This window comes from Arthrobacter tecti, assembly GCF_054511355.1.
This window is the reverse complement of the sequence record NZ_JBTNCT010000027.1, coordinates 1-44,397: the sequence shown is the minus strand read 5'-3', so window position 1 is coordinate 44,397 and position 44,397 is coordinate 1. Positions and strand designations below refer to the sequence as shown.

Genomic DNA, 44,397 nt, shown 5'->3' with positions numbered 1-44,397 from the left:
CGTCCCCGCAAACCGGTATCCGGTCACCAATTCCAGGACAACGGACTGCGGCCCGGCAATCAGCGCTCAACCCTGCGAGACGGTCAAACCACTACCGACACACGCACCTAGACGCCCGGTGGCGTTGCTCCGGCGGCTGCAGCTGCCCGTGCCGCGGCGGGAAGCGCACCAAGGATCCGCTCCATCGCGGCGTCGTCGTGCGCCGAGGAGAGGAACCAGGCTTCGAAGACCGACGGCGGCAGGTACACACCGGAGTCGAGCATGGAGTGGAAGAACGGGGCGTACCGGAAAGTCTCCTGCGCCTGCGCGTCGGCGTAATTGGTGACGCCGCGGGCAGAGGTTCCGAATGCGACGCTGAAGAGGTTGCCTGCACGCTGGATGGAGTGGTCGACGCCGGCGCGGTTCAGCTCCTCAGACAACGCACCGGAGAGTTCCAGCGATCGTGCATCGATGTGCCGGTAGACCTCATCCGTCGCATGGGTCAGCTGGGCGACTCCCGCAGCCATCGCCAGTGGGTTCCCGGAAAGGGTGCCGGCCTGGTAAACGGGTCCCAGCGGAGCGAGATAGTCCATAATCTCGGCGCGTCCACCGAGGGCAGCGGCCGGCAATCCGCCGCCGATGACCTTGCCGAACGTCAGCAGGTCCGGTGTCCAGCCTTCGTTTCGTCCGGTCAGCCCCCAATATCCGCCGGCTCCGACCCTGAACCCCGTCAGCACCTCGTCCACGATGAGCAGCGCACCATGTTCGGTGGTGATCCGCGACAGTGCGGCGTTGAATCCGGGGGCCGGCTCCACCACGCCCATGTTCGCCGGCGCTGCCTCGGTGATGACTGCGGCGATCGCCGGGCCGTGCTCCCGGAACGCGGCTTCGACGGCGTCGACGTCGTTATAGGGCAGGACCAGCGTCTCGGCGGCCGTCGCGTCCGTTACGCCGGCTGAGCCGGGCAGCGCGAGGGTAGCGACGCCCGAACCTGCGGCGGCGAGTAACCCATCGAGGTGCCCGTGATAACAGCCCGCGAACTTCACGATGAGGTTGCGCCCGGTGAACCCACGGGCGAGCCGCACGGCGGTCATCGTCGCTTCAGTACCGGTGGACACCATGCGGAGTCGTTCGACGGCGGAAACACGTTCCTGGACGAGTTGCGCGAGGTCCGCTTCGGCCGGCGTCGAAGCGCCGAAGGAGAGTCCGCGGTCCACTGCCTGGTGAACCGCTTCCAGCACGGCGGGGTGTGCGTGACCCAGCAGGGCCGGCCCCCAGGAGCAGACGAGGTCCACGTACTCACGTCCGTCCGCGTCCGTGACGTAGGGTCCCCGCGCCGAGACGAGGAAGCGGGGCGTCCCACCGACCGAGCCGAAGGCCCGCACCGGCGAATTGACGCCCCCGGGCATAAGCGCCTGTGCGCGTGTGAAAAGTTCCTCGGAGGTAGTCATTATTCGCTCTCTTTCAGCCAGAGCGCCAGTTCCGATGCCCAGTAGGTGAGAATCATCTGTGCCCCGGCGCGCTTGATACCGAGCACCGATTCCTCAATTGCACGGCGGCGGTCTATCCAGCCGTTCGCGGCGGCGGCCTCGATCATGGCGTACTCGCCGGAGATCTGGTAGGCCGCAACGGGCACAGGCGACATGGCGGCAACGTCTGCCACGATGTCGAGGTAGCTCATGGCCGGCTTCACCATGACCATGTCCGCGCCCTCCTCAAGATCCAGTTCGACCTCCAGCAGCGCCTCACGACGGTTCGCGGCGTCCATCTGGTAGGTCCGGCGGTCCCCGGTCAGTTGGGAATCCACTGCTTCCCGGAAGGGACCGTAAAACGCGGAGGCGTATTTGGCGGCATATGCGAGCACCGCGGTCTCCTGATGGCCGGCCGTGTCAAGGGCCTGGCGGATCACGGCGACCTGGCCGTCCATCATGCCTGAGGGCCCGAGTACGTGGGCGCCGGCATCCGCCTGCGCTACCGCCATCTGTCCGTAGAGTTCCAGCGTGGCATCGTTGTCCACCGTGCCATCGGCGGCAAGAACACCGCAGTGGCCGTGATCCGTGAATTCGTCCAGGCATACGTCGCTCATGACCACCAGGTCATCGCCGACTTCGGAGCGCACGTCCGCGATCGCCCGGTTGAGCACCCCGTTCGGGTCCAGCCCGGCGCTACCGGACGCATCGCGCTCGGCGGGGATGCCGAAGAGCATGATTCCGCCCACTCCGCGCCGGACGGCTTCCGCGGCGGCGCGCTTCAACGTTTCGGTGCTGTGCTGCACCACGCCCGGCATGGACGAAATGGCCACAGGTTCGGTCAAGCCTTCGCGCATGAACGCGGGCAGGATCAGGTCGCCAGCGCTGAGGCGGTGCTCGGCGGTAAGCCGCCGGATCGCCTTCGTCGAACGGAGCCTGCGCGGCCGGTGCTGGGGGAAGCTCATGGCATTACCCTTTCCTTGGTTGATTGCCGACGGCGGCACTTACCGCATCCGCGATACCGGCGGGCCCCGGCGTAGCGGCCACCGCGTCTATCCGCAGGCCGAGCGCCGCGGCGTCGTTCGCGGTGCGTTGGCCGATTGCGACTGTCACAAGCCCAACGGGCAATTCTCCCATGATGGCATGCAGGCGCTCAGCGGTGCTGGGAGAGGTCACGACGACGACGTCGATAGTCCCCGCCGCGATCTCACGAACAAGTTCTTCACCGGCCAGTTCGATTCGCGGTTTCCCGGACTCCCCTGGTGCCCCGGAATCCGGAACACGCCGATCCGCCGCGGCCGGATAGTCCACGGTTGCATACGCGGTCACGGCGTCAACGGTCCAGCCGCGCCGCTGCAGGCCGTCGCGCAGCGTGTCGGCGGCGAGGTCCGACTGCGGCAGCAGGGCCCGGGCCGGGTGCGCAGGCAGTGCCTCCAATAGGCCTGACGCTGATTGGTCCGCTGCCGGCACTACCGCTGCCAACACGCCTACATCCCGAAGGGCAGTGCGCGTCGCTGATCCGACGCAGGCAACCCGGACGCCACGAAGCATCTCGGACAGCTCGGGTCCGAGCACGAGTGCGCGCTGGTGAAGCACCCGGACGGTGGTCACGCTGGTCAGTACAACCCAGTCATACGTGGGCGCGGCCCGGAGGAAGCGATCCAACTCAGTGGTGTCCTCGGGGAACTCCCAGGCGATGAGCGGCACCAGGACAGTGTCCGCTCCCCTGCGTTCGAGTTCCTCCGCCATGGCTGCGCCGCGTTCCGCGGTGCGCAGCAGCGCCACCCGTACACCATTCAGTGCTCCCCTGCCGGTATCGGCGGTCATGGATCAGGCCGTGAGTCCGGCGATCTCCGCTGCGCCGGAATCGAGCAGCTCCTCCGCCAACAGGACACCGAGCGCCTCGGCGCCCTCGACGGTGACTTCCGGCGCTGTCCGGGTGCGCCGCAGCAGGCGGCTGCCGTCGGAGTTGCACACGACCGCTTCCAGGGTCAGCGAACCGTCGGTCATCGCCGCGTGCGCGCCGATGGGCGCGGTACAACCCGCTTCGAGCCGCCGGAGCACAGCCCGTTCGGCGGTCACGGCGAGGCGGGTGGGCAGGTGGTCATACTGTCGGAGTGCGTCCGCAAATGGTGAGGAACCGGCGTCGTCGGTCCTGCACTCGACGGCAAGCGCGCCCTGGCCCGGCGCCGGCAGCATAAGCACCGGATCCAGGAACTCCGTAATGACGTCCTGCCTGCCGAGGCGGGACAGGCCCGCTGCGGCCAGAACGACGGCGTCGAGGTCGCCTGGTCCGCCCTCGACAAGCCCTGCAACGCGACCAAGGCGCGTATCCACATTGCCGCGGATATCGATCACGGTGAGGTCTGGACGGGCTGCCCGGAGCTGAGCGGCGCGCCTGGGCGAACCCGTGCCTACGCTCGCTCCCTCAGGAAGTCCAGCGAGGGTCAGTCCATCACGGGCACACAGGGCGTCACGGATGTCGGCGCGCTCAGGGACGGCGGCCACGCTCAGGCCCTCCGCCTGGCCGGTCGGCAGGTCCTTCAGTGAGTGCACCGCGATATCACAGGTGTCATCGAGCAGCGCTTCGCGCAGGGCGGCGACGAATACACCGGTTCCGCCGATTTGGGACAGCGAGGCACGGTTGACATCCCCTGTGGTGCTGACCCGCACGAGCTCATAGCCGAATCCACCAAGAGCGGCCAGCGAGTCCGCCACGGTGGTGGTCTGGGTCAGTGCCAGCGCGCTGGCACGGGTTCCCACCCGGACGGGTTGGCTCATGCCTGTCCTGCTTCAGGAAGACCGACCGTCGAGTCCGCCCCCGCCACAGTGGGCTTCTCACCGCGCCGGTTTGCACAGCAATTGGGCCGGCAGACGTCGTACCAAGGTCCCAGATCGGTGGTCGCCGGACGATCAAGGATTGTGTTGTCCGCTGTGCGCTCGCTCACCAGGTCAATGAGGCCCGAGACGAACTCGGCATGGGTGCCCGGCGTGGGCACGCGCTCAGCCGTCAGACCGAGCTCAGCACAGGTCTGGAGGGCTTCAGTGTCAAGGTCCCAGACCACTTCCATGTGGTCGCTTACGAAACCGAGCGGCACAATGACCACTCCCTTGGCACCCGTGGCAGCGAGATCACCCAGTGCGTCGTTGATGTCCGGCTCAAGCCAAGGGATGTGAGGTGCACCGGAGCGGGACTGGTAGACCAGGGACCATTCGCAGTCCGCAGCTTCCGGCACACGGTCGAGTACCGCCTGCGCCGTCGCCAGGTGCTGCGCCACGTAGGCGCCCTCTTCCAGGGCGGGGCCGCCGTCGGCGTTTCGAGGGCCCGCAGCCTCGGCATCCCCGGTGGGAATCGAATGGGTAGCGAACATGATGTGGACCGGCGCATCCGACTCGCCGTCCGCCGCCAGCCGGGCACGCACCGATGCGAGACCGCTTGTCACGCCCTCAACGAAAGGCTCAACAAAGCCGGGATGGTCAAAGTACTGGCGGACCTTGTCCACCTCGAGCCGGCCGTCAAGGCCGGTTTCCACGAGCGCCATCCCCAAGTCCTCGCGGTACTGGCGGCAGCTGGAGTAACAGGAATAGGCACTCGTGGTGACGGCGAGGATGCGGCGGTGGCCGGCGTCGTACGCTTCCTTGAGCGTGTCGGCGATGAAGGGCTCCCAGTTCCGGTTGCCCCACAACACCGGCAGGTCAATTTCCCGGCGGGCGAGTTCGGCCTCCATGGCAGCCTTGAGCTCACGGTTCTGCCGGTTGATGGGACTGATACCGCCGAAGGCCCGGTAGTGCTGGGATACCTCTTCGAGGCGCTCGTCGGGGATGCCCCGGCCGCGGGTGACGTTGCGCAGGAAGGGGATGACGTCTTCCTGCCCTTCCGGCCCGCCGAAGGAGGCGAGGACGATGGCGTCGTACTTCTTGGGCGCCATACGGCCTTTTTCATCGACACCGTCGAGGGGATGGAAAGTGTGCGTGCTCATCGAAGCACCTCGGAAACCTCACGGGCGTCGATGCGTCGGCCCGTGTAGAACGGGATTTCCTCGCGGACGTGGCGGCGGGCCTCCGTCTCACGAAGGTGGCGCATAAGATCCACCAGGTCGACCAGCTCGGGGGCCTCCAGCGCGAGGATCCATTCCCAGTCGCCGAGTGCGAAGGACGACACCGTATTGGAAAGGACCTGCGGGTACTGGCGGCCCTTCATCCCGTGGTCGTACAGCATTTCGCGGCGTTCCTCGCTGGGCAGGATGTACCAGTCATAGGAACGAACGAACGGGTAGACACAGACCCAGATGCTCGGCTCGACACCGCGGGAGAAGGCCGGCGAGTGGCTCTTGGAGAACTCCGCATCGCGATGAACCCCCATGGCGGACCACACGATCTCGGCGCCCGCGAAGGTTGCCGTGCGGCGGAGGGTCCTCACGCCGGCCTGCAGGTCTTCGGCGCGGGACCCGTGCAACCAGACCATGATGTCGGCGTCCTCGCGCATGGCCGAGACGTCATAGAAGCCACGGACGGTAACCTGGGCGCCGTCGAGTTCAGTGACAGCGGCCTCCAGCGCCGCGCCGTCGTCCGGTGTTCCTGCGGAGCGCTTGAATACGGTCCAGAGGGTGAAGAACTGCGTCGTTGCGGCGTCTTCGCCGGAGGTGGGAGCCGATGTCGAATCGGTGCGGGAGGTTGTGTTGGTGGCGGCCGGGCCTGCAATCTCGCTCATGAATCCAGTCTGCTCCTGTCAACGGCTAATTCGAAAATTGATGGGTTCTACAGCCCGTAGAAGGTTATCAATCTCACACAGACCGGTGTTACTGCGCGGCCATCCGCCGTGCGAGGGCAGCGCCGCGCTTGCGCGCATCGTCAATCACCGCAACCAGCCCGGTGCCCGCCAGCCAGGCGCCTGTGACCTCCAGATCACGCTGCGTTGCCGTTACGGCCCGAATGCGGGCCACCCGGTCACGGTAGCCGAGCGTTGCATGCGGCAGCGCGTTGTTCCAGCGGACAACGTCCCAGTCGACGACGTCGGCCTCCCCCACCTCAACACCGAGCAGCACCGAGGCATCATGCAGTGCGGCCTGGAACAGCTCAGCATCAGTTTCCTGCGCCGTGTGGTCTTCGCCGGCCCTGCCGTAGGAGAGCCGCAACACATGGCTGCCCGGTCCGGTTAGCTCGGCGAGCCAGGGCCATTTCGCCGTGGCATGGGTAAGCGCCTTCGCACGTACACCGGGGCTGCCTGCTGCAACCAGGACGCCGGTTCCTCGTGGTTCGGCGTCAAGCTCAGGTACGTCGACAACCAGACTCACCAGCGCAACACCGGGCACCACCGCCGGCCGGTCGGCCTCAAGCTCCATAAGCGTGGGCGAAAGAAGATCGACGGCGGTGGGTCCGTCCGTCGCCACCACTACGGCGTCCGCGCTGAGGGTCTGTGTATCCGTCCTGACGGTCCAGCCGCCCGCGCCCCGGCTGAGCTCCAGCACCGGGGTGGAGGATGAAAGCTGCGCGCCGTCCCGCTCCAGCCTCCCGGCGAGCGCCGACGCAAGCTGCCCCATGCCGCCCTCAAGGCCGCCTACGGCCGAACCTGCGGGTGCTGCCTTCCGCATCGCACCGACGGCGGCGCCCAGTGAACCGTGTTTGCGCATGGCAGCACGCAGGCCCGGTACCGCGGCGTCGACGTCGAGGTCATCAGGATCTGCCGAAAGGACACCGCCCACAACGGGCGCGACAAGCCGGGTCAGCACTTCGGCCCCCATCCGCGCCCGAACCACCGCACCGAGGCTGAGCTGCTGCTCGTTCAGAAGGCCACCCAGCGGCAGTGCGCGGTCGAGTGCGGCGCGGACGCTGCCTGCACGGCCGATCAGCCGGGTCAGCCCAGGGTCGCGCACGTCCGCCGGGATGCCAAGCAGCCCGGTTTTGGGGAGCGGCATCGCGATGGGTTCGCCGCCGGGCGACGAGAGGTAGAGCCATGCGCCCGCGGGGTTGGGGCTGCGCAGGAGGGCGCCGAGACCGAGCTCACGTGCGAGGACAGGAACGGTGTCCGATCGCGTCGAGAAGGACTCGGCACCGACGTCGAGCGTGAGGCCCGCCACCTCATGGCTGCCCACGCTCCCGCCGAACGCCGGCGAGGACTCAAGAACACGAACCGCCAGTCCGGCTTGGGTGAGCTCGTGCGCGGCGCACAGGCCGGCGATGCCCCCGCCGATAACGACGACGGCGGGCGTCAGGTTGGCAGCGGGCTGGCGGCTCATCGTGCCGGCGGCACCGAGTGGATCAGTGTGACGACCTTCGTCAAGACCTCGGGGTCGGTGTCCGGCGGCACGCCGTGGCCGAGGTTGACCACGTGGCCGGGCGCTGATGCTCCGGCGTCGAGCACTGAAAGGACGTGCGCTTCCAGGACTTCCCACGGCGCCGACAGCAGGGCCGGATCGATATTGCCCTGCAACGCGACCGACCCTCCCAGCCGTCGGTTGGCCTCATCCAGCGGCAGCCGATAGTCGACGCCGACCACATCCACTCCGACATCGCGCATCGCAACGAGAAGTTCCGACGTGCCGGTACCAAAGTGCACCAGCGGCGCTCCCAATCCCCGTACGTGATCCAGGGCGCGGGTTGAGGCGGGCGCCACGTGCTCCACGTAGTCCGCGAGGCCCAGGGAGCCCGCCCAGGAGTCGAAAAGTTGCGCGGCACTGGCACCGGCCTCAAGCTGTGCCCGCAGGAAACGACCGGAGGCATCGGCCGCCCATTCAGTGAGATCACGCCAGGCCGCGGGATCAGCGTGCATCATGGTGCGCGGCCCGAGATGGTCCCTTGAAGGCTTTCCTTCAACCATGTAGGCGGCGAGCGTGAAGGGCGCGCCTGCGAACCCGATCAGGGGCGTGCTTCCGAGCTCAGCAACTGTCTTCGCGACAGCCTCGCGTATCGGTTCCAGCGCTTCGTCCGTGAGTTCAGGAAGCGCGGCGACGTCCGCAGCTGTCCGGATCGGCTTGCCGAGGACCGGCCCTACTCCTGGCACGATGTCGACGTCGACGCCTGCAAGCTTGAGTGGGATCACGATGTCCGAGAAGAAGATCGCTGCGTCAACGTCGTGCCGCCGGACCGGCTGCAGGGTGATCTCAGCAGCCATGTCCGGGTTGAGGCAGGCGTCGAGCATTGCGGTGCCCTCACGCAGTTCGCGGTACTCGGGCAGTGAGCGTCCTGCCTGCCGCATGAACCACACCGGCCGGCGGGAGGGGAGATTGCCGCGATACGACTCGACGAGCGGCGAGTTTGACGTGCGGCCGTCCAGGAGGGGGTGGAAAGGGCTGAGGGTCATACGTTGATTCTGCCGAAGTTCGCTGCGGTTGGATAACTGCGTCCACTCCTGGTGTCCGAAATCACTCGCCGCGCACCCTTTCGTTCCATCTCCGCGAGCCTGGAATTCCCCTGTGATCATGCGGGAAAGCAGAGAAATTGACGGCTTGGAAAGACCTTGGGACTAAGGCTTGCCTATTAGGGACACGGCCGCCATCTTGGCTATGCTGGAGGGGCTGTGAACTACTTCTCCCTGGTTGCCACCCACTCAGATATTGACTTGGAGACCGTTGCCCGCCTCAGCGTCGGGGCGTCCCAGGTCGCGTCGTCCGCGCTTCAAGACAGCGCGGCACTGTCGGGGGCCGTTGCGCTGGCTACGTGCAACCGCTTCGAAATCTATGGGGAAGCGACCTCTGAACAGGACGTCGAGGCCGCACGCTCCTCCATCATTACAGCGATCAGCGCGCAATCCGGCCTCCCCAAAACCACCGTTTCAGGTTCCTTCACCACCCTCACCGGCCAGGACGTTCCGCGCCACCTCTTCAGTGTCAGCTCCGGCCTCGATTCTGCGGTCGTCGGCGAGCGTGAAATTGCGGGACAGGTCCGCCGTGCCCTGATCGAGTCGCAGGGCTCCGGAACAGCCAGCGGAGGGCTTGTGCGCCTGTTCCAGGCTGCCTCACGGACCGCACGGGATGTAGGGGCCCAAACCGCGCTCGGCAGCAGGGGCCGGTCGATCGTCTCGGTGGCCCTCGACCTCGCAGCTGATCTTTCCAGCACGCCCAACCTGGATGACAAGTCGGTTGTGGTCTTCGGCACCGGCGCCTATGCCGGTGCCACCATGGCCCTGCTTCGGGAGCGCGGCTGCACGGACATCGCTGTCTTCTCCCCATCCGGCCGCGCCGAAAGCTTCGTTGCCAGCCGCGGCGGAACAGCCCTGACGGACGAGACCCTACGGGCGGCGCTCCGGGAAGCCGACGTCGTCATCGGTTGCAGTGGCAGCGAACGCAGGGTGGAAGCCTCTGATATCCGTGAACTTCGTGCGGGCGTGTCGCGTACCCTGGTCATCGTGGACCTCGCACTGAGCCACGACTTCGATCCTGCCGTGGACACCGTGGAGAACGTCGAACTCATCACCCTTGAGTCCGTTCGCCTCGCTGCCCCCGAAGAGCAGGCCGAGTCCCTGCGCCAGGCCGGTGTTCTGGTATCCAGGGCCGCCAACGCATTCCAGGAGCAGGTTACGGCGCGCTCGGTTGACGCCGCGATCGTGGCGCTGCGCAAGCACACGCAACAGGTGCTCGACGCCGAGATGACACGCGTCCGCGCGCAGCATGGCTGTACAGCGGCGGCAGAGGAAGTCGAATTCGCGCTGCGGCGTATGGTGCGCCAGCTTCTGCACGTCCCCACCGTGAGGGCACGCGAACTGGCCGCTGAGGGCCGCCAGGATGAATACACGGCAGCCCTTGAGGCCCTGTACGGGATCGAGCCCGAGGAACCAGTTACGGATGCGGCTCAGCAGGCCTGCCCGGTTCACCGCAACGGGGAAGCACGGGCCGACTCCGCCTGAGCATGCAGTACTGAACTGCCGATATTATGGCCGCTCAGTGCCGGTCCTTCTAGTACACCGGTTTTTCCGGCTCCACCTCGCGCACCCACTGCAGAATGCCGCCGTCAACGTTATAGACCTTCCGCGCCCCGCGTTCACGCAGGTGACGCACCACATTGGCCGACCGGGTTCCGGCTTTGCAATGGACGTACACTTCCCGGTCCTGATCAATCTCGGTGTCTCCGGTCAGGATCCGGTTCTGTGGAATCAGGGTGGCTCCGTCTATGCGGACGATGTCGTACTCCCCCGGTTCGCGGACATCGATCAGGTCAAACTCGCGGCTTCCCGCCTCCCGCTGCTGAAGCAGTTCCTCAAGTTGGGCAACCGTGACGGATGGAACGCCGTTGTCGGCCCCGCTTGCCGCCGGAGTCAGTCCGCAGAAGGCTTCATAGTCCGCTAGTTCGGTGATTGCTGCAGCATCGGGATCGCGGCGCACCTTCAACTCGCGCCAAGTCATGTCCAACGCGTTGAAGACCAGCACCCGTCCCAGCAGGGTGGTGCCGATTCCGGTGATGAGCTTGATCGTCTCGTTGACCATGACCGAGCCGATCTGCGCGCAGAGCACACCCAACACACCGCCTTCGGCGCAGGAGGGCACCGCTCCGGGCGGCGGCGCTTCCGGGTAGAGATCCCGATAGCTCGGGCCGCCAACCGACGGTTCAGGCCAGAAAACGCTCACCTGTCCGTCGAAACGCAGGATTGAGCCCCACACATAAGGCTTGCCGAGGATCTCGGCGGCGTCGCTCACAAGGTACCGGGTTGCGAAGTTGTCCGTGCCGTCAAGAATGACGTCGTAGCCTCGGAAGATATCCAATGCGTTGCCCGAGTCCAGCCGAACCTCATGCCGAATCACCGATACGTGCGGGTTGAGCTCGAAGATGCTCTGCTCCGCGGAAAGCGCCTTGGCCTTCCCGACGTCGCCCATTCCATGGATCACCTGCCGCTGCAGGTTGGATACGTCCACGGCGTCGTCGTCCACGATCCCGAGAGTGCCCACACCGGCTGCCGCCAGGTACAGCAGCGCGGGCGAGCCGAGGCCACCCGCTCCAATGACCAGCACGCGCGCGTTCTTCAGGCGCTTCTGCGCCTCAATTCCGAATTCGGGAAGAATGAGGTGGCGGGAGTACCGCTCGGTTTCTTCACGGGTGAGTTCGCCGGCAGGTTCAACCAGCGGGCCCGGGGCGCCGTTCAAAGAGCTCATGGTTCAATGTATGCCCTGTCCGCCGCAGTCGCGCAACCTTGCGCCGGCACCTGCCGGGCCGGGCACGCGCGGGTTGCCGGATGCCTGCCGGCGGGACTGGGTACTTGTCACGCGCGGGTAGACTGGAACGCACCGCCGCTTCCGCGCGACGGACCCGAGTCAGACAACCGAAAGCCCTGGACACGTGAGCTCAGAAGCACCGGCGAGCGGCAAAGCCATGCGGCTGCCGCGGGATGAGCGACGACGCCAACTGCTGCGCGCCGCCCACGAGGTGTTTGTCTCGAACGGCTATCACGGCGCAGCCATGGACGAAATCGCGGAGGTGGCGCGGGTCAGCAAGCCCGTGTTGTACCAACACTTCCCCGGCAAGCGGGAGTTGTACCTGGCCCTGCTGGAGAGCCACCTGGCCTCGTTGACCGAGTTGCTGGTGGATGCCCTGCAGTCAACCACTGATAACAAGCAGCGTGTGCACGCGACCATGCGCGCCTATTTCCAGTTCATTGCCCAGGACAGCCAGGCACACCGCATCGTCTTCGAGTCAGATCTCAATAATGATCCGGATGTGAGCCGCCGGCTTGAGGAATTCAACGCCCGTTTCGCCGATGCGATCGCTGGAGTCATTTCAGGTGATACCCGCCTTTCGCATCTGGAAGCAACGCTTCTGGGCCGGGCAATGGCAGGCATGGCACAGGTGAGCGCCCGGTACTGGCTTGAAACGGACGGCAGCCTGGACATCGATACCGCGAGCGAGCTCATCTATCGTTTAGCTTGGCGCGGAATCAGTCGGTTCCCCAAGGAGATGTGAGTTAGATTTCCCTTGGGTACGGCCGTGCAAGGAAGCGCTCCTGACGGCCGCAAACCAGGGTGCTTAGAACTATTCATCTCGTCAATTAGGAAGGCCCAGCTGTGGAAATCAAGATCGGCGTCCAGAACGTCAACCGTGAGATCGTCCTGGAATCGAACCAGACGGCGGACGAAGTCGCGGAAGTTGTGTCCAAGGCTATGAACGGCGGCGCTGAGCTTCGCCTGACCGATGCCAAGGGTCGACAGGTCATTGTGCCCTCAGGTGTCCTCGGGTACGTGGAAATCGGGGAGCCCGAATCCCGCCGCATCGGGTTCGGCGCTCTCTAAGGGACGCCCCAGGGTTGGCCGTCATGGTTTCGCTGATTGTCGTTACGGGCGCCGCCATCACACTGGGATTCGGCGTCTGGTTCGCTGATCGGAGGCATCACCGGTACGGGCTGCTCCTCTTGCCGGGCGTGTGCCTGGGATCGGCGCTGCTGATGTGGATCATCCTGCAGTTCGCTGGCCTTGGCTACCATCCGGAACTGTTCTGGCTGTCCTGGTTAATCCCGCTGGTGGTTGCACCCGCCCTGACGGCGGTGGCGGCCTGGTGGTTTGGCCGGCACCGTGAGAAAGCCGATGCCGACGCGATGACCGCGATCCTGAAACAGCGCTGACGCAGGCCTCCTAAAGGTCCGCACGATCAGCGAAGGGGGATGACGCAAGTGCATGCTCACGCCTGGGGATACGCCCTGCCCCCGCAGCCAGGCGCCCTGCAATGACGGCATGCCGGAAGGCAGCGGCCATCGCCACCGGGTCCTGGGCGCGGGTAACGGCGGTTGCCAGCAGAACGGCGTCACAGCCGAGTTCCATGGCGAGGGCGGCATCCGAGGCAGTCCCGATGCCGGCGTCGAGCACCACCGGCACGGACGCCCGGGACACGATGAGTTCGATGTTGTGGGGGTTGAGTATTCCCAGCCCCGTTCCGATGGGAGCACCCAACGGCATAACGACGGCGGCGCCAAGCTGTTCCAGCCGCAGGGCGAGTACCGGGTCGTCGTTCGTGTAGACAAAGACCGTGAAGCCGCTGGCCACCAGCGATTCCGTGGCCTCGACCAGTTCTACCGCATCGGGCAGAAGCGTCTGCTCATCGGCAATTACTTCCAGCTTTACCCAGTTCGTCTCCAACGCTTCCCGTGCCAATTCGGCCGTGAGAACAGCCTCGCGGGCTGTGAAGCAGCCGGCTGTGTTCGGCAGGATCCGCATGCCGCGCTCGCTGAGCAACTGGAACAGCGAGGCGCCGGCTTGCGGACTGTACCGGCGCATTGCCACCGTGGTGAGTTCCGTTCCGGAGGCGGCCAGCGCTTCGGCGAGTCCCTCGATGCTGGGTGCTCCGCCGGTCCCCATGATCAACCGCGAACCAAGTGGCACACCGTCAATTACCAGTGCATCGGTTGTGGGTTCTGTCTGGATCGATTGCATGTCATCCTCCCTGTACTGCGGTGACGAGTTCAATGTCGTCGCCTTCGGTAAGCTCTCGTCGGCCCCACTGGCTGCGCGGAACCACTGTGGCGTTCACTGCCACTGCCAGCCCCAGCCTCGCGCCGTCGATCGGCTGGCCGTTCGGGGCGAGCTTCCTGCCGGTGACGTTCGAGACGAGCGCCAGCAGGTCTGCGTCCGAGGTCTCGGAAGCCTTCCCGTTGAGTGTGATGTTCATGGTTGTCCTTTCCCGAACCGATCCGGTCGGTAACGTTCGATACCCGGCGGCGCTGGTTTGCCCTCCAGCAGGTCCACACAAACAGCCGCAGCCACCGGAGTCAGCAGAACTCCGTGACGGAAGAACCCGGTAGCAATGAGGAGCCCGCGCACTCCGGGCACCCCGCCAAGCAGTGGTGCGTTATCCGGCGTGCCCGGCCTGGCGCGGCACAGGATCTCCTCGAGTTCCAGTTCTGCCACCGCCGGTACCAGCTGCTGGGCATCACGCAGCAACTGGTACACGCCTCCGGCCGACACTGCGTTGCTGCCGTCCTCGCGCATCGTTGCCCCGAGAACCACCGTTCCGTCGGCGCGCGGCACCAGGTAGACGGCGTGCCCTCGGACCAGTCCCCTAACGGTGTGGGTGAGCAGGGGTTGGAGGGACGCCGGTACACGCAGCCTCAAAATGTCGCCGTACACCGGGCGCATGGGCAGCTGAACGGGCAGGTTCACAAGTTCAGCGGCAGCCAGCCCGTTCGCAACGATGGTGTGGCGCGCCGCAACTGTGCCGCCGTCGTGCAGTTTCACCCCGGTTACCCGATCGCCTTCGCGCTCCAGTGCGCTGGCGGTCGCCGCAAGAATGGTTCCGCGCGCTGAGACAGCCGCGTGCAGGGACGCTGCGAGCATGCGGGGATCCACCTGGTGATCGTTCCCGGCGCGGAATGCTCCGGTTGCCGCGGGCCCGACCATCGGCTCGCTACGGCGCGCCTCACGCACCGAGATCCGCTCGACATCCAACCCGTGCGCGGACTGCACGGTCCGCAGGTCCGCGAGCGCCTGACGATCGGCGCCATCCACGGCGAGCACCAGCGTGCCGGTATTGCGGTAGCCGGGGTCAATCCCGGTCCAGGTGAGTGAAGTAATGAACTCCGGATACCTGCGGGCGGAATCCATGGTGAGTTCGAGGAGGTGTTCCTCGCGATAGTGCAGTTCGCTGGCGGGTGCGATCATCCCTGCTGCGGCGTGCGTGGCACCGGTTGCCGGAGCCGGATCGATCAGGGTCACCGAGTGCCCCCTGCGAACCGCTTCCCAGGCGATGCCGAGTCCCACGATTCCACCGCCGACGACGGCGACATCCACTGAAGCTTCCACGAAAAGGCCCTTCCCTACGCCGGCATGACCCGGATCAGGTTCGTTGTTCTCACAACGCGGTCGGCGCCGGACGCCCTCTCAGCCAGTGTGCCCGGGTGCGGACACCGCGGCTCCCGCAGTACCCCTTTATTGTAGGTGGTATGCAACTGAGAACCTCCCGGCTTTACCTGTGCACGGATTCCCGCGGAAGACAGCAGGATTTCGGCGACTTCGTGAATGCCGCGTTTGCCGGCGGTGTTGACATCATCCAGCTACGGGACAAGACCATCGAGGCAGCACAGGAACTTGAGCTCCTTGAGATTCTCCGCGCGGCGGCGGTCTCGCACGGGAAGCTGTGGGGTGTCAATGACAGGGCGGACATCGCCGCCCTCAGCGGCGCGCCTGTCCTTCACATCGGTCAGCGGGACCTGCCTCCTGCCCTTGCCCAGCCGTTCCTGCACGACGGCGGTGTGCTGGGGCTTTCAACGCACTCACCGGAGCAGGTCCAGGCCGCGGCGTCGAACAAAGAAGTGGATTACTTCTGCACCGGGCCAGTCTGGGCAACGCCCACCAAACCCGGGCGGGCCGCCGTCGGCCTGGACCTGGTCCGTTCTGCCGCCAGGCTCGAGGTGTCCCTTACCGAGCAGGGCCGGGAGCTGAAGCCGTGGTTTGCGATCGGCGGGATTGACCTGGGCAATGTCGGCGAGGTGGTCGAAGCCGGGGCTGGGCGCGTCGTCGTCGTTCGCGCGATCACCGAAGCTGATGACCCAGCGGAGGCAGCGGCACGGATCAGGGCTGAACTCCCCGAGTAAGTACTCTCGTGTTGCGGATCAGGCGGTCAGGCCGAGCGCGCTCATCCGGCGCGAGTGGTTGCGTGTCAGTTGGGCGAACAATTGGACGGTCTCGCGTTCCTGGTCTTCAGCCGTTCCGTGAAAGAGCAGTCCGCCGAGGAATTGCCGCTCGATTCCGACGCGCTGGGCCTGTGTCAGTGCCTCGCCCACGAGGCGACGCCCCCACAGAGCCAGCCTCGAGGCAAGCCGCGGATCGTCGGCCAGCGCGTCCTTCAACCGTGACTGCAGCAGTCCACCCTGCTCCGTGATCGATTGGATTCGGCTGATGAGTTCGCGGGTAGCATCATCCAGGCGGCCGGCGAGCGCCGTGTAGAAGTCACCCGAGATTGCGTCGATGACGTAGGCCTTCATCAGGGACTCGTACCAGTCGGCCGGACGGGTGCGCTCGTGGAAGGAATCGATCGACCCCTGGAAGGGACGCATCGCTTCCTCCACATCAACGCCGAGTCCAGCCAGATGCGCACTGACCATATCGAAGTGCTCGAATTCCGTGACGGCGAGGCGTCCCAGCGCCGCCCTGTCACGCAGCGTTGGGGAGAACCGTGCATCCGAGGACAGCCGCTCGAAGGCAGAGAGTTCTCCGTAGGCCATGACGCCGAAAAGGTCGACGACGAACCTGTTCAGGGTGTCCTCGTCCGGGGATGTTATTCCCGTGGTGCGTGCGGATGGTCCCGCCGTCGGGGTCTGCGAGTCCAAAGCTGCCATGCGCTTAAGGGTACCCGTGCTGCGTGAACCCGTCCGAGCCGGTGCGCTGACTGAAAATTGGTGCAGGTTCCGTGGAACGTGGCGCAGACGGCGCGTCCGCACGTGTAGATGACGTGTGTATTAGGGTTTGATTTGTGCCGTATTCGCATCTGGATCTGAGCAGCCGGGATTCCCAATCCCAGCTCACCGCTGCGCTCGAGGGCCTCCGGGAGGAACTGGAGCTGGACGCCGAATTTCCGCCGGAGGTACGCCGGGAAGCACAGCGGGCCGTGGAGCAGCAGGTGCTGCCCGAGCGGGATCTGACCGCTTTGGGCTTCATCACCGTGGACCCGCCGGGTTCCACCGACCTGGACCAGGCTTTCCACCTCGAACGGCAGGCGGCGGGCTACCGCGTGTGGTACGCGATCGCGGATGTGCCCTCCTTCGTTGCACCGGGAGGCGCCATTGACGTCGAAGCACGACGCCGGGGCCAGACGATGTACGCGCCCGACGGCCGAATCTCCCTCCATCCGGAAGTCATTGCGGAGGATGCCGCCAGCCTGCTTCCCGGCCGCAACCGTTCGGCGTACGTCTGGGAATTCGTCCTCGATGCCGCCGCCCGCGTGGAGTCCGTCGTCGTCGAACGCGCTGTGATCCGCAGCCGCGCGCAGCTGACCTATGAGCAGGTGCAGGAGGACATCGATTCAGGCGGAGCTGCCGAGAACCTCACGCTTCTCAAGGAGATCGGAACCCTGCGGATCGGGCTGGAAAAGGAACGTGGAGGAGCAAGCCTCAACCTTCCTGAACAGGAGATCGCGCACGACGGCGAGAGGTACTTCATCCTCGCTCGTCCCCCGTTGCCTGCGGAGGACTGGAATGCCCAGCTCTCCCTGATGACCGGGATGGCGGCTGCGGACATCATGCTCAAGGGCGGTGTGGGAATCCTGCGCACCATGCCCGCACCGGATGAGACCTCGCTCGCCCGCTTCCGGCACCAGGCACGTGCGCTGGGACGGGCCTGGCCGCATGATCTCCCCTACGGCGAGTTCCTGCGCAGCCTGGACACCACCGACCCGCGGCAGCTTTCCCTGATGCACGCGGCGGCTTCGCTGTTCCGGGGCGCTGGTTACACCGCGTTCGACGGCGAACTCCCGGAAGCTGTGGAGCAGGCGGCCATCGCGGCCCCCTACGCCCACACCACCGCTCCCCTGCGGCGGCTGGTTGACCGGTTTGTCCTCATCACGTGTGAGGCGCTGTGCGCCGGACGGGATGTGCCCTCCTGGGTGCGGGAAGCGCTTCCTGAACTGAACTCGCTGATGTCTTCGTCGAATCAGTTGGCGTCGCGGTTGGAGAGCGGCGCGATTGCCGCGGTTGAGGCCGCACTGCTCAGCAATTGCGTAGGTGAGGAGTTTCCCGCCGTCGTGATCACGGGGTCCAAACCGTCCAACGGTAAAAACGGAAACAACAACGGGAACGGGGTGCCGCATGGAGTCATCCAGATTGCCGAGCCCGCGGTCGAAGGACGCTGCGACGGCGTGATGACGGCCGGTGAGGAAGTCCTGGTTCGACTGGTAGCTGCGGACATCGGCCGGCGGGAGGTCCGCTTTGAGCTGGCCGAAGGCGCGGCTCAGGCGGCGCCGGCGTCGGAAAGCAAGCGGGCAGCAGGGTAGACTTGACTGCGTAGTAATGGATGCCCGGTCGTTTCAGTAATAATTCTTGCTTGCACTCCCGGTCCGTCGCAGTTCCAGGAACTTTGGTTCCCAGCATGCGGCTTACCGGCGCAAACCGACCCGCAATACCTACGCGATCTTGAGTTTCCCAGCTCGAAGCGGACCGATCCGCTTCCGGGCCGCAGTTGATAGCCCGCGATCGGCTTCCACTGGACGCCCTGTTCCACCCTGCTCCGGTGGGCCCTGACCGGCCCGGCGTTGAGCCCGGCGGCAGCAGTGCCTAATTGAACGGTAGTAAGAGTGACCACAGACAATCATCACCTCCATGCGGACAACAGCGACGACGAAATTTTCGTCGAGGAAACGCTGGTCAGCACCGAAGAACCCCACCACGAAGCGGCCGAAACGTTCGCGGACTTCAAGGTCCGCGCCGATATCGTCGAGTCCCTTGCCGACGCCGGCATTGTGCACCCCTTCCCCATCCAGGCGATGACGCTGTCGATCGCCCTCGACGGGCACGACATCATCGGCCAGGCGAAGACCGGAACCGGCAAGACCCTGGGATTCGGTGTCCCCGCACTTCAGCGCGTCGTCGGCCCGTCCGACGAAGGCTATGACCGCCTCCCCGCTCCGGGCGCCCCGCAGGCACTCGTGGTGGTTCCAACCCGCGAATTGGCCGTGCAGGTCGCGGATGACCTGACGAAGGCCGCGAAGAAGCGCAACGCCCGCATCGTGACCATCTACGGCGGCCGCGCCTACGAGCCGCAGGTCGAGGCCTTGAAGAGGGGCACTGAGATTGTTGTCGGCACGCCTGGGCGCTTGATCGACCTGTACCGCCAAAAGATTCTTTCCCTGAAGAACGTCCGCATCGTTGTGCTGGACGAGGCCGACGAGATGCTGGACCTCGGGTTCCTGCCGGACGTCGAAACGCTCATGGCGGCTACTCCCTCGGTACGCCAGACGCTCCTTTTCTCAGCCACGATGCCCGGCCCGGTGGTCGCCATGGCCCGCCGTTACATGTCCCACCCCACGCACATCCGCGCTGCGGACCCGGAGGACGACGGCGCCACCAAGAAGGACATCCGCCAGGTCATCTACCGCGCGCACAACCTGGACAAGGACGAAGTGGTCGCACGGATCCTGCAGGCTCGGGGCCGCGGCCGGACCATCATCTTCACCAAGACCAAGCGGACCGCCGCGAAGCTGTCGGAGGAACTCGTTGACCGCGGGTTCGCCGCCGGCGCGATCCACGGCGACCTCGGACAGGGTGCGCGTGAGCAGGCGCTGCGTGCGTTCCGTGGCGACAAGATCGACGTGCTGGTGGCTACGGAGGTGGCCGCGCGCGGCATCGACGTCGAGGACATCACCCACGTCATCAACTTCCAGTGCCCCGAGGATGAGAAAGCGTACCTTCACCGGGTGGGCCGCACCGGCCGTGCCGGCAAGAAGGGCACCGCCATCACGTTCGTGGACTGGGACGACGTGCCGAGATGGGGCCTGATCAACAAGGCGTTGGGCCTGGATCAGGCAGAGCCGGTGGAAACCTACTCGTCGTCCCCGCACCTGTACACCGACCTCGACATTCCCGAAGGAACCAAGGGCAGGCTTCCCCGCAGCCAGCGCACGCTCGCCGGCATCAATGCGGAGAAGATCGAGGATCTCGGCGAGACAGGCAAGAAGAACCGTTCGGCTTCAGCAGGCTCCGGGTCCGGTGGACGCGGAGGCCGCAGCCGGCAGGGCGGCTCCGGGGAGAATGGCGGCAGCCGTCGTCGTTCGGGTGGACCCGGGACAAACGGCGAGGAACGCACGGAAGATGTTGCTTCCAAGCGGACGGATCGTCCGAAGCGGAACCGGAGCCGCACCCGCCGTCGTAACGGCGAGGTAGTTCCCAAGTCCGCTCCCGAGGCCTAAAGCCCCGTGGAGGACGGAATGGCCCCTCCGGCCTGGCGGCCGGACGGGCCAAACCTCGTTGTACAGGCGGATAACGCCGAGTACCTTCCCGGTTTGCCGGACGGTGCATTCACGATGATCTATGTGGATCCGCCGTTCAACACTGGCCGATCGCAGCGCAGGCAGCAGACTTCCATGGTGCGCAGTGCGCCCGGCGCCGGAGACCGCGTCGGGTTCAAAGGGCACAGCTATTCGACCGTCAAGGGGATTCTGGCCAGCTATGACGACGCCTTCGAGGACTACTGGGAGTTCCTCGCGCCGCGCCTAGCCGAGGCGTGGCGGCTCCTGGCCGATGACGGCACGCTCTACGTGCACCTGGACTACCGGGAAGTGCACTACGCGAAGGTCATGCTTGACGCGCTGTTCGGGCGGGATTGCTTCCTCAACGAGATCATCTGGGCCTATGACTACGGTGCTCGTGCGCGTCGCAAGTGGCCGGCCAAACACGACAACATCCTCGTGTACGTGAAGAATCCTGATCGCTACTACTTCAACAACGCGGACGTCGACAGGGAGCCGTACATGGCGCCCGGCCTGGTCACCCCGGAGAAGGCTGCCCTGGGCAAGCTGCCAACGGATGTCTGGTGGCACACCATCGTCTCCCCCACCGGGCGGGAGAAGACGGGCTACCCCACCCAGAAACCTGAGGGCCTGATCCGGCGGGCGGTCACGGCCAGCAGCAGGCCCGGGGATTGGGTGCTTGATTTCTTCGCCGGCTCCGGAACGCTGGGTGCGGTGGCCGGGAAAATTGGACGGCGGTTCGTGTGCATTGACAGCAACCGCCAGGCTATTGATGTGATGGAGAACCGGCTTGCCCCCTGGTGCGGGGCCGCTCAACCAGCGGACGAGGAACCAGCGGCTACCGGATGACGCGGTTGCCGGTCGCGAGTTCCTCCATGCGCGACAGGACCTCGGGCCGTGTAAGGTTCTCGCCCAACCGGTTGGGTTTCCCCGTGCCGTGATAGTCACTCGATCCGGTGACCAGCAGGTCGTGCTGCGCGGCGATCGCGCGAAGCTCGCCCCTGCGCTCTTCGGGGTTGTCCCGGTGCTCGATCTCCAGCCCCAGGAGTCCTGCGCCGATCATCTCCTCCGTGACGCCGCGGTCCACGATACGGCCGCGTGAGGAGGCAACGGGGTGAGCGAATACGGGGATCCCGCCCGCAGCGCGGACAAGTGCGACGGCGTCCGCCGGGTGCGGTGCGTAGTGGCTCACCCAGTAGGGCGACCGGGCGCTGAGGATGTGCGCGAAGGCCTCGCTCCGCGTGGCAACAACCTTGAGCGCCACCAGCGTGTCGGCAATGTGCGGCCGGCCGATCGTCGCGCCGACAGCGACGTGCTCTAGCACGTGCGCCCAGGAGATCGGGTAGTCCACAGCGAGTTTCTCCACCATCCGTTCGGCCCGGGTCAGGCGGGCGTCCCTGGAGCGTTCCACTTCCGCGAGGAGCACCGGATGGGCGGGGTCATGGAGGTAGGACAACACATGGACGCTGATGCCGGTGTCCGTCCGGCAGGACACCTCCATTCCGGGCACGAGCGCCAACCCCAGTTCCGTGCTTGCGCGGCCCGCTTCCTCCCAGCCGGCCGTCGAGTCATGGTCCGTAAGCGCAACCACGTCAAGTCCCGCGGCAGCGGCCGCGCGGACCACGTCCGGCGGGCTTTCGGTGCCGTCGGACACCGTCGAGTGGGTGTGCAGGTCGATTCTCACCAAACAACTGTACGTCGGACAACTCCTAAGTCACTGTCCGGAACGCACGAGCTCAGCGTAGAACGAGTTGCATCCAGTTTGTGCTGAAGGTCGCGGCACCTGCGGCCTGGCTCTTGAGGGTGCGGTCCGCCCCGGTGGGAAAGAGCCCGCTGAGCCGGCCTGGAGGGTTTTGCCCGCCAAGCCCCCAGTGAGACGATGGAACGGTGAGTACAGCAGAGAACACCCCATCCACAGCGACCACCACAGCTCCGCGCAACGGCGAAGACGCGACCCCCGTCACGCCGGAAGAACAGCCCCTTTCCAGCCGCAACGAGAACCGTTCACAGCGACCGGACTCCGACGCCTTCAAAGCCTTCATGGGCTCAAAGTGGGCACCGAAAGCCACAGAACTTCCCGCAGAGTCAGAAGTTGCAGGCTACGCAGCGCAGCGTCGCCTCAAGGTCTCACGGCTCTTCCCGGGCGAGCGCCTGGTCATTCCGGCCGGCCCGTTGAAGGTCCGCTCGAATGACACCGACTACCGGTTCCGGCCGCACTCGGCATTCGCCCACCTCACCGGCCTGGGCGTTGACCACGAGCCGGATGCAGTCCTCGTCTTTGAGCCCACTGAGGAAGGCAGGGGCGACGACGGCGGCAACCACCACGCCACGCTCTACTTCCGGGAACTTGCCGGCAGGGACAGCGCCGAGTTCTACGCGGACGCCCGCTACGGCGAATTCTGGATCGGATCCAGGCTTTCCAGGGCAGAGGTCCGGGCGTTGCTGTCGCTGGAGACGGCTGACCTTGCCGACCTTGAGACCGCCGTGACCAAGGACGCCGGATTTGTTGAGGTGGGAGGCATCCGTGTCCGCCTGCTGCGCGAGGTTGACCTGAACGCTGACGCGCTGGTTGACACGTCCCGGATCAATACCGGGGTGGACCTTGAAGCATCCGATGAGCTCGATGCCAAGCTGGCCGAGGCCCTGTCCGAGCTTCGGCTCATCAAGGATGAGTGGGAAGTCGAGCAGATGCGCAAGGCCGTGGCGGCAACCGTGAACGGCTTCCACGAAGTGGTCAAGGAACTCCCGCGCGCCATTTCGCACCCGCGCGGAGAGCGCGTCATCGAGGGCGCTTTCTTTGCCCGCGCCCGTGAAGAGGGTAACGACCTCGGCTATGACACCATCGCGGCCTCGGGAAACAACGCGACAATCCTGCACTGGATCCGCAACAACGGCACGGTCAAGGCTGACGAGCTGCTGCTCCTCGACGCCGGTGTGGAGGCTGACAGCCTGTACACCGCCGACATAACCCGCACCCTGCCGGTCAACGGAAAGTATTCGGAGATTCAGCGGAAGGTCTACCAGGCGGTGCTTGAGGCGGCCGATGCCGGGTTCGCCGCAGCCACGATTGGTGCCAAGTTCCGCGAAGTGCACCAGGCCGCGATCACCGTCCTTGCGGAACGCCTGGACCAGTGGGGACTTCTGCCGGTATCACTCGAAGAGGTGCTCGCACCCGAGGGTCAGCACCACCGCCGGTGGATGCCGCACGGCACCAGCCACCACCTCGGAATGGACGTGCACGACTGCGCACAGGCGAAGCGCGAGTTGTACCTGGACGGAACCCTGACCGAGGGCATGGTCTTCACTATCGAGCCCGGCCTCTACTTCAAGGAGGAGGACCTCGCGGTTCCGGAGGAATACCGTGGCATCGGTGTGCGCATCGAAGACGACATCCTGATGACGGCGGACGGCCCGGTCAATCTCAGCGCCGCGCTACCACGGGAAGCGGACGACGTCGAAGCCTGGATGGCCGGTATCTTCAGCCCCACGGGCGAATAGGACCTACAACAAAGCGGGTGGGCGGCCGATTGACTGCCCACCCGCTTTGTCATTGATGGTCAGTCCTTGCGGAGCTGCTCATCCTGGTTCGTAGTGGCGTTGGCGTCCTGCTCACGGTCCCCCGGCTGCTGCGGCACCCGCACGCCGTACTGCGGCCGTCCGTCGGGCAGGTCGGGAAACTGTCCGCGGGTGGCAGACTTCGCCGGATCCTGCTGCGCGCCGTCTTCCGGCCTGGGCCCGTCCTGCTGACCCGGTTCCTGGGGATCGGCCGGTGGCCCAACCGGGGACTGTCCCGGAGGGGTTCCCCATCCTTCGGGGCGCTGCGGCGGCTGCTGAGGGGCCTGCGGCTGCTGTGGTTGCTGAGGTTGCTGCGTGCGGTCGCCCCAGACCTGCCCGTTCCCCGCACCGTTGCCAGGAGTACCGTTTATGGGCAGCTGCTGAAGGATCCGGCGAGCTTCACCGGCAACCGAGGGGTCCGCGATCACGTCATAGCTCGTGGCAACCACCTGGCTGGTCGAGGTGAAGTCCCGCTTGCCGCGCTGGAAGGCATAGGCGATCACGCCGAAGAGCACCCAGAACACGGCACCGAGTGCCATCGACGTAATGATCGGCAGGTAAGTCGGGTCCCCGCCGAAGAGGGTAAGGATGAACCCGACGAAGAGACCGAACCAGGCACCGGTGGCAGCGCTGGCGAGCGCCACCCTCGGGTAGCTGAGCCGCCCCGTCACCCGTTCCACGGTCTTGAGGTCATTGCCGATGATGGAGACCTGCTGCACGGGGAACTTGCTGTCCGCCAGATAGTCGACGGCTTTCTGCGCATCCAGGTAGGAGCTGTACCGGCCGATGGTTTCGCCTTTGGGGAGGGTACGGCTCTCATCCCGCGAAGCAGTGCGTCCAAGAACGTTTGACATGTTTTCATTCTTGCTTAGATCCGGGCCACTGTGTTGCCGTATCGCTCGCAGTGAACTCGCACCGGTCCCCGTTGAAGCGGGCCCGGCGCCGCGGTGTGGGTGCTGTCACGCAATACGGCGCCAGCATCGTAACGGCAGTAGCCTAGGCATGTGAGCAGCAATCCGACGCGCGTTTTTGTGGCACGCCTGTTGGGCCTGGACGTTTTCGACCCGCTGGGCGATCGTCTCGGCCGCCTTCGGGATGCCGTCGTACTGGACCGGGGTCCGGCCGATACACCGCAGGTGGTTGGTCTCGTCGTTGAAGTTCCCGGTAAGAAGCGCGTGTTCGTTCCGATGACCCGTGTCACTTCGATCGATGCCGGCCAGATCATCTGTACCGGCCTGGTTAACCTTCGCCGTTTCGACCAGCGCGGCGCGGAACAGCTTGTTGTCGCTGAGTTGTTCGACCGCCGGATCACCCTCCGGGACGGCAGTGGCGAAGCGACCATCGAAGACATCGCCATGGAAAAGGACCGCTCCGGGGACTGGCACGTTTCCCAGGTCTTCATCCGGCGCGGCGTCGGGCAGTCACGGCTGCGTGGGCTTCGCCGGGGCGAGCGCCTCATCATCGACTGGCTTGATGCGTTTCACGGCGATTCCGCCGAACCCCAGGCCGCCACACAGTTCGTCGCCCAGCATGACGACCTGAAGGCAGCGGACTTCGCCGATGCCCTGCATGAGATGAGTGACAAGCGCCGCATTGAGGTGGCAAGTGAGCTTCAGGACCAGCGGCTCGCGGACATCCTCCAGGAACTCCCCGATGATGATCAGGTGCAGATCCTGTCCTCACTTGACCGCGAACGCGCGGCAGACGTCCTGGAAGAGATGGACCCGGACGACGCCGCCGACCTCCTGAACGAACTCCCCGAGGAGCAGAAGGAAGAGCTCCTTCAGCTGATGGAACCGGACGACGCCGAAGACGTCCGCCGCCTGCTCGAATACGAGGAGGATACAGCGGGTTCGCTGATGACCACGGTCCCGGTCATCCTTCCGCCGGAGGCAACCGTAGCTGAAGCTCTGGCCCACGTGCGCAGGGAGGAACTCACGCCTGCCCTGGCGTCGTCGATCTTTGTTTGCCGGCCGCCGCTGGAGACTCCGACCGGCCGGTACCTCGGTGTGGTTCACATCCAGCAGTTACTTCGCTTCCCGCCGCCTGAACCGCTGGGAAACATCGTCGACACCGATCTGGAACCGGTGGGCGACCAGGCGACGATCAGCGAGGTTTCGCGGATCCTCGCCACCTACAACCTGAACTCGTTGCCGATCGTTAATAGCGACGGCCGCCTGGTGGGGGCGGTGACTGTAGATGACGTCCTGGACCACCTGCTTCCGGAAGACTGGCGCGCCCAGGACATAACGTCCGATAGTTCGCGGGGAGGTTTGAATGGCTGAGAAGAGCAGAACCGTCGCAAGCATACTGGACACGCCGCGGGAGAGCCGGAAGAGATGGCTCCCCCGGTTGCGGCCGAACCCGGACGCCTTCGGCAGCGCCACCGAGAATTTCGCGCGCTTCATGGGAACCCCCCAGTTCCTGTTCTACATGACCGTCTTCGTGGCGGTCTGGCTCGCGTTCAACAGCTGGGCACCCGAGGAATGGCGGTTCGACAGCGCGGCCATCGGGTTCACGCTGCTGACGCTGATGCTGTCACTGCAGGCTTCATACGCCGCTCCCCTGCTGCTTCTCGCGCAGAACCGCCAGGATGACCGCGACCGCGTATCCCTTCAACAGGACAGGCAGCGCGCCGAAAGGAATCTCTCGGATACGGAGTACCTCACGCGCGAGATCGCCGACCTCCGAATCGCGTTGCGCGAAGTCGCCACCCGCGACTTCGTCCGCTCGGAGCTGAGGTCGGTTCTTGAGGAACTCCTGGAGTTCACGGACGGCCAGGAACCCCCGGCCCAGCGCAAGCCTAAGCGCAGGGTATCGGACACCACCGCCGTCCTGCCTAAAATCCCGCCGCGGAAGGACAGCCAGTGACTCTGGAAGCCTCAGTCCATGACGCCCTCTCCGGCGTGATCGACCCCGAGCTTCGCCGCCCCATCACTGAGCTGGGGATGGTGGAGGGCGTCGAGGTGAACGACGACGGCGCCGTCGTCGTCCGCGTTCTCCTCACCATCGCTGGGTGTCCGCTGCGCGGGACCATCACTCGCGATGTAGAAGGTGCACTCGCGGGTATCGATGGAATAAGCCGAGTGTCGGTTGAGTTGGGCGTCATGTCGCAGCAACAGCGGGATGATCTGAAGGAACGGTTGCGCGGAGCCGGCGGCAAACGGGGAATCCCGTTCAACGACCCCGGTTCACTCACGAGAGTGTACGCGGTTGCGAGCGGGAAGGGCGGGGTCGGCAAGTCCAGCGTTACCGTCAATCTCGCGACGGCGATGGCGGCGGACGGACTGAGGGTCGGCATTGTCGACGCCGATGTCTACGGCTTTTCGGTCCCAGCGCTCATGGGGATCACGCAGTCTCCCACCCGGGTGGATGAACTCATCCTGCCGCCAGTCGCCTACGGGGTGAAGGCGATCTCGATCGGGATGTTTGTCGAGGGGAACCAACCGGTCGCCTGGCGTGGTCCGATGTTGCACCGGGCCCTGGAGCAGTTCCTCGGTGACGTGTACTTCGGCGACCTGGACGTGCTTTTCCTGGATCTACCGCCGGGAACCGGGGATATCGCGATTTCCGTTTCGCAGCTGCTTCCGGGCGCCGAACTCCTCGTCGTTACAACGCCCCAGACTGCTGCCGCTGACGTCGCAGAACGAGCCGGCTCCATGGCGGTACAAACCGGCCAGAAAGTGGCCGGCGTGATCGAGAATATGTCCTGGCTGGAGTTGCCCGGCGGGGAGCGGATGGAGATTTTCGGCTCCGGTGGCGGTGAAGAACTTGCTCGGAGGCTTACGGCGACAGTAGGTTACGACGTCGGGCTGCTGGGCCATATCCCGCTGGAACCTGCCCTCCGTGAAGGCGGCGACAGCGGCAGACCTGTTGTCCTCGGACCGTCTTCCCCGGCCGCCTTGGAACTCAAGCAGATTGCTGCAACTTTGTCCCGCCGTCCCCGTGGGCTCAGCGACAAGCTGCTGAAGGTCACCCCGAAGCTGGTGTGAGCGGCTCCTCGTCAGGAGGAATGTCAGGTCGCCTCGGCGTCGAAAGGCGCAGCCTGACCGGCCGAAAGCCGGGGAGCTGCCGCCGAGGCGGAGGTTCCAGGAACAGACGCGGAGCCGATTGATTTCTGCTGCGACTCGGGAGCATTCTCACTGACCGGTTTGATGGCGTCCTCAAGGTCATCGAGGAGCGCCTCCTTGATGATGCGCCGTGGGTCATACTGGCGCGGGTCCAGTTTCCGCCAGTCGACGTCGTCGAAGTCCGAGCCGACTTCATCCCGTAACTGCTCCCGGGCGCCGGTTGCCATGCGCCGCAGGCCCTTCACAAGTTGCGCCAGTTGGGAAGCGTACTCGGGCAGGCGTTCGGGACCAAGGACGATGACAGCGATGAGCGCCAACAAGAGGAACTCGTATCCATTGATTCCAAACACGGAAGAAGCCTACCTGTTTACGGTGCACGGAAGCGATTTACGTCACGGTGAGGGCTGAGCCAGTTTCTCAAGCCCACGCAGGATGCGGCTCAATGGATCGTCCGGGGTATCCGGGCGGGAGTAAGCGAGTTGCGAATGCTCGGTAAGCATGAGCTGACTCACGGTCCTTGGCATGTCTGCAATGGGCAGCGTCGAAACAACTGTGTAGGTTACGGAACCAGAGTCGATTACGAGTTGCCATGAACGCCCGGGATGCACCCAGACGGTCCGCTGCGTTCCCCCGACCTCCTCGAATCCGTCCTCCACCACAGTGTTGCCGGTGGATCCATTGACGGGTGTGGCATCCGCTGCACCTGACGACTGGCCTCGCTGCTCGAAGATGGTCAGCGTGTGCTCACCGTCGTCAAGCTTCAACTGCAGCGTTGGGCGGCCGTCAACCGTCAGGGCTTCCGCGCCAACCAGGTCAAAACCCATTGTCTTCAGTTCGGGACAGAACCATCCGTCGTCGCGGAGTTGGTCAATCTCGGGTTCGGAGAGGGAGACAGGCGTTTGAGCGGCAATGGTTTCCCAGCTATTCGAGACAGCTGCTGTGCCTCCCGCTGCGACGAATTCTTCCGGTTGGACCTCCGACCCAAGCGCGTAGGCCGCGGTCAGTGTTGCAGCGGTCACGACGGCCATGCCTCCACCGATTGCCAGCGCGGTGCGGTGGCGGTGGGCAAAGGACGGGCTCAGGATGCGATGGGCCGACTCCCGTTCCGAGCCCGGCCGGGTCGAAGGACCTCCCGCCGCGCTCTGGTCGTCCGTAGCCCGGAGCAGGATGCGGTCACAGAGGTCTGCTGAAGGGTCAGGGGTCGCAGAGGTCTGGAGGCGGTGGCGAACCGCTGCCTCCTGTTCGACGGCAAGGCTGCACTGCCGGCACCGCAGAAGGTGTTTCTCGATGGCCCGCTGGCGGACAGGTCCCAGTTCACCGGCGACGTAGTCGGTGAGAAAACGCGTTGGATGGCCCATGGACCTAACGGGCACCCGCAATCCGAGGCAGGTTCAGCCGGGTGGTGCTGGGCGGAACTTGGCGGGGATCACGGTGTGCCAACTTCTCCCGGAGTATTGTCCGGCCACGGTGTATGCGCGAGCGGACCGTTCCGAGCTTCACGCCAAGCACGCGAGCCACCTCGTCATACGCCAGACCCTCCAGGTCGCAGAGTACAACCGCTGCCCGGAAGTCCGGCGGCAGCTCCTCCAGCGCAGCCTGCACGTCCAGGTCCAGGTTGTTGAACTCGAAACTGCGCTCCGGACTCGGGTGGGTACTGGGCAGGCGGCTCTCGGCGTCGTCCGCGAGACCGTCGAACCGGATGCGGCTCTTGCGCCGGGCCTGGTCGAGGAAGAGATTGGTTGTAATGCGGTGAAGCCAGCCGTCCAGGGTTCCAGGCTTGAAGTTGGCGAGCGAGCGGAAGACGCGTACAAACACTTCCTGGGTAAGGTCCTCGGCGTCGTACTTGTTGCCGGTCAGCCGGTAGGCAAGGCGATAGACCTTGGGGGAATGGTCTCGGACAACTTCCTCCCAGGACGGCGCCACCCAGACGGCCTCGTTGGAATCCTGCTCTCCGGTGATGACTGTATTGGCCGCTGCGCGGGAAGTAGACATCGACTTTCTCCTCTCACCCTCGAATAGGGAGTTGGTTCGCGGCCTGTAGATCTGCAGGTCCACGACCTTCCGTAAGTTATTCGGGGCGTCGCCTCTATTGGATGCCTTGCGTCCTACATTTTGCCGAACGCACCTGAAAGGTTGCTGGAAGATCCTGGAGCAGCAGCAGGGTGCGGTGATGCGTGATGGCGGCGGTCAACGGCAGTAGGCTGAAGGCAAATCCGCTCGCGTATGCAGTGCGACCCCTTCCATTCCCATCCTCCTGAACAGAACGGAATCTCATGAGCACGGAGAAGCAGGCCAACTGGACCTACACGGAAGGCCTGCCCGTTGAGGACGATGTGCTGCTGCGCGCGCGTGACCGGTCCTACGAACTCGGGGTGACACCCGTGAGCACGGGTATTGCAGCGGCACTGACCGTTCTTGCTGCGGGTTCCAAGGCTATGACTGTGGTCGAGGTAGGCTCGGGCGCGGGGGTCTCGGGCGTCTGCCTGCTACGCGGGATGGGCCAGCATTCGGTGCTCACAACGATCGATTCAGACGTCGACCATCTGCGTGCCGCACGAGAGGCTTACACAGAGGCAGGAATTCCCGGTAACCGGACCCGGACTATCTCAGGGCGGGCTGCGGACGTCCTTCCCCGCTTGACCGATGCCGCCTATGACCTGATCTTTCTCGACGCCGACAAAGCGGGATTACCGGTCTACGCTGAGCAGGCGGTTCGCCTGCTCAAGGGCGGCGGATTGATTTTGATCAATGACGCGCTCGACGGCGGAAAGGTGGCAGATCCGGCTGTCCGCGAAGCATCGACCAACACATTACGCCAGGTCGGGAAGACACTCCGGTCCGATGAACAGCTGGTGTCCGCGCTCCTGCCCGCCGGGAACGGCCTGCTGATGGCCGTCAAAATACCGGCATAGTAGGTTTCCCTCACCGGGGCGGTTGCTGCTTGCGACTACCGGGCTGCTGCAGCCCGGTGCGCTCAGGCCCGAGGCGCTCGCCCGGTTTCGACTACCGGACTCCCAGCTTTCGCTGGCGCTCAAGCCCGTTAGTCTGTGACGGTGAGCAGGCAGTCTTTGAGCTTGCCCGCCTCTTCTGCGTTGAGCTCCACGACCAGGCGTCCGCCGCCGTCGATCGGAACCCGCATGATCAGGCTGCGTCCCTCTTTGGTGACTTCCATGGGTCCGTCACCGGTACGCGGTTTCATCGCAGCCATTAAGAGTATTCCTTCCACAGTGCGCGGGCATAAGCCGCGGCCAACAATGCACGGTGGAGTGATCCCCCGTACGCTCATCCTTTCCTATTATCCCGCACAACTGCGCGCCGGGCGAATCGCCTTGCGGTGCATATCACACCTTCACGGTGAGTGGTCAGCACCTTCGAAGAGCGGGAAATAGGCCCATAGCCAAGCTACCCAGACCACCTGCAGGCACGCGAACACGGCGACGGCGAGCCATCGGTACGCCCGCGAAGTGGATGCCAGCACCGCGACCAGGGCCAGGGGGAACAGCGGCAGCAGGATGCGGAAGGTGCTGGTCTGCGGGTTCCAGAACGCCGCGAGGTACAGGAGATAGGACCCGCACCAGAGCTGGAGCGGCAGGCCAAGCTGTCGGCCGGCGGGAGACAGCAGGGCGCCAACGAACCCTCCGGCGACCAGGACTAAGGCGAGCGGCCCAAGCACTGGCCCCAACAGTTCGACTGACACGTCCACCCACGGCACGAACACCGTGAGGTGGGTGCCCCGCCAGACCGTCTCGGTCTGCACGTAGGCATCAGGCACACCGGTTGCGATCCAGGCAGCGAACGGCCAGGCCAGCGCAGCAAGGCCTGAAAACACGGTGAGGCAAACCAACCGGATCAGAGCCGCCGTCTCCGAGCGGTGGAACATTAGCCGCACCAGAAGGAGCAATCCGAGCATCGCCGCGAATGGAACGCCGGCCGGCCGTGCAAGACACATCAGCATCACCACCGGGATGGCCGAGAGGTACCGCTTGGTAACCACCAGGTAGAGCGCAGCCGCTAGGAGCATCAGGTGCAATGATTCCGCGTACGGGATCTGGAGTATCGGGGACACTGGGAAGAAAGCCATCAGAGCAACCGCCCACAGGGCGTCCCGATGGTCGGCCCGCAGTCGGAAGATGCGATAGATGACAAGGGTGGCAAGCACCCCGTACACCGCGGCGAGAATCGGTGCAGTGGGATTCCACCCCGCCCCTGTGAGTTGGGAGGCCAATCGTACGGAGGCGGGGAACAACGGGTAGAAGGCCCATTGGTTCTGGAGTACCTCGCCGTCGTCACCGCGTGGCAGTTCGGTGGGATATCCGCCGTCGTAAATGCGCTCGTACCAGCCGCTGTCCCAGAAGTTCACGAAGTCCAGATAACCGGGCGACGCCGAAGCCCACGGGCTCGGAACCTGCCGTAAGGCCACCGCACCGAGCACGATGGTGGAGAACGCCCGGGCGGCTGCGTAGATGAAGAGCACGTGCGCCCACCAGGGAAGCTTCGCGAGCCATTGACCGAGTGCCAGGAGACCTGCCCGAATGGCCGAGTCAGGAACCGAACGCAACACGGTCCCGCACCCAACACGTGGCGAGGTGGTCATTCACATACCCAGTGGCCTGCTGCATGGCATAAGCCGTGGTGGGCCCTACGAATCGGAATCCGTGCGAACGCAGCGCCTTGGCCAGCGCCACGGACTCCGGCACGACGGCGGGGACATCGGCGAGGTCGGCAGGCGCCGCTTTTGGAGGCGGCTGGTGTGCTGCGAGGATACCCCCGAGGGTTATTCCCTCCGGCAGCGCAAGGAGAGCCTGCGCGTTGGCGATTGTCGCGAGGATTTTTGCGCGGTTGCGCACTATTCCGGCGTCGGCGAGGAGGCGGGCGACGTCGTCGTCGTCGAACGCGGCAACCGCTCGCGGGTCGAAGTTAGCGAAGGCTTCTCGGAAGGCCTCACGCTTGCGCAGGATAGTGATCCAGCTGAGGCCTGACTGGAATGCTTCCAGGCTGATCCGCTCGAACAGTGCGGCCTCGCCGTTGACCGGACGGCCCCACTCGGTGTCGTGGTACTGCTCGTAGTCGCTGCTGGAGACGGCCCAGCCGCAGCGCAGGCGTCCGTCGCTGCCGGTCACAGCTGTCATGGGTTCTCCTCTCCCCGGTCGCGCGGCTCGCCTTGTACTTCGCTTTGTGGTTCTTCGCTTTGTCCCGGGTTCCGCTCTTCCCGCAGGACTCTGATGCGTTCGTCCCGTTCTTCCAATGCGGCAGCGAGGCGGTCAAGAACTTCGTCGACCTGGTCCATGCGGTATCCGCGGAGCCCAAGTGAGATACGGACCCGGCCTACATCGTCCGCTGTGGGATTTTCGGGTAGCAGCACCGGGGGCAGCGTGGGCGTCGGCTCCACCAGACCGGGAACGACGCCGGGCTCCCGCGCTCTGGCGGGAGCGTTGCCTGCGCGGTTCCTTCCCACTGCGAAGAAGGCTGTGGCACCGACAATCAGCACGGCGACCAGAACCAGGAAGATTGACATGGTCAGGGGCCGGTGTGCGCCGCGGTGTCTGCCAGGACCAGCCGGACAGCCTCGGCGGGATCGTCGACAAGGTGGACAAGCGAGAGGTCCTTTTCGGAGATCATTCCGTTGGCAAGGAGCGTATTCCGCACCCAGTCCCACAGCGGGCCCCAGAACTGAGTTCCGATCAGAACTATCGGGAAGGACGTCACCTTCTGCGTTTGCACCAGCGTCATCGCCTCAAACAGTTCGTCCAGCGTGCCGAACCCGCCCGGCAGCACAACGAAGCCTTGCGCATATTTCACGAACATGGTTTTGCGGGCAAAAAAGTACCGGAAGTTGATTCCAAGGTCTACCCACTCGTTCATTCCCTGCTCAAAGGGAAGTTCGATGCCGAGGCCCACAGACATCCCACCGGCTTCACAGGCACCCTTGTTGGCAGCCTCCATTGCGCCTGGACCCCCTCCGGTGATCACGGCGTAGCCGGCTTCGACGAGCAGTCGGCCCACTTCCTCACCGACTGCGTAGTACGGCGAGTCCCGCGGTGTCCTCGCCGAACCGAAAACGCTGATGGCGCGTCCCAGCTCGGAGAGAGTACCGAATCCTTCCACGAACTCACTCTGGATGCGCAGGACGCGCCAGGGATCCGTCTTGGTGAAGGGGGTTTCCTCTTCTGAGTCCAGAAGATAGCGGTCGGACTGCATCGACTTGGCCTGGTCACGTCGAAGTTCCACCTGGCCTCGCCGCCGGGCGGCGGGGCTTGAAGCTCCGGGCTGCTGGTTCGCGTTACCGATGTGAGGACTCATGAACTCAAGGCTAGCGGTCTGAGCATACGGATTTGTTTTGGTTGCTCTTGAATCACGATTTCCGGTTTGCATCAAGCCGCGTATTGCCAGCGGGTAATCTTTCGCTACATTCTAGGTATGACCCGTGACCCACAGTCGAGCCCGTCCGCATCCGCACCCGACTCGTCAGCACAGCCACTCGTCTTGCTCAAGAACGTCAACAAGCACTTCGGTGAACTTCACGTGCTCAAGGACATCAACCTTGAGGTTGCACGCGGTGAGGTCGTGGTGGTCATCGGTCCCTCAGGCTCGGGGAAATCCACGCTGTGCCGTGCGATCAACCGTCTCGAGACCATCGACAACGGCGAGATCCGCATTGACGGCAAGGAACTTCCGGCCGAAGGCAAGGCACTGGCCAAACTGCGTGCCGACGTCGGAATGGTGTTCCAGTCGTTCAACCTGTTCGCGCATAAGTCGATCCTCGAGAACGTAACCCTGGGTCCGGTGAAGGTCAAGGGCATGAAGGGCAACGCGGCCAAGGAACTCGCCATGTCCCTACTGAAGAGGGTCGGCGTCGACAATCAGGCCCAGAAGCTGCCGGCGCAACTCTCAGGCGGTCAGCAGCAGCGTGTGGCGATTGCACGGGCCCTGGCGATGCAGCCGAAGGTCATGCTCTTCGATGAGCCCACCTCGGCACTGGACCCGGAAATGATCAACGAGGTCCTCGACGCCATGGTGGCGCTCGCCAAGGAAGGCATGACCATGATCGTGGTCACTCATGAGATGGGCTTCGCCCGGAAGGCCGCGGACCGCGTGATCTTCATGGCCGATGGCCAGATCGTTGAGCAGGCCAAGCCGGAAGAGTTCTTCACCAACCCCCAGAGTGATCGCGCCAAGGACTTCCTCGGCAAGATCCTGGCCCACTGACTACCTACAAATTTCAATCAGGAAAGAACGCGAGGAGAAATCATGCGAACAACACGATATGCAGCCGCAGCGATGGCAGCAGCAGCGGCGTTGACCCTCTCCGCCTGCGGCGGCGGAGGCGAGAGCGGCGGTGAAGGCGGCGGCGAAGGTGCCGGCGAGGCCGGCGGCGAGACGGTGCGCATCGGCATCAAGTTTGACCAGCCGGGACTCGGTTTCGACGAGGGCGGCTCCTACGCCGGCTTCGACGTTGACGTCGCCAAGTACGTTGCGGGTGAGCTCGGGTACACCGAGGATCAGATCGAATGGGTCGAATCCCCTTCGGCCAACCGCGAAAACATGCTCGCCAATGAGCAGGTCGACATGATCTTTGCGACCTACTCGATCACCGACACGCGCAAAGAGACCGTCGACTTCGCCGGCCCGTACTTCATTGCGGGTCAGGACCTGCTGGTACCGGCGGACAGCGACATCTCCGGTCCAGAGGATCTCGAGGGCAAGAATCTCTGCTCCGTGACCGGCTCCACCTCGGCGACGAAAATCAAAGAGGAGTACCCCGGAGTCAATCTCGTCGAGCAGCCAGGATACGCCGAGTGTGTTTCAGTCATGGCAAGCGGCGCGATCGACGCCGTCACAACCGATGACATCATCCTCGCTGGCCTTGCAGCCAACGCGGAAAGCGGAGATTTCAAGGTCGTCGGCAACACCTTCTCGGAAGAGCGGTACGGTGTAGGCCTCACCAAGGGTAGCGAGCTGTGCTCCGACATCAACGCTGCGATCGAAAAGATGATCGAGGAAGGCGCCTGGGAAGAGGCCTTGCAGAACAACCTCGAGGGTGTGGACTACGAGCCGAACGCGGAGCTGAACCCGCCGACGCCCGATGACTGCGCCTGATCGACCCTAATCGCGGTGGGGCGGCTCCGGCTGTCCCACCGCTCGTCTATGCATTGGAGGCCGAATAATGGAGGACTACCTGTCCCTCCTGGTCGAATACGATGTCCTCGGGGCATTCTGGGTGAATATTCAGCTGACCCTTTGGGCTGGACTCTGGTCGTTCCTGCTCGGCACACTGCTGGCACTCATGCGAATCTCTCCCATAGCCAGCCTGCAATGGCTTGGCACGGCGTACGTCAACATCTTCCGGAATACCCCGCTGACCATCATCCTCGCCTTCGGATTCCTCGGCCTGTTCGGTCAGCTCGGCTTCACGCTGGACGAAGACCTCAACGTAAGCTTGTTCCGCATCGCAATCCTCGGGCTCGCTATCTACCACGCGGCATTCATTTGCGAAGCTATCCGAAGCGGAGTGAACACCGTCCCGCTCGGTCAGGCGGAAGCAGCCCGTGCGATCGGCCTGAGCTTCATGCCCGCCGCTCGCCTGATCATTCTGCCGCAAGCGTTCCGCGGGGCGATCGCACCATTGGGCAACGTGCTGATTGCTCTGATCAAGAACTCGACGGTCGCTGCCGCAGGTTCCGTTGCGATCGAGACGTCTACGGTCATGAAGGAAATGATCGAGTTCCGTTCCGACGTGATTTATCCAATCTTCCTCACTTTCGCCATCGGATTCGTAATTCTCGTAATCCCAGTCGGCCTGCTCACAACGTGGGCTTCAAAGAAACTGGCGGTGGCACGATGAGCGCGCAGCAGGTTCTCTTCGATGCGCCGGGGCCGAAGTCCCGCCGCAACATCCTTATCGGCAACCTTGTTGGTGCCATCATCATCATCGGACTCATCGGCTATCTGATCGTGGCCCTGGCTGCTCAGGGCCAGTTTGCACCGGAACGATGGAGCCCGTTCCTTGAATGGGACACCTGGCGGTTCTTCCTGCTCGAGGGGCTGTTTTACACGCTCCGAGCAGCAGCAATCTCCGTAGTGACCTCGATTATTTTCGGCCTGATTTTCGGTTTGGGACGGCTGTCCCACGTTGCAGCGATTCGGTGGATCAGCGGGATCGTAGTCGAGTTCTTCCGGGCAGTACCCGTGCTGCTTATGATGATCTTCTTCTGGCTGCTGCTAGGAAACTTCGGGATTTTCCGCCCCCAGGACTCGCCGTTTATTGCGGTGATACTCGGCCTTACGCTGTACAACGGTTCGGTCATTGCGGAACTGGTCCGTTCAGGCGTCCACAATCTTCCCAAAGGCCAGCGTGAAGCTGGACTCGCGATAGGTATGACCCGATCTCAGTCCTTGCGCGCGATCGAGATACCGCAGGCGCTGGTCGCCATGTTGCCGGCATTGGTCAGCCAGTTCGTAGTGATCCTGAAGGACTCTGCGCTCGGCTACATCATCACTTACTCCGAACTGCTCGCCTATGCGCGCCGCCTCGGCTCGGGTGAGGGAAACATATTCCAGTCCCTCATTGTCGCCGCGGTGATCTTCATCATCATCAACTTCCTGCTCACCTCACTGGCCACCAAGCTATCCGGGTTGCTGAGTTTCAGGACCGGAGGAAAGACCCGCAAGGACAAGAACGAGAGAGTACTCGTGACGGATCCAACCAACGCCGGTTAGCTCAAAACGCCACAAGCGCTTACGCGACGTGTGAAATGGTGGCTCGCCTGGACCTTCGGGTTCAGGCGAGCCACTCGCTTAACGCCCTCAAGCAGGCGCGGATTGCATCGGCGTGCACGTGCTCGTTGTCAGAGTGGGCCAACAGCGCGTCCCCCGGACCGAAGTTCACTGCGGGGATGCCGAGGGCACTGAACCGCGCAACGTCGGTCCAGCCGTACTTTGGCTTCGGCTCTGCACCCACAGCCGCAACGAACTCCGCTGCAGCGGGGTGGTTCAGACCGGGACGCGCACCGGCAGCGGCGTCGGTGCGAACTACGTCAAAGCCCTCCAAGAGGCGGCGGACGTACTCCTCCGCCTGTTCGGGCGTCTTGTCAGGCGCGAAACGGTAGTTCACTTCGACGACGGCGCGGTCCGGAATCACGTTTCCCGCCGTCCCTCCTGTGATCAGCACCGCGTTAAGGCTCTCCCGGAAATCCAGTTCGTCCACGGTGACCGTAGCGGACTCGTGGTCCCGCAAACGCACCAGTACCTCGGCAACGCCGTGAATCGCGTTCTCTCCCATCCACTCGCGCGCGGAGTGGGCGGCCCGCCCCGTCGTCGTAACGTCAAAACGGGCGGTCCCGTTGCAGCCGCCCTCGACCGTCCCGTTGGTCGGTTCGAGCAATACCGCGAAGTCGCCGTGCAACCATTCGGGAAAGCTTTCGACCAATCGGCCCAGGCCGCTCAATGAAGCTTCCACTTCCTCGTGGTCGTAGAACACGTACGTGACGTCCCGTGAGGGTTCGCTCAATGCAACCGCGAGGGCGAGCTGCACTGCAACGCCGCCCTTCATGTCCGTGGCCCCGCGACCATAAAGCACGTCGCCCTCCCATGTGCTTGGCACAGTTCCCCGCGAGCCGGGCACGTGCGGGAGCGGAACAGTGTCGAGGTGCCCCGCAAGGATCACCCGCTCCTGCCGCCCAAGGTTGGTTCTGGCGATCAGCGAGTCACCATCCCGGACAACTTCAAGGTGCTCACAGGACCGGAGCACTGACTCAACGGCGTCGGCGAGTGCTTTCTCGTTCCCCGAGACGCTCTCGATGTCCATGATGGCCGCCGTGAGCAGCGCAACGTCGGCGGTCGGATCAAGTGTCAGTGTTTCGGAAACCGTCATGTTTCCAAGCGTACTGGCCGAGCGCGCGAGGTTTGCGAGCCCAGGGAACGCCTACTGGGTGCGAGGTTGCAGGATCTCCGGAAGGCTCTCGGTAGAATAAAGGCCATGACTGAAACCGCATCCGCTTCCCTGACCGCCTCTGTGCCCGCCGGCCGAACCGCATCCGGTGTCGGGCTGGCTACCGTAGCCGAGGACGGAACCGTATTGGATGTCTGGTATCCGCAGCCCGTTCTCGGCGCTCTGGAAGGCAGCGATGACCCACTGCGCGCGGAGTTGGCTGCAGTCGCAGCCCCCGACGCCCTTCGCGGCGTCACTCAGGAGGTTCTCACAACACAGGTCAACCTCGATGACGCCCCAGTGGACGCAGCCGATGCCTACCTGCGCCTCCACCTTCTCTCCCACCGCCTGACCCAGCCGAACTCGATCAATCTGGACGGCATATTCGGGTTGCTCGCCAACGTGGTGTGGACCAACTTCGGTCCCTGCCCGGTCGCCAATTTCGAGATGACCCGGCTCCGCCTGCGTTCCCGCGGCACCGTGGTGGTCTACGGCGTCGACAAGTTCCCTCGGATGGTTGACTACGTCCTTCCCTCGGGCGTTCGGATCGCGGACGCCGACCGCGTTCGGCTCGGTGCACACCTCGCTGAGGGCACCACCGTGATGCACGAGGGCTTCGTCAACTTCAACGCCGGCACGCTGGGGCATTCGATGGTCGAGGGCCGCATCTCTGCGGGAGTGATTGTGGGGAACGGCTCCGATATCGGCGGCGGCTCATCCATCATGGGCACACTCTCAGGCGGGGGAAAGGCCCGGATCTCCATCGGCGAGCGCTGCCTTCTGGGCGCCCAGGCCGGTATCGGCATCTCCCTCGGTGACGACTGCGTTGTCGAAGCAGGCCTCTACATCACGGCCGGATCCAAGGTTACTCTCCCGGACGGCGACGTCGTGAAGGCGGCTGAGCTCTCGGGGCAGTCAGGTATCCTCTTCATCCGCAACTCGACCACCGGCGTCGTCGAAGCGCGCCAGCGCTCCGGGCAGGGCATTGCCTTGAATGCGGCACTGCACGCCAACTAGGTTCCTGCCGTGGTCATGACCAAAGCACAACTACGACGACGCCGTCGCCTTCGCGCCGCGGGAGTCCTCACCTCCCTGGTTGTGGTGGTCGGCGGCGGAACCTACCTTGCGATCGACCAGCTGAACTCTTCGGAGGTTCTGGTGCGGGAACGGTGCAGCGCCGTCGTTGGAACCACCACCTACGAGCTGGCGCCGGAGCAAACGGCGAATGCGTCCACTATCGCCGGTATCGCGGTGAGCCGCGATCTGCCGCCACGTGCAGCCTCTATCGCGCTCGCAACTGCGGTACAGGAGTCTGGCCTCCGGAACCTCGATTACGGTGATCTGGCAGGCCCGGACTCCCGCGGGTTGTTCCAGCAGCGACCGTCGCAGGGTTGGGGCACCGAACAGCAGGTGCAGAATCCGGTCTACGCTGCCGGAGCGTTCTATGACGAGCTGGTGACCGTTCCCGGCTATGAATCCCTGCCCATCACGGAGGCCGCGCAGACGGTGCAGCGGAGCGCCTACCCAGACGCCTACGCCGACCATGAACCGGAGGCGCGAGCCTTCGCTTCGGCGCTCACCGGCCAGTCCCCTGCCTCACTGAACTGCGTTCTGCGCAAGCCGACTGAATCGGTTGAGCCTGCGACCGTTGAGGCGGACATCGCTGCTGTCTTCCCGAACATGCCGGTCCTACCCGTGGAACAGGGCGTTGTCCTCAACGCAAGAGGTTCGCAGGGATGGGCTGCCGCACAGTGGGCCGTGGCACACGCCAAGAAGCTGGGAATCACTTCCGTATCCCACGCGGGGCTCCAGTGGGAACGCAGCAAAGGCGGCTGGAGCACTTCGGAAACCGAAACCGGGCAGGTTGTCATTACGCTCGCACAAGAACCAGCCTAATCCGGCCTTTCGTCGTGGAGTGTCAGGCGATAAACTCCACGACCGGCTGGACGTAGCTGCGAAACGCGGTTTCGTCATCATGCAGATCTTCACTGACAAGCAGCATGTCCGGTTCTACGAACCAGGCCCGCGTCTCGCTCAGCGGCAGTTCAACCATGTCGAGTGTGAAGTTCCGCGCAGCGCGGCCCAGCTCCAGCTCACGTTCGCGGACCAACTCGCCTACGTCCAGACGGGTGCCCCTCGCCATACGGCTCCGTTCCCTTTTCCGGTGCGCCGCATCGTATTCCTCTGTCCACGTCAGCGCGGTGCCGTAATGGGCATGGGTCAACTGCTGGAGGGCGGGCATGGCCTGAAGTTCCGGAAACGCGGGGGGCGTCGGCACTCTGTGGCCGTTCCCGCGGCCGGCAACAAGCTCATACCACCAGGCCTCCCATTCCACCCGGAGCGCTGTCATCCCACCGACCGCATGGACCGCCTGACGCGGATCCGTGCAATGGACCGCCGGCTTCACGGCCGAGACAGCAGGTTGGCCGATAACGCCCAGACCCGCGCAGTCCCGCAGATAAAGGGCGAAGCACATAGATGGCGAGGTACGCACACGCACTTTCCAGGAAGGCTCCCTGTTCACGCGCATCCGCTGCCCCAGCCTTTCCGCCGGCCTACCGTCCGGCTCCCATTTGGTGGTCTTCCAAGGGTAGACCTGTAGGGCCAAGGGCTCCAGAGGTTATCCCGCCCAGGCTGAAAGACTCGCTTCGTCTGCACGGTGCCCATATAACTAGCGCCTACCCTCCCCCAAAGACTCGCTTCGCTCGCGCCGGGCCCCTGCGGATAGCGCCTCCCCGCCCCCCAAAGACTCGCTTCGCTCGCCTCGGGTCCCTGCGAATAGCGCCTCCCCGCCCCCCAGAGACTCGCTTCGCTCGCGCCGGGTCCCTGCGGATAGGCTTAGACGCATGAAGATCTTGGTTACCGGCGGTAGCGGTTACATCGGCTCACATACCACCCTCGCCCTCCTGGAGGCGGGACACGATGTGGTTGTTGTGGACAACCTGTACAACTCCAGCGAAGCAGCACTGAAGCGCGTGGAGGAACTCGCCGGCCGTCAGCTGACCTTCCACAAGGTGGACCTTCTGGACGAGCACGCACTCGACGCCGTATTCGATGCCGAGCCCATCGACGCCGTCGTACACTTCGCGGGTCTCAAAGCGGTCGGGGAATCCGTGGAGAGGCCACTGTTCTACTACCACAACAACGTGGGCGGCACACTGAACCTGCTCCGGGTGATGGACCGCCACGATGTCCGCACCCTGGTCTTCAGCTCGTCAGCTACGGTCTACGGCGCACCTGAGGAGGTGCCGCTGATCGAGAAGATGCCGTTGGACGCCACCAACCCATACGGCCGCACCAAGGAACAGATCGAGGACATCCTCAGCGACGTAGGCGCGGCAGACGGTCGGTGGAACATCGCCTTGCTGCGCTACTTCAACCCCGTCGGCGCCCACGAATCCGGTCGCATCGGGGAAGACCCCACTGGCATCCCGAACAATTTGCTCCCCTTCGTGGCCCAGGTGGCAGTCGGGCGGCGCGAGAAGGTGATGGTCTTCGGTAACGACTATCCCACACCCGACGGCACCGGGATTCGGGACTACATCCATGTAGTGGACCTTGCGGGCGGCCACGTCGCCGCCCTGAGCTACCTCACCACACACTCCGGCGTGCACCGCTGGAACCTGGGTACAGGCAACGGCTCATCGGTCCTGGAAGTCCTCGCCGCGTTCTCCACAGCGGCCGGCCACCAGATTCCCTACGAGTTCGCTCCGCGGCGTCCCGGGGACGCAGCAGTCAGCTACGCAGATCCCTCCTCAGCGTTGGCCGATCTGGGCTGGTCAGCTCACCGCTCCCTGGACCAGATGTGCGAGGACCACTGGCGCTGGCAGAAGAACAACCCACAGGGCTACGCCTCCTGACCAGTTCCCTTTCGCTGAGTGCTTAGATAATGGCGGTATGGCGCCGGGAAAAACCATTATCTAAGCACTCAGCGGAGAAACGGGAACGACGGCGGGCGGTTACCTTCGGTTCGAAGGTAACCGCCCGCCGTCGTACTTTGAGAGGTTTTAGCGCGCCGGGTACTGGCGCTCTCCGGCGCCCGTGTACAGCTGGCGCGGGCGGCCGATCTTGGTCTGCGGATCCTGCATCATCTCGCGCCACTGCGCAATCCACCCCGGCAGGCGGCCGATTGCGAAGAGAACGGTGAACATTTTCTCGGGGAAGCCCATCGCCTTGTAGATCAGGCCCGTATAGAAGTCCACGTTGGGGTACAGCTTGCGCTCGATGAAGTAGTCATCGGCCAGCGCCTTCTCCTCGAGCCGCATGGCGATGTCGAGCAGCTCGTCGTTGCCTCCAAGCTTTGAGAGAATCTCGTGGGCTGTAGCCTTGACGATCTTGGCCCGCGGATCATAGTTCTTGTAGACGCGGTGACCGAAGCCCATGAGCTTCACGCCGTCTTCCTTGTTCTTGACCTTCTCCATGAAGTCCTCGGGCTGCATGCCCTTGGCTTGGATCTCGCGGAGCATGTTGAGCACGGCTTCGTTGGCGCCGCCGTGCAAGGGACCGAAGAGCGCGTTGATGCCGGCGGAGATCGACGCGAACATGTTCGCGTTCGAGCTGCCCACCAGGCGGACCGTGGAGGTGGAACAGTTCTGCTCATGATCCGCGTGCAGGATGAGCAGCAGGTCGAGTGCCTTGACCATGGTGGGATCGAGATCATACGGCTCCGCCGGAAGGCCGAAGCACAGGCGCATGAAGTTCTCGACGAGGTTCATCGAGTTGTCCGGGTACAGCATGGGCTGACCGATGGACTTCTTGTGCGCGTACGCCGCGATGACCGGGAGCTTCGCCATGAGGCGGAAGGTGGAGAGTTCCACCTGCTCATCATCGAACGGGTCGAGCGAGTCCTGGTAGAACGTCGAGAGGGCCGAAACGGCCGAGGAGAGCACGGGCATGGGATGTGCGTCCCGGGGGAATCCGCCGAAGAAGCCCTTCAACTCTTCATGGAGGAGGGTGTGGCGGCGAATCCGCTGGTCGAACGCGTCTAACTCCGTTGGCGTGGGCAGGTTCCCGTAGATGAGGAGGTAGGAGACCTCGAGGAAGCTGGAGTGCTGCGCCAGTTGATCGATTGGGTAACCCCGGTAGCGGAGGATGCCCTCATCGCCGTCGATGTAGGTAATTGCTGAGGTAGTGGCCGCGGTGTTCATGAACCCGGGGTCAAAGGTAACGGCACCGGTCTGCTTGAGAAGCTTCGAAACGTCGTACCCGTGGTTGCCTTCTGCCGCGTTGATCAGCGGGAGGCTGAGGCTTCCCCCGTGGTACTGCAGCGAGGCGCCGTTGTGCTCAGTCATTGACTCTCCTTGTGGAGCTTGTGGAAAAGCATGCGAGTTTTGCCGATGGTCAGCTAAAACGCTACCGGCAGCAACACCCTCAGCACTAATCGAAACGTCCGTTGTTGTGCAATAGCAACACAGACCCCCTAGATGAGTGAGTCCTAATGGTCGTAGGCGATGAGGGATCGTTTGTTGAGCGCTCCGGTGAGCCAGTTGTGCCAGATGCCGGCGGCGAGGGCCAGTAGCCGTGCCGCGAC

General features: G+C 64.4%; 46 protein-coding genes and 1 pseudogene. 20 read left to right on the top strand and 27 right to left on the bottom strand.

Annotated features, from left to right (window positions below; translation table 11 throughout):
* Positions 1–107: 107 nt before the first annotated feature.
* The 8 genes from hemL to hemE all read right to left on the bottom strand — a co-directional run bounded on the left by hemL (position 108) and on the right by hemE (position 8,748).
* The gene (gene hemL, locus ACX80C_RS18865; RefSeq protein WP_459327999.1) at positions 108–1,430 is read right to left on the bottom strand and encodes a glutamate-1-semialdehyde 2,1-aminomutase; all 1,323 of its coding nucleotides are present in this window, start codon (positions 1,428–1,430) and stop codon (positions 108–110) included.
* On the bottom strand, positions 1,430–2,413 hold the full coding sequence (hemB, locus tag ACX80C_RS18860) for a porphobilinogen synthase (protein WP_459327998.1): 984 nt from the start codon (positions 2,411–2,413) through the stop codon (positions 1,430–1,432). Before hemB ends, hemL begins: the two co-directional genes overlap by 1 nt.
* 4 nt (positions 2,414–2,417) lie before the next feature.
* Positions 2,418–3,275 (bottom strand): uroporphyrinogen-III synthase, encoded by an 858-nt coding sequence (locus tag ACX80C_RS18855; RefSeq protein WP_459327997.1) that lies wholly within the window; start codon positions 3,273–3,275, stop codon positions 2,418–2,420.
* A 3-nt stretch (positions 3,276–3,278) separates the two neighbouring features.
* Entirely contained in the window at positions 3,279–4,229 is a 951-nt protein-coding gene (hemC, locus tag ACX80C_RS18850) for a hydroxymethylbilane synthase (protein ID WP_459327996.1), read from the bottom strand.
* Complete coding sequence (locus tag ACX80C_RS18845; protein ID WP_459327995.1) at positions 4,226–5,428, bottom strand: ferrochelatase; 1,203 nt, start codon at positions 5,426–5,428, stop codon at positions 4,226–4,228. Before ACX80C_RS18845 ends, hemC begins: the two co-directional genes overlap by 4 nt.
* Complete coding sequence (hemQ, locus tag ACX80C_RS18840) at positions 5,425–6,159, bottom strand: hydrogen peroxide-dependent heme synthase (RefSeq protein ID WP_459327994.1); 735 nt, start codon at positions 6,157–6,159, stop codon at positions 5,425–5,427. The genes ACX80C_RS18845 and hemQ overlap by 4 nt, the downstream gene beginning before the upstream one ends.
* A gap of 88 nt (positions 6,160–6,247) precedes the next feature.
* Entirely contained in the window at positions 6,248–7,684 is a 1,437-nt protein-coding gene (gene hemG / locus ACX80C_RS18835) for a protoporphyrinogen oxidase (RefSeq protein ID WP_459327993.1), read from the bottom strand.
* Positions 7,681–8,748 carry a uroporphyrinogen decarboxylase gene (gene hemE / locus ACX80C_RS18830; protein WP_459327992.1) on the bottom strand — a complete coding sequence of 356 codons (1,068 nt, stop codon included), beginning with the start codon at positions 8,746–8,748 and terminating at the stop codon, positions 7,681–7,683. Before hemE ends, hemG begins: the two co-directional genes overlap by 4 nt.
* 216 nt (positions 8,749–8,964) lie before the next feature.
* Between hemE and ACX80C_RS18825 the strand changes: the two genes are divergently transcribed.
* Positions 8,965–10,290: a glutamyl-tRNA reductase gene (locus tag ACX80C_RS18825; RefSeq protein ID WP_459327991.1), complete on the top strand. Its 1,326-nt coding sequence runs from the start codon at positions 8,965–8,967 to the stop codon at positions 10,288–10,290.
* Between the two features lie 49 nt (positions 10,291–10,339).
* Here the strand turns inward: ACX80C_RS18825 and moeB are convergent, their stop codons facing one another.
* Entirely contained in the window at positions 10,340–11,530 is a 1,191-nt protein-coding gene (gene moeB / locus ACX80C_RS18820; RefSeq protein WP_459327990.1) for a molybdopterin-synthase adenylyltransferase MoeB, read from the bottom strand.
* A 217-nt stretch (positions 11,531–11,747) separates the two neighbouring features.
* On the opposite strand from moeB, the gene ACX80C_RS18815 reads away from it, so the two are divergent.
* The 3 genes from ACX80C_RS18815 (at position 11,748) to ACX80C_RS18805 (ending at position 12,990) form a co-directional block, all read left to right on the top strand.
* Complete coding sequence (locus ACX80C_RS18815; protein WP_459328002.1) at positions 11,748–12,335, top strand: TetR/AcrR family transcriptional regulator; 588 nt, start codon at positions 11,748–11,750, stop codon at positions 12,333–12,335.
* A 101-nt stretch (positions 12,336–12,436) separates the two neighbouring features.
* Positions 12,437–12,661, top strand: coding sequence for a DUF3107 domain-containing protein (locus ACX80C_RS18810; RefSeq protein ID WP_459327989.1), 225 nt, complete (start codon positions 12,437–12,439; stop codon positions 12,659–12,661).
* A gap of 23 nt (positions 12,662–12,684) precedes the next feature.
* Entirely contained in the window at positions 12,685–12,990 is a 306-nt protein-coding gene (locus tag ACX80C_RS18805; RefSeq protein ID WP_459327988.1) for a hypothetical protein, read from the top strand.
* 10 nt (positions 12,991–13,000) lie between these two features.
* Here the strand turns inward: ACX80C_RS18805 and ACX80C_RS18800 are convergent, their stop codons facing one another.
* From ACX80C_RS18800 to thiO, 3 genes are read right to left on the bottom strand one after another with little or no spacing between them, the layout of a single operon-like run.
* Entirely contained in the window at positions 13,001–13,795 is a 795-nt protein-coding gene (locus ACX80C_RS18800) for a thiazole synthase (RefSeq protein ID WP_459327987.1), read from the bottom strand.
* A 1-nt stretch (position 13,796) separates the two neighbouring features.
* A complete protein-coding gene (thiS, locus tag ACX80C_RS18795) occupies positions 13,797–14,030 on the bottom strand; it encodes a sulfur carrier protein ThiS (RefSeq protein ID WP_459327986.1) in 234 nt (77 codons plus the stop codon).
* Complete coding sequence (gene thiO / locus ACX80C_RS18790) at positions 14,027–15,160, bottom strand: glycine oxidase ThiO (protein ID WP_459327985.1); 1,134 nt, start codon at positions 15,158–15,160, stop codon at positions 14,027–14,029. The genes thiS and thiO overlap by 4 nt, the downstream gene beginning before the upstream one ends.
* Positions 15,161–15,300: 140 nt before the next feature.
* On the opposite strand from thiO, the gene thiE reads away from it, so the two are divergent.
* On the top strand, positions 15,301–15,951 hold the full coding sequence (gene thiE / locus ACX80C_RS18785; protein ID WP_459327984.1) for a thiamine phosphate synthase: 651 nt from the start codon (positions 15,301–15,303) through the stop codon (positions 15,949–15,951).
* 18 nt (positions 15,952–15,969) lie between these two features.
* Here thiE and ACX80C_RS18780 read toward each other — a convergent pair whose 3' ends face one another.
* Positions 15,970–16,581 carry a ferritin-like fold-containing protein gene (locus ACX80C_RS18780; RefSeq protein ID WP_459328001.1) on the bottom strand — a complete coding sequence of 204 codons (612 nt, stop codon included), beginning with the start codon at positions 16,579–16,581 and terminating at the stop codon, positions 15,970–15,972.
* A gap of 248 nt (positions 16,582–16,829) precedes the next feature.
* Here ACX80C_RS18780 and ACX80C_RS18775 point away from each other — a divergent pair, with 248 nt between their 5' ends.
* From ACX80C_RS18775 to ACX80C_RS18765, 3 genes are all read left to right on the top strand, one after another.
* A complete protein-coding gene (locus ACX80C_RS18775; protein ID WP_459327983.1) occupies positions 16,830–18,344 on the top strand; it encodes an RNB domain-containing ribonuclease in 1,515 nt (504 codons plus the stop codon).
* Between the two features lie 300 nt (positions 18,345–18,644).
* Positions 18,645–20,255, top strand: a complete 1,611-nt coding sequence (locus tag ACX80C_RS18770) for a DEAD/DEAH box helicase (protein ID WP_459327982.1) — start codon at positions 18,645–18,647, stop codon at positions 20,253–20,255.
* An 18-nt stretch (positions 20,256–20,273) separates the two neighbouring features.
* Positions 20,274–21,164: a DNA-methyltransferase gene (locus tag ACX80C_RS18765; protein WP_459327981.1), complete on the top strand. Its 891-nt coding sequence runs from the start codon at positions 20,274–20,276 to the stop codon at positions 21,162–21,164.
* On the opposite strand, the gene ACX80C_RS18760 is transcribed toward ACX80C_RS18765, so the two are convergent.
* Entirely contained in the window at positions 21,154–21,999 is an 846-nt protein-coding gene (locus ACX80C_RS18760) for a PHP domain-containing protein (protein WP_459327980.1), read from the bottom strand. The two genes, ACX80C_RS18765 and ACX80C_RS18760, sit on opposite strands and share 11 nt — an antisense overlap.
* A 203-nt stretch (positions 22,000–22,202) precedes the next feature.
* Between ACX80C_RS18760 and ACX80C_RS18755 the strand changes: the two genes are divergently transcribed.
* Positions 22,203–23,813, top strand: a complete 1,611-nt coding sequence (locus ACX80C_RS18755; protein ID WP_459327979.1) for an aminopeptidase P family protein — start codon at positions 22,203–22,205, stop codon at positions 23,811–23,813.
* Between the two features lie 59 nt (positions 23,814–23,872).
* On the opposite strand, the gene ACX80C_RS18750 is transcribed toward ACX80C_RS18755, so the two are convergent.
* Positions 23,873–24,724 carry a general stress protein gene (locus tag ACX80C_RS18750; RefSeq protein WP_459327978.1) on the bottom strand — a complete coding sequence of 284 codons (852 nt, stop codon included), beginning with the start codon at positions 24,722–24,724 and terminating at the stop codon, positions 23,873–23,875.
* A 150-nt stretch (positions 24,725–24,874) separates the two neighbouring features.
* Between ACX80C_RS18750 and ACX80C_RS18745 the strand changes: the two genes are divergently transcribed.
* From ACX80C_RS18745 to ACX80C_RS18735, 3 genes are read left to right on the top strand one after another with little or no spacing between them, the layout of a single operon-like run.
* Entirely contained in the window at positions 24,875–26,155 is a 1,281-nt protein-coding gene (locus tag ACX80C_RS18745) for a magnesium transporter MgtE N-terminal domain-containing protein (protein ID WP_459327977.1), read from the top strand.
* The gene (locus tag ACX80C_RS18740; protein ID WP_459327976.1) at positions 26,148–26,741 is read left to right on the top strand and encodes a DUF1003 domain-containing protein; all 594 of its coding nucleotides are present in this window, start codon (positions 26,148–26,150) and stop codon (positions 26,739–26,741) included. The genes ACX80C_RS18745 and ACX80C_RS18740 overlap by 8 nt, the downstream gene beginning before the upstream one ends.
* Positions 26,738–27,862, top strand: coding sequence for an Mrp/NBP35 family ATP-binding protein (locus ACX80C_RS18735; protein ID WP_459327975.1), 1,125 nt, complete (start codon positions 26,738–26,740; stop codon positions 27,860–27,862). Before ACX80C_RS18740 ends, ACX80C_RS18735 begins: the two co-directional genes overlap by 4 nt.
* 23 nt (positions 27,863–27,885) lie before the next feature.
* On the opposite strand, the gene ACX80C_RS18730 is transcribed toward ACX80C_RS18735, so the two are convergent.
* The 3 genes from ACX80C_RS18730 to sigE are packed head-to-tail and all read right to left on the bottom strand — an operon-like array spanning position 27,886 to position 29,932.
* On the bottom strand, positions 27,886–28,290 hold the full coding sequence (locus ACX80C_RS18730; protein WP_459327974.1) for a Sec-independent protein translocase family protein: 405 nt from the start codon (positions 28,288–28,290) through the stop codon (positions 27,886–27,888).
* A 42-nt stretch (positions 28,291–28,332) separates the two neighbouring features.
* Positions 28,333–29,298, bottom strand: a complete 966-nt coding sequence (locus ACX80C_RS18725) for an anti-sigma factor family protein (RefSeq protein ID WP_459327973.1) — start codon at positions 29,296–29,298, stop codon at positions 28,333–28,335.
* 4 nt (positions 29,299–29,302) lie between these two features.
* Positions 29,303–29,932 (bottom strand): RNA polymerase sigma factor SigE, encoded by a 630-nt coding sequence (gene sigE / locus ACX80C_RS18720; RefSeq protein WP_459327972.1) that lies wholly within the window; start codon positions 29,930–29,932, stop codon positions 29,303–29,305.
* 281 nt (positions 29,933–30,213) lie between these two features.
* Here sigE and ACX80C_RS18715 point away from each other — a divergent pair, with 281 nt between their 5' ends.
* The gene (locus ACX80C_RS18715) at positions 30,214–30,852 is read left to right on the top strand and encodes an O-methyltransferase (protein WP_459327971.1); all 639 of its coding nucleotides are present in this window, start codon (positions 30,214–30,216) and stop codon (positions 30,850–30,852) included.
* 128 nt (positions 30,853–30,980) lie between these two features.
* On the opposite strand, the gene ACX80C_RS18710 is transcribed toward ACX80C_RS18715, so the two are convergent.
* The 5 genes from ACX80C_RS18710 to ACX80C_RS18690 all read right to left on the bottom strand — a co-directional run bounded on the left by ACX80C_RS18710 (position 30,981) and on the right by ACX80C_RS18690 (position 34,240).
* Positions 30,981–31,148: a DUF3117 domain-containing protein gene (locus ACX80C_RS18710; protein WP_084033880.1), complete on the bottom strand. Its 168-nt coding sequence runs from the start codon at positions 31,146–31,148 to the stop codon at positions 30,981–30,983.
* Positions 31,149–31,289: 141 nt separating this feature from the next.
* A complete protein-coding gene (locus ACX80C_RS18705) occupies positions 31,290–32,534 on the bottom strand; it encodes a hypothetical protein (protein WP_459327970.1) in 1,245 nt (414 codons plus the stop codon).
* The gene (locus tag ACX80C_RS18700) at positions 32,482–33,069 is read right to left on the bottom strand and encodes a DNA-3-methyladenine glycosylase I (protein WP_459327969.1); all 588 of its coding nucleotides are present in this window, start codon (positions 33,067–33,069) and stop codon (positions 32,482–32,484) included. Before ACX80C_RS18700 ends, ACX80C_RS18705 begins: the two co-directional genes overlap by 53 nt.
* The gene (locus tag ACX80C_RS18695) at positions 33,066–33,455 is read right to left on the bottom strand and encodes a DivIVA domain-containing protein (protein ID WP_459327968.1); all 390 of its coding nucleotides are present in this window, start codon (positions 33,453–33,455) and stop codon (positions 33,066–33,068) included. The genes ACX80C_RS18700 and ACX80C_RS18695 overlap by 4 nt, the downstream gene beginning before the upstream one ends.
* A 2-nt stretch (positions 33,456–33,457) precedes the next feature.
* Positions 33,458–34,240, bottom strand: a complete 783-nt coding sequence (locus ACX80C_RS18690) for an LOG family protein (RefSeq protein WP_459327967.1) — start codon at positions 34,238–34,240, stop codon at positions 33,458–33,460.
* Between the two features lie 117 nt (positions 34,241–34,357).
* Between ACX80C_RS18690 and ACX80C_RS18685 the strand changes: the two genes are divergently transcribed.
* The 4 genes from ACX80C_RS18685 (at position 34,358) to ACX80C_RS18670 (ending at position 37,657) form a co-directional block, all read left to right on the top strand.
* On the top strand, positions 34,358–35,146 hold the full coding sequence (locus ACX80C_RS18685) for an amino acid ABC transporter ATP-binding protein (protein ID WP_459327966.1): 789 nt from the start codon (positions 34,358–34,360) through the stop codon (positions 35,144–35,146).
* Between the two features lie 42 nt (positions 35,147–35,188).
* Positions 35,189–36,037: a glutamate ABC transporter substrate-binding protein gene (locus tag ACX80C_RS18680; protein ID WP_459327965.1), complete on the top strand. Its 849-nt coding sequence runs from the start codon at positions 35,189–35,191 to the stop codon at positions 36,035–36,037.
* A 67-nt stretch (positions 36,038–36,104) separates the two neighbouring features.
* Complete coding sequence (locus ACX80C_RS18675) at positions 36,105–36,782, top strand: amino acid ABC transporter permease (RefSeq protein ID WP_459327964.1); 678 nt, start codon at positions 36,105–36,107, stop codon at positions 36,780–36,782.
* On the top strand, positions 36,779–37,657 hold the full coding sequence (locus ACX80C_RS18670; RefSeq protein ID WP_459327963.1) for an amino acid ABC transporter permease: 879 nt from the start codon (positions 36,779–36,781) through the stop codon (positions 37,655–37,657). The genes ACX80C_RS18675 and ACX80C_RS18670 overlap by 4 nt, the downstream gene beginning before the upstream one ends.
* A gap of 61 nt (positions 37,658–37,718) precedes the next feature.
* Here ACX80C_RS18670 and dapE read toward each other — a convergent pair whose 3' ends face one another.
* The gene (gene dapE / locus ACX80C_RS18665) at positions 37,719–38,810 is read right to left on the bottom strand and encodes a succinyl-diaminopimelate desuccinylase (protein WP_459327962.1); all 1,092 of its coding nucleotides are present in this window, start codon (positions 38,808–38,810) and stop codon (positions 37,719–37,721) included.
* 105 nt (positions 38,811–38,915) lie between these two features.
* On the opposite strand from dapE, the gene dapD reads away from it, so the two are divergent.
* Positions 38,916–39,884, top strand: a complete 969-nt coding sequence (gene dapD / locus ACX80C_RS18660) for a 2,3,4,5-tetrahydropyridine-2,6-dicarboxylate N-succinyltransferase (protein WP_459327961.1) — start codon at positions 38,916–38,918, stop codon at positions 39,882–39,884.
* A gap of 15 nt (positions 39,885–39,899) precedes the next feature.
* A complete protein-coding gene (locus ACX80C_RS18655) occupies positions 39,900–40,763 on the top strand; it encodes a hypothetical protein (RefSeq protein ID WP_459328000.1) in 864 nt (287 codons plus the stop codon).
* Positions 40,764–40,785: 22 nt separating this feature from the next.
* Here ACX80C_RS18655 and ACX80C_RS18650 read toward each other — a convergent pair whose 3' ends face one another.
* A complete protein-coding gene (locus ACX80C_RS18650) occupies positions 40,786–41,361 on the bottom strand; it encodes a hypothetical protein (protein WP_459327960.1) in 576 nt (191 codons plus the stop codon).
* Between the two features lie 352 nt (positions 41,362–41,713).
* Here ACX80C_RS18650 and galE point away from each other — a divergent pair, with 352 nt between their 5' ends.
* Entirely contained in the window at positions 41,714–42,727 is a 1,014-nt protein-coding gene (gene galE / locus ACX80C_RS18645; protein ID WP_459327959.1) for a UDP-glucose 4-epimerase GalE, read from the top strand.
* A 147-nt stretch (positions 42,728–42,874) separates the two neighbouring features.
* Here the strand turns inward: galE and ACX80C_RS18640 are convergent, their stop codons facing one another.
* Together ACX80C_RS18640 and ACX80C_RS18635 are read right to left on the bottom strand one after the other, a co-directional pair.
* Positions 42,875–44,158, bottom strand: a complete 1,284-nt coding sequence (locus ACX80C_RS18640) for a citrate synthase (RefSeq protein WP_459327958.1) — start codon at positions 44,156–44,158, stop codon at positions 42,875–42,877.
* A 143-nt stretch (positions 44,159–44,301) separates the two neighbouring features.
* Positions 44,302–44,397 (bottom strand): annotated as a pseudogene (locus ACX80C_RS18635) (IS982 family transposase); the annotation flags it as partial.

What these genes read in the sequence shown, in the direction of transcription:
- hemL (WP_459327999.1), bottom strand. Translation starts at nt 1,430, where the DNA reads ATGACTACCTCCGAGGAACTTTTCACACGCGCACAGGCGCTTATGCCC.
- hemB (WP_459327998.1), bottom strand. Translation starts at nt 2,413, where the DNA reads ATGAGCTTCCCCCAGCACCGGCCGCGCAGGCTCCGTTCGACGAAGGCG.
- ACX80C_RS18855 (WP_459327997.1), bottom strand. Translation starts at nt 3,275, where the DNA reads ATGACCGCCGATACCGGCAGGGGAGCACTGAATGGTGTACGGGTGGCG.
- hemC (WP_459327996.1), bottom strand. Translation starts at nt 4,229, where the DNA reads ATGAGCCAACCCGTCCGGGTGGGAACCCGTGCCAGCGCGCTGGCACTG.
- ACX80C_RS18845 (WP_459327995.1), bottom strand. Translation starts at nt 5,428, where the DNA reads ATGAGCACGCACACTTTCCATCCCCTCGACGGTGTCGATGAAAAAGGC.
- hemQ (WP_459327994.1), bottom strand. Translation starts at nt 6,159, where the DNA reads ATGAGCGAGATTGCAGGCCCGGCCGCCACCAACACAACCTCCCGCACC.
- hemG (WP_459327993.1), bottom strand. Translation starts at nt 7,684, where the DNA reads ATGAGCCGCCAGCCCGCTGCCAACCTGACGCCCGCCGTCGTCGTTATC.
- hemE (WP_459327992.1), bottom strand. Translation starts at nt 8,748, where the DNA reads ATGACCCTCAGCCCTTTCCACCCCCTCCTGGACGGCCGCACGTCAAAC.
- moeB (WP_459327990.1), bottom strand. Translation starts at nt 11,530, where the DNA reads ATGAGCTCTTTGAACGGCGCCCCGGGCCCGCTGGTTGAACCTGCCGGC.
- ACX80C_RS18815 (WP_459328002.1), top strand. Translation starts at nt 11,748, where the DNA reads ATGCGGCTGCCGCGGGATGAGCGACGACGCCAACTGCTGCGCGCCGCC.
- ACX80C_RS18805 (WP_459327988.1), top strand. Translation starts at nt 12,685, where the DNA reads ATGGTTTCGCTGATTGTCGTTACGGGCGCCGCCATCACACTGGGATTC.
- ACX80C_RS18800 (WP_459327987.1), bottom strand. Translation starts at nt 13,795, where the DNA reads ATGCAATCGATCCAGACAGAACCCACAACCGATGCACTGGTAATTGAC.
- thiS (WP_459327986.1), bottom strand. Translation starts at nt 14,030, where the DNA reads ATGAACATCACACTCAACGGGAAGGCTTCCGAGACCTCGGACGCAGAC.
- thiE (WP_459327984.1), top strand. Translation starts at nt 15,301, where the DNA reads ATGCAACTGAGAACCTCCCGGCTTTACCTGTGCACGGATTCCCGCGGA.
- ACX80C_RS18780 (WP_459328001.1), bottom strand. Translation starts at nt 16,581, where the DNA reads ATGGCCTACGGAGAACTCTCTGCCTTCGAGCGGCTGTCCTCGGATGCA.
- ACX80C_RS18765 (WP_459327981.1), top strand. Translation starts at nt 20,274, where the DNA reads ATGGCCCCTCCGGCCTGGCGGCCGGACGGGCCAAACCTCGTTGTACAG.
- ACX80C_RS18750 (WP_459327978.1), bottom strand. Translation starts at nt 24,724, where the DNA reads ATGTCAAACGTTCTTGGACGCACTGCTTCGCGGGATGAGAGCCGTACC.
- ACX80C_RS18740 (WP_459327976.1), top strand. Translation starts at nt 26,148, where the DNA reads ATGGCTGAGAAGAGCAGAACCGTCGCAAGCATACTGGACACGCCGCGG.
- ACX80C_RS18725 (WP_459327973.1), bottom strand. Translation starts at nt 29,298, where the DNA reads ATGGGCCATCCAACGCGTTTTCTCACCGACTACGTCGCCGGTGAACTG.
- sigE (WP_459327972.1), bottom strand. Translation starts at nt 29,932, where the DNA reads ATGTCTACTTCCCGCGCAGCGGCCAATACAGTCATCACCGGAGAGCAG.
- ACX80C_RS18715 (WP_459327971.1), top strand. Translation starts at nt 30,214, where the DNA reads ATGAGCACGGAGAAGCAGGCCAACTGGACCTACACGGAAGGCCTGCCC.
- ACX80C_RS18710 (WP_084033880.1), bottom strand. Translation starts at nt 31,148, where the DNA reads ATGGCTGCGATGAAACCGCGTACCGGTGACGGACCCATGGAAGTCACC.
- ACX80C_RS18705 (WP_459327970.1), bottom strand. Translation starts at nt 32,534, where the DNA reads ATGACCACCTCGCCACGTGTTGGGTGCGGGACCGTGTTGCGTTCGGTT.
- ACX80C_RS18700 (WP_459327969.1), bottom strand. Translation starts at nt 33,069, where the DNA reads ATGACAGCTGTGACCGGCAGCGACGGACGCCTGCGCTGCGGCTGGGCC.
- ACX80C_RS18695 (WP_459327968.1), bottom strand. Translation starts at nt 33,455, where the DNA reads ATGTCAATCTTCCTGGTTCTGGTCGCCGTGCTGATTGTCGGTGCCACA.
- ACX80C_RS18690 (WP_459327967.1), bottom strand. Translation starts at nt 34,240, where the DNA reads ATGAGTCCTCACATCGGTAACGCGAACCAGCAGCCCGGAGCTTCAAGC.
- ACX80C_RS18685 (WP_459327966.1), top strand. Translation starts at nt 34,358, where the DNA reads ATGACCCGTGACCCACAGTCGAGCCCGTCCGCATCCGCACCCGACTCG.
- ACX80C_RS18680 (WP_459327965.1), top strand. Translation starts at nt 35,189, where the DNA reads ATGCGAACAACACGATATGCAGCCGCAGCGATGGCAGCAGCAGCGGCG.
- ACX80C_RS18675 (WP_459327964.1), top strand. Translation starts at nt 36,105, where the DNA reads ATGGAGGACTACCTGTCCCTCCTGGTCGAATACGATGTCCTCGGGGCA.
- ACX80C_RS18670 (WP_459327963.1), top strand. Translation starts at nt 36,779, where the DNA reads ATGAGCGCGCAGCAGGTTCTCTTCGATGCGCCGGGGCCGAAGTCCCGC.
- dapE (WP_459327962.1), bottom strand. Translation starts at nt 38,810, where the DNA reads ATGACGGTTTCCGAAACACTGACACTTGATCCGACCGCCGACGTTGCG.
- dapD (WP_459327961.1), top strand. Translation starts at nt 38,916, where the DNA reads ATGACTGAAACCGCATCCGCTTCCCTGACCGCCTCTGTGCCCGCCGGC.
- ACX80C_RS18655 (WP_459328000.1), top strand. Translation starts at nt 39,900, where the DNA reads ATGACCAAAGCACAACTACGACGACGCCGTCGCCTTCGCGCCGCGGGA.
- galE (WP_459327959.1), top strand. Translation starts at nt 41,714, where the DNA reads ATGAAGATCTTGGTTACCGGCGGTAGCGGTTACATCGGCTCACATACC.
- ACX80C_RS18640 (WP_459327958.1), bottom strand. Translation starts at nt 44,158, where the DNA reads ATGACTGAGCACAACGGCGCCTCGCTGCAGTACCACGGGGGAAGCCTC.